The 56,851-nt window shown below is 60.7% G+C and carries 52 protein-coding genes and 1 pseudogene (2 of these 53 running past the window's edge); 31 read left to right on the plus strand and 22 right to left on the minus strand.

All coding sequences use genetic code 11. The features are described 5' to 3' along the window. Window positions 1–521 carry the 3' end of an FAD-containing oxidoreductase gene (locus NCT04_RS06985; protein ID WP_250464578.1) on the plus strand. 862 nt of this gene lie to the left of the window's left edge, so only the last 521 of its 1,383 coding nucleotides appear in the window; its start codon lies beyond the left edge, outside the window; the stop codon is at window positions 519–521. A 3-nt stretch (window positions 522–524) separates the two neighbouring features. On the opposite strand, the gene NCT04_RS06990 is transcribed toward NCT04_RS06985, so the two are convergent. The 3 genes from NCT04_RS06990 to NCT04_RS07000 form a co-directional block, all read right to left on the minus strand. Further along, a complete protein-coding gene (locus tag NCT04_RS06990; protein WP_244827821.1) occupies window positions 525–1,766 on the minus strand; it encodes an MFS transporter in 1,242 nt (413 codons plus the stop codon). 67 nt (window positions 1,767–1,833) lie between these two features. Then, window positions 1,834–3,021: a PRC-barrel domain-containing protein gene (locus tag NCT04_RS06995; protein ID WP_250464581.1), complete on the minus strand. Its 1,188-nt coding sequence runs from the start codon at window positions 3,019–3,021 to the stop codon at window positions 1,834–1,836. A 136-nt stretch (window positions 3,022–3,157) separates the two neighbouring features. Further along, window positions 3,158–3,664 (minus strand): ankyrin repeat domain-containing protein, encoded by a 507-nt coding sequence (locus tag NCT04_RS07000; RefSeq protein WP_250464702.1) that lies wholly within the window; start codon window positions 3,662–3,664, stop codon window positions 3,158–3,160. 343 nt (window positions 3,665–4,007) lie between these two features. Here NCT04_RS07000 and NCT04_RS07005 point away from each other — a divergent pair, with 343 nt between their 5' ends. Beyond that, window positions 4,008–4,643 carry a DUF938 domain-containing protein gene (locus NCT04_RS07005; protein WP_250464582.1) on the plus strand — a complete coding sequence of 212 codons (636 nt, stop codon included), beginning with the start codon at window positions 4,008–4,010 and terminating at the stop codon, window positions 4,641–4,643. 1 nt (window position 4,644) lies between these two features. Here the strand turns inward: NCT04_RS07005 and NCT04_RS07010 are convergent, their stop codons facing one another. Beyond that, window positions 4,645–5,580, minus strand: coding sequence for a DMT family transporter (locus tag NCT04_RS07010; RefSeq protein WP_250464584.1), 936 nt, complete (start codon window positions 5,578–5,580; stop codon window positions 4,645–4,647). A 118-nt stretch (window positions 5,581–5,698) separates the two neighbouring features. Here NCT04_RS07010 and NCT04_RS07015 point away from each other — a divergent pair, with 118 nt between their 5' ends. The 5 genes from NCT04_RS07015 to NCT04_RS07035 all read left to right on the plus strand — a co-directional run bounded on the left by NCT04_RS07015 (window position 5,699) and on the right by NCT04_RS07035 (window position 10,675). Beyond that, the gene (locus NCT04_RS07015) at window positions 5,699–6,619 is read left to right on the plus strand and encodes a LysR family transcriptional regulator (protein ID WP_250464586.1); all 921 of its coding nucleotides are present in this window, start codon (window positions 5,699–5,701) and stop codon (window positions 6,617–6,619) included. Between the two features lie 150 nt (window positions 6,620–6,769). Continuing rightward, window positions 6,770–7,921 (plus strand): Rieske 2Fe-2S domain-containing protein, encoded by a 1,152-nt coding sequence (locus NCT04_RS07020; protein ID WP_250464588.1) that lies wholly within the window; start codon window positions 6,770–6,772, stop codon window positions 7,919–7,921. A 70-nt stretch (window positions 7,922–7,991) separates the two neighbouring features. After that, a complete protein-coding gene (locus tag NCT04_RS07025; protein ID WP_250464589.1) occupies window positions 7,992–8,282 on the plus strand; it encodes a hypothetical protein in 291 nt (96 codons plus the stop codon). 568 nt (window positions 8,283–8,850) lie between these two features. Continuing rightward, complete coding sequence (locus NCT04_RS07030) at window positions 8,851–10,086, plus strand: porin (protein ID WP_244827828.1); 1,236 nt, start codon at window positions 8,851–8,853, stop codon at window positions 10,084–10,086. A gap of 226 nt (window positions 10,087–10,312) precedes the next feature. Further along, window positions 10,313–10,675: a hypothetical protein gene (locus NCT04_RS07035; RefSeq protein ID WP_250464590.1), complete on the plus strand. Its 363-nt coding sequence runs from the start codon at window positions 10,313–10,315 to the stop codon at window positions 10,673–10,675. Between the two features lie 47 nt (window positions 10,676–10,722). Here the strand turns inward: NCT04_RS07035 and NCT04_RS07040 are convergent, their stop codons facing one another. Together NCT04_RS07040 and NCT04_RS07045 are read right to left on the minus strand one after the other, a co-directional pair. Continuing rightward, window positions 10,723–12,336: a hypothetical protein gene (locus NCT04_RS07040; protein ID WP_250464592.1), complete on the minus strand. Its 1,614-nt coding sequence runs from the start codon at window positions 12,334–12,336 to the stop codon at window positions 10,723–10,725. 89 nt (window positions 12,337–12,425) lie between these two features. Continuing rightward, window positions 12,426–13,469, minus strand: coding sequence for a T6SS phospholipase effector Tle1-like catalytic domain-containing protein (locus tag NCT04_RS07045; protein WP_250464595.1), 1,044 nt, complete (start codon window positions 13,467–13,469; stop codon window positions 12,426–12,428). Between the two features lie 274 nt (window positions 13,470–13,743). On the opposite strand from NCT04_RS07045, the gene NCT04_RS07050 reads away from it, so the two are divergent. Continuing rightward, entirely contained in the window at window positions 13,744–13,965 is a 222-nt protein-coding gene (locus NCT04_RS07050) for a hypothetical protein (RefSeq protein ID WP_250464597.1), read from the plus strand. 345 nt (window positions 13,966–14,310) lie between these two features. After that, window positions 14,311–15,375: a hypothetical protein gene (locus NCT04_RS07055; RefSeq protein WP_250464599.1), complete on the plus strand. Its 1,065-nt coding sequence runs from the start codon at window positions 14,311–14,313 to the stop codon at window positions 15,373–15,375. Window positions 15,376–15,599: 224 nt separating this feature from the next. Here the strand turns inward: NCT04_RS07055 and NCT04_RS07060 are convergent, their stop codons facing one another. Beyond that, window positions 15,600–15,923 (minus strand): DUF4148 domain-containing protein, encoded by a 324-nt coding sequence (locus NCT04_RS07060; protein ID WP_244827834.1) that lies wholly within the window; start codon window positions 15,921–15,923, stop codon window positions 15,600–15,602. Window positions 15,924–16,221: 298 nt separating this feature from the next. Between NCT04_RS07060 and paaA the strand changes: the two genes are divergently transcribed. The 8 genes and pseudogenes from paaA (at window position 16,222) to NCT04_RS07100 (ending at window position 26,136) form a co-directional block, all read left to right on the plus strand. Next, window positions 16,222–17,232, plus strand: coding sequence for a 1,2-phenylacetyl-CoA epoxidase subunit PaaA (paaA, locus tag NCT04_RS07065; RefSeq protein WP_250464601.1), 1,011 nt, complete (start codon window positions 16,222–16,224; stop codon window positions 17,230–17,232). A gap of 11 nt (window positions 17,233–17,243) precedes the next feature. Continuing rightward, complete coding sequence (gene paaB / locus NCT04_RS07070; RefSeq protein WP_250464602.1) at window positions 17,244–17,528, plus strand: 1,2-phenylacetyl-CoA epoxidase subunit PaaB; 285 nt, start codon at window positions 17,244–17,246, stop codon at window positions 17,526–17,528. 9 nt (window positions 17,529–17,537) lie between these two features. After that, entirely contained in the window at window positions 17,538–18,350 is an 813-nt protein-coding gene (gene paaC / locus NCT04_RS07075; RefSeq protein ID WP_250464604.1) for a 1,2-phenylacetyl-CoA epoxidase subunit PaaC, read from the plus strand. A 35-nt stretch (window positions 18,351–18,385) separates the two neighbouring features. Next, a pseudogene (gene paaD / locus NCT04_RS07080) lies at window positions 18,386–18,886 on the plus strand (1,2-phenylacetyl-CoA epoxidase subunit PaaD); the annotation flags it as partial. 29 nt (window positions 18,887–18,915) lie between these two features. Then, a complete protein-coding gene (gene paaE / locus NCT04_RS07085; RefSeq protein WP_250464608.1) occupies window positions 18,916–20,004 on the plus strand; it encodes a 1,2-phenylacetyl-CoA epoxidase subunit PaaE in 1,089 nt (362 codons plus the stop codon). 198 nt (window positions 20,005–20,202) lie between these two features. Continuing rightward, window positions 20,203–23,397 carry an efflux RND transporter permease subunit gene (locus NCT04_RS07090; RefSeq protein ID WP_250464610.1) on the plus strand — a complete coding sequence of 1,065 codons (3,195 nt, stop codon included), beginning with the start codon at window positions 20,203–20,205 and terminating at the stop codon, window positions 23,395–23,397. A gap of 22 nt (window positions 23,398–23,419) precedes the next feature. Next, entirely contained in the window at window positions 23,420–24,619 is a 1,200-nt protein-coding gene (locus tag NCT04_RS07095) for an efflux RND transporter periplasmic adaptor subunit (protein ID WP_250464612.1), read from the plus strand. A gap of 23 nt (window positions 24,620–24,642) precedes the next feature. Next, window positions 24,643–26,136, plus strand: a complete 1,494-nt coding sequence (locus NCT04_RS07100) for an efflux transporter outer membrane subunit (protein ID WP_250464614.1) — start codon at window positions 24,643–24,645, stop codon at window positions 26,134–26,136. A gap of 136 nt (window positions 26,137–26,272) precedes the next feature. On the opposite strand, the gene NCT04_RS07105 is transcribed toward NCT04_RS07100, so the two are convergent. The 3 genes from NCT04_RS07105 to NCT04_RS07115 form a co-directional block, all read right to left on the minus strand. Further along, entirely contained in the window at window positions 26,273–26,881 is a 609-nt protein-coding gene (locus NCT04_RS07105) for a class I SAM-dependent methyltransferase (RefSeq protein WP_244827844.1), read from the minus strand. Between the two features lie 288 nt (window positions 26,882–27,169). Beyond that, the gene (locus NCT04_RS07110; RefSeq protein ID WP_502800656.1) at window positions 27,170–27,790 is read right to left on the minus strand and encodes a hypothetical protein; all 621 of its coding nucleotides are present in this window, start codon (window positions 27,788–27,790) and stop codon (window positions 27,170–27,172) included. Further along, window positions 27,787–29,181, minus strand: coding sequence for a selenium-binding family protein (locus NCT04_RS07115; protein ID WP_250464616.1), 1,395 nt, complete (start codon window positions 29,179–29,181; stop codon window positions 27,787–27,789). The genes NCT04_RS07110 and NCT04_RS07115 overlap by 4 nt, the downstream gene beginning before the upstream one ends. A gap of 317 nt (window positions 29,182–29,498) precedes the next feature. Between NCT04_RS07115 and NCT04_RS07120 the strand changes: the two genes are divergently transcribed. Continuing rightward, a complete protein-coding gene (locus tag NCT04_RS07120; RefSeq protein ID WP_244827846.1) occupies window positions 29,499–29,657 on the plus strand; it encodes a hypothetical protein in 159 nt (52 codons plus the stop codon). Window positions 29,658–29,739: 82 nt separating this feature from the next. Here NCT04_RS07120 and NCT04_RS07125 read toward each other — a convergent pair whose 3' ends face one another. Continuing rightward, window positions 29,740–30,060: a hypothetical protein gene (locus NCT04_RS07125; RefSeq protein WP_250464618.1), complete on the minus strand. Its 321-nt coding sequence runs from the start codon at window positions 30,058–30,060 to the stop codon at window positions 29,740–29,742. 122 nt (window positions 30,061–30,182) lie between these two features. Between NCT04_RS07125 and NCT04_RS07130 the strand changes: the two genes are divergently transcribed. After that, window positions 30,183–31,094 carry a recombination-associated protein RdgC gene (locus NCT04_RS07130; RefSeq protein WP_250464620.1) on the plus strand — a complete coding sequence of 304 codons (912 nt, stop codon included), beginning with the start codon at window positions 30,183–30,185 and terminating at the stop codon, window positions 31,092–31,094. Here the strand turns inward: NCT04_RS07130 and NCT04_RS07135 are convergent. The 5 genes from NCT04_RS07135 to NCT04_RS07155 form a co-directional block, all read right to left on the minus strand. Next, the gene (locus tag NCT04_RS07135) at window positions 31,091–32,251 is read right to left on the minus strand and encodes a GGDEF domain-containing protein (RefSeq protein WP_250464622.1); all 1,161 of its coding nucleotides are present in this window, start codon (window positions 32,249–32,251) and stop codon (window positions 31,091–31,093) included. The two genes, NCT04_RS07130 and NCT04_RS07135, sit on opposite strands and share 4 nt — an antisense overlap. Window positions 32,252–32,270: 19 nt before the next feature. After that, window positions 32,271–32,981, minus strand: a complete 711-nt coding sequence (locus tag NCT04_RS07140; RefSeq protein WP_250464624.1) for a hypothetical protein — start codon at window positions 32,979–32,981, stop codon at window positions 32,271–32,273. Between the two features lie 504 nt (window positions 32,982–33,485). Then, window positions 33,486–34,403, minus strand: a complete 918-nt coding sequence (locus NCT04_RS07145; RefSeq protein WP_244827851.1) for a YihY/virulence factor BrkB family protein — start codon at window positions 34,401–34,403, stop codon at window positions 33,486–33,488. A 79-nt stretch (window positions 34,404–34,482) separates the two neighbouring features. Beyond that, window positions 34,483–34,653, minus strand: coding sequence for a hypothetical protein (locus tag NCT04_RS07150; RefSeq protein WP_250464626.1), 171 nt, complete (start codon window positions 34,651–34,653; stop codon window positions 34,483–34,485). A gap of 172 nt (window positions 34,654–34,825) precedes the next feature. After that, window positions 34,826–35,164 carry a hypothetical protein gene (locus NCT04_RS07155; protein ID WP_250464628.1) on the minus strand — a complete coding sequence of 113 codons (339 nt, stop codon included), beginning with the start codon at window positions 35,162–35,164 and terminating at the stop codon, window positions 34,826–34,828. A 630-nt stretch (window positions 35,165–35,794) separates the two neighbouring features. Here NCT04_RS07155 and tehA point away from each other — a divergent pair. Then, window positions 35,795–36,784 carry a dicarboxylate transporter/tellurite-resistance protein TehA gene (gene tehA, locus NCT04_RS07160; RefSeq protein WP_250464629.1) on the plus strand — a complete coding sequence of 330 codons (990 nt, stop codon included), beginning with the start codon at window positions 35,795–35,797 and terminating at the stop codon, window positions 36,782–36,784. Window positions 36,785–36,859: 75 nt separating this feature from the next. Here the strand turns inward: tehA and NCT04_RS07165 are convergent, their stop codons facing one another. Then, a complete protein-coding gene (locus tag NCT04_RS07165) occupies window positions 36,860–37,798 on the minus strand; it encodes a LysR family transcriptional regulator (protein WP_250464631.1) in 939 nt (312 codons plus the stop codon). Between the two features lie 197 nt (window positions 37,799–37,995). Here NCT04_RS07165 and NCT04_RS07170 point away from each other — a divergent pair, with 197 nt between their 5' ends. The 3 genes from NCT04_RS07170 to NCT04_RS07180 all read left to right on the plus strand — a co-directional run bounded on the left by NCT04_RS07170 (window position 37,996) and on the right by NCT04_RS07180 (window position 39,252). Further along, complete coding sequence (locus NCT04_RS07170; protein WP_250464706.1) at window positions 37,996–38,355, plus strand: hypothetical protein; 360 nt, start codon at window positions 37,996–37,998, stop codon at window positions 38,353–38,355. Between the two features lie 28 nt (window positions 38,356–38,383). Next, entirely contained in the window at window positions 38,384–38,629 is a 246-nt protein-coding gene (locus tag NCT04_RS07175) for a hypothetical protein (protein WP_250464633.1), read from the plus strand. An 89-nt stretch (window positions 38,630–38,718) separates the two neighbouring features. Continuing rightward, window positions 38,719–39,252: a cupin domain-containing protein gene (locus tag NCT04_RS07180; protein ID WP_250464636.1), complete on the plus strand. Its 534-nt coding sequence runs from the start codon at window positions 38,719–38,721 to the stop codon at window positions 39,250–39,252. A gap of 18 nt (window positions 39,253–39,270) precedes the next feature. On the opposite strand, the gene NCT04_RS07185 is transcribed toward NCT04_RS07180, so the two are convergent. Beyond that, the gene (locus NCT04_RS07185) at window positions 39,271–40,212 is read right to left on the minus strand and encodes a DMT family transporter (RefSeq protein ID WP_250464638.1); all 942 of its coding nucleotides are present in this window, start codon (window positions 40,210–40,212) and stop codon (window positions 39,271–39,273) included. A gap of 340 nt (window positions 40,213–40,552) precedes the next feature. On the opposite strand from NCT04_RS07185, the gene NCT04_RS07190 reads away from it, so the two are divergent. Beyond that, complete coding sequence (locus NCT04_RS07190) at window positions 40,553–41,029, plus strand: ElaB/YgaM/YqjD family protein (RefSeq protein WP_250464640.1); 477 nt, start codon at window positions 40,553–40,555, stop codon at window positions 41,027–41,029. Between the two features lie 76 nt (window positions 41,030–41,105). Then, window positions 41,106–41,570, plus strand: a complete 465-nt coding sequence (locus NCT04_RS07195) for a response regulator (RefSeq protein ID WP_244827859.1) — start codon at window positions 41,106–41,108, stop codon at window positions 41,568–41,570. A gap of 70 nt (window positions 41,571–41,640) precedes the next feature. Here NCT04_RS07195 and NCT04_RS07200 read toward each other — a convergent pair whose 3' ends face one another. Both NCT04_RS07200 and NCT04_RS07205 read right to left on the minus strand, forming a co-directional pair. Beyond that, complete coding sequence (locus NCT04_RS07200) at window positions 41,641–41,916, minus strand: DUF1488 family protein (RefSeq protein ID WP_244827860.1); 276 nt, start codon at window positions 41,914–41,916, stop codon at window positions 41,641–41,643. A gap of 203 nt (window positions 41,917–42,119) precedes the next feature. Next, complete coding sequence (locus tag NCT04_RS07205; RefSeq protein ID WP_244828022.1) at window positions 42,120–42,347, minus strand: FmdB family zinc ribbon protein; 228 nt, start codon at window positions 42,345–42,347, stop codon at window positions 42,120–42,122. Window positions 42,348–42,500: 153 nt separating this feature from the next. On the opposite strand from NCT04_RS07205, the gene NCT04_RS07210 reads away from it, so the two are divergent. After that, window positions 42,501–43,037: a DUF4142 domain-containing protein gene (locus NCT04_RS07210; protein ID WP_250464641.1), complete on the plus strand. Its 537-nt coding sequence runs from the start codon at window positions 42,501–42,503 to the stop codon at window positions 43,035–43,037. 50 nt (window positions 43,038–43,087) lie between these two features. On the opposite strand, the gene NCT04_RS07215 is transcribed toward NCT04_RS07210, so the two are convergent. Beyond that, on the minus strand, window positions 43,088–43,786 hold the full coding sequence (locus tag NCT04_RS07215) for a carbonic anhydrase (RefSeq protein ID WP_244827862.1): 699 nt from the start codon (window positions 43,784–43,786) through the stop codon (window positions 43,088–43,090). A 223-nt stretch (window positions 43,787–44,009) separates the two neighbouring features. Here NCT04_RS07215 and NCT04_RS34675 point away from each other — a divergent pair, with 223 nt between their 5' ends. The 3 genes from NCT04_RS34675 to NCT04_RS07240 all read left to right on the plus strand — a co-directional run bounded on the left by NCT04_RS34675 (window position 44,010) and on the right by NCT04_RS07240 (window position 47,601). Beyond that, entirely contained in the window at window positions 44,010–46,598 is a 2,589-nt protein-coding gene (locus tag NCT04_RS34675) for a tetratricopeptide repeat protein (protein WP_350030002.1), read from the plus strand. A gap of 112 nt (window positions 46,599–46,710) precedes the next feature. Then, window positions 46,711–47,019: a TFIIB-type zinc ribbon-containing protein gene (locus NCT04_RS07235; RefSeq protein ID WP_250464649.1), complete on the plus strand. Its 309-nt coding sequence runs from the start codon at window positions 46,711–46,713 to the stop codon at window positions 47,017–47,019. 63 nt (window positions 47,020–47,082) lie between these two features. After that, the gene (locus NCT04_RS07240) at window positions 47,083–47,601 is read left to right on the plus strand and encodes a CBS domain-containing protein (protein ID WP_250464651.1); all 519 of its coding nucleotides are present in this window, start codon (window positions 47,083–47,085) and stop codon (window positions 47,599–47,601) included. A gap of 8 nt (window positions 47,602–47,609) precedes the next feature. On the opposite strand, the gene NCT04_RS07245 is transcribed toward NCT04_RS07240, so the two are convergent. Continuing rightward, window positions 47,610–48,989: a hypothetical protein gene (locus NCT04_RS07245; RefSeq protein WP_250464653.1), complete on the minus strand. Its 1,380-nt coding sequence runs from the start codon at window positions 48,987–48,989 to the stop codon at window positions 47,610–47,612. A gap of 525 nt (window positions 48,990–49,514) precedes the next feature. On the opposite strand from NCT04_RS07245, the gene NCT04_RS07250 reads away from it, so the two are divergent. Beyond that, complete coding sequence (locus tag NCT04_RS07250; RefSeq protein WP_284509325.1) at window positions 49,515–50,153, plus strand: bacteriophage T4 gp5 trimerization domain-containing protein; 639 nt, start codon at window positions 49,515–49,517, stop codon at window positions 50,151–50,153. 491 nt (window positions 50,154–50,644) lie between these two features. Then, window positions 50,645–56,851, plus strand: the 5' portion of a protein-coding gene (locus tag NCT04_RS07255) for a type I polyketide synthase (protein ID WP_250464666.1). It continues 96 nt past the right edge of the window; the window shows 6,207 of its 6,303 coding nt (coding positions 1–6,207); its start codon is at window positions 50,645–50,647; the stop codon falls past the right edge of the window.

Raw genomic sequence — 56,851 nt, forward strand, 5'->3', positions numbered from 1 at the left:
ACGGCATCATCGAAGTGGATGGGCAATTGCGTACGCGCGTCGAGGGCGTATGGGCGCTGGGCGACGTGAACGGACGCGGCGCGTTCACGCACACGTCGTGGAACGATTACGAGATTATCGCGGCCAACTTGCTGGATGGCGAAACGCGCAGCGTCGATACGCGCATCATGGCTTACGCCGTGTTCGTCGATCCGCCGTTCGCGCGTGTCGGCATGAGCGAGGCGGAGGTCAGGAAGGACGGGCGTGAGGCGCTCATCGCCACGATGCCGATGTCGCGCGTGGGCCGCGCGAAGGAACGCGGTGAAACGGATGGCTTCATGAAGGCGCTCGTCGATGCCCGCACCGAGCGGATTCTAGGCGCGCAGATCTACGGCATCGAAGGCGACGAGGTCATTCATACGTTCATCGACATCATGAATGCCGACGCTTCCTACAAGACGCTGCAGCGCGCCATGCACATTCATCCGACGGTGAGCGAACTGGTGCCGACGCTTCTCGGCATGCTCAAGCCATTGAAGTGATTATCAAACCTTGACGGATGGTTCGGCGGTGCCGGCCTCGGCTTTCTCCGCTCCGCGCGTCTCCGGCATCGCGAGCCAGACGAGCAAGACGGCGAGCGCGCCCGCAGCGGCGAGGCCGAAAAAGCTCATCGACGTGCCGAAGCGATCGGCGGCAAAGCCTGCGGCCGCGGTCGACAAGGTTGCTCCGACGCCCGCTGCCAGCCCAAAGAAGCCGATGGTCAGGTTGTAATGCCCGCGCCCGCCGGCGACATCGGCGGCGATGAGCGGCAGCATCACGCCGAAGACGGCCGCGCTGATGCCATCGAGCATCTGCACCGGCACGAGCAGATAAGGGCTGCTGACGCCGGCGAAGAGAATCGCGCGCAGGGGCAAGGCGCAAAATCCGATGATCAGAACCGGCCGGCGTCCCCAATGCTGCGCCTTGCGCCCGACCCACGGCGAGAGCGCCGCCACAATGAACTGCGGCACGATGATGCACGCCGCGATCACCAGTTGAACGTTGTCGCCCATGTGCGCGGTGACTTCGCCGGCGGCGAGATTCAGCATCGCCGCGTTCGAGAGATGGAACAGCACCACGCAAGCCGCGAAAATCAGCAGGCGCCGGTCTTTCAGAAGCTCGCGCAAGGACTCGCGCTCTTCGCCTTCCGGCGTCAGGTTCGGCTTGCCCGCAGGCATGCGCGGCACGACGGGCGGCGCATCGTAATGAATCATGCGCAAGGCGAAGATTGCCGGCAACGCGAGCGCCGCCGTGAGAAAGAACACCGAGCGCAAGGACAGATATTCTCCGAACGCGCCCATCAACGCGGCGGTCAGCGCGGAGCCTATGGACGCCCAGCGCGCGTTGCGGCCGAGCCGGTCGCCGAGATCGGCACGCGAGACGAGTGCGAGCGAAATCGCGGCCATCGCCGGGACCAGCATGCAGCTCGCGAAGCCGTGCAGCACTTCGGCGGCGAACACCGGAATGAAGGTCGGACTCGCCGCGAGCAACAACGCACTCGCGATGATCGCGACGATGGCCGAAAGCGCGGCGAACTTCTTGTTGCGCATGGCATCGACGAGCGCGCCCGCGGGCAGCTGGCTCGCCATCGCGCTGATGGTGCCGACCGACAGCATGAGGCCGATCTCACCCTGCGTCCATTTGTTGGCAGCGAGATAAGAGGCGATGAAAGGGCCGAAGCCCGTCTGCACGTTGGCGACGAAGAAGTTCAGCCAGTCGAGCGCGCGCAGACTTCGTGCAATTACCATGTTGTGATTCGGTTATCGATCTCGTGAATCTTCATGTGCGTCTTTTGCGTCATGTGCGTCGTCTGCGTCATTTGTTCGGGCGCGCGCCGGACGATGCCGACGACTGCGCCGCCACGGACCCGGATGCGGTCGTGCCGGTAGACGAGTTCGAGGCCGGCGCGCCCGCCGATGCCGCGGCCGCCGGCGAAGAAACAGGCGCGGCGGGCGCGGCTACGACCGGCGAAACGATCTTGATCGGTTGCTCGGGCGAGTAGGTCGGCGAGGCCTTCAGTTGCGCTTCGGTGAAGTCCATCTGCAAGCTCGCTTGCTTGTTGCGCGTCACGACGTGCAGATCGCCCCAGTTCGCGGCCACATGGCGCTTGTCTTCCGCGAGCGAATTGCTCAGGTCGAGCACGAGCGCTTCTGGCTCGCCTTGCGAATCGACGAGCACGTCGACCACCCGTCCAATACGCGCGCCGGTCTTCTGGGTCACGGTCGAATCGACGAGTTGCAGGTAGCTCGGCGGCGCTTCCGCGACCGGTTGCGGCTTCGGCGCGGGGTCGGCGGGCTTGCCCTTGACGGCGGGCGCGGGCGGCACGAAGGTGATCGGCGCGGTCTTCGAGTTGGGCGCGAAGCGGAACGCGGTCCACGGGAAGTTGACTTTTCGGTCGCCTACGCCGAGGAAGCCGGCGAGGTTCACCATCATGAGCTTCGGCTTGGCGGCGGTATCGATATACAAGTCCACCGCGCGGCCCACGACCTTGCCATCGGCGCGCTGCACTTCGGCATCGAGCAGGCCGTGCAGCTGATCGTGCTGCAGGATACGCGTGGAGATGATCGGCGGGGGCGGCGGCGGCGGCTCGGGCGCTTCTTGCGGCTGCACGATCACTGGCTCCGGCGGTTTCGGTTTGACGATACGGCGTTTGGGCTTCGGCGCGGGCGCGGGCTTCGGCGTCGATGCGGGCTCGGGCACGGCGGCGACAGGCGCGGGTTCCTCGGGCTCGGTGCTCTCGGTTTCGTCCGGCGTCGGAATATACGAATGTTCGACGATGGGCGCGGGCGTCTGCACCGGCAAGAGTCCGCAGGCGGACAGGGCGAAGGCCGCGAAGATCACCGCGAGCGTTGCAAGCGGGAATCGCTCATGCCGCGCAGGGTGCCGCATCAGCGATGCGACAGCGCGCCAGGCGAGGCGCATAGCGAGCATCCCCGCTACGAGGCCGAGCGCGGCGAGGCCGGTCGTCGACGCATCGCTTCGATGCGAGAGTCCGCCTGTCATCACAAAAGCTCCATGGTTCCGTGTCACCTGTCGATCGGAGCGGGCACTGCGCGCCTCGCTCCGGTGCCATGCAAGAGGGCGGGTTCGTTACCGTGCATTCAGCGCGGGCCGTGCCAAGGGCGTGTCATGCGCGCCGTCACACATCGGACGGGCGTGTGTGCGTGCTCGCCGCCTGTGCAAGACGCGCGGCAGTGTCCGGCGCGCCCATTTTTTCGGCGGCGTCGCGTGCGGAGAAACCGCCCTTGTCGCGCGCATCCGGATTGGCTCCACGCGCGATCAGATATTCGACGATCTCCACGCGATTGAACATGGCCGCGATCATCAACGCCGTGCGTCCGTCAGGCGATGCGCCTTCGACATCGGCGCCATGTTCGAGCAGCGTCTCGATTACTGGCTTGTAGCCCTTGAAGGCCGCGCCCGCGATTGGCGACTGGCCGTTATCGTTGCGCAGGTTCGGTTCGGCCTTGTGTTGCAGCAGCACGCGCACGGCATCGGCGTGGCCGTGATAGCTCGCGAGCATGACGAGGCTGTCGCCCTTGTCGTTGCGCAGGTTCGGCGGCAGGCCCTTGGCAAGCAGCGCGTCGAGCATGGCGGCGTCGCCTTTGCGCGCGACTTCGAAGACTTCGGTCGCGAAGGCGATCATTTCGTCGTCCGGGCCGTCGGCGGGGCCATTTGCCGGCGAAGCGTGCTGCGGGGCGTTGCCCGAAGGCGTATCCCTGGTTGGGTCGTGCGGCATGGTCAGCTCCATGGTTTCGCGTTATCTGGATCGCGCTGCGGGCAACCGGCTGCTCATCGGGTAAGCTTGAGCGCCGCGCGGAAATCTTCCGGGAGCATACACGGGGTTGCGTGCGCGCTTCATAACTCCGGCGCGCGGCGGCCTTGGCAACGCTCGTGCGACGGGGCGGGCAGCAGGAATCGCGCCAACTCTTTAAGCGTGTGCCACCGAAGCCCTGACGCTCAACGAATCCAAACTCAACCGCTCTTCGATGACGACCACTTCCCCCGATGACGATGCCCGCGTGCGCCGCCGCGCTCCCGCCGCCGAACGCAATCGCGATGCGATTCTATCGGTCTTGACGCGCGTGCTGCCGTCCGCTGGCGTCGTGCTAGAGATCGCGAGCGGCACCGGTCAGCATGCCGTGCATTGCGCGGCGGCTTTACCCGGCATCGTGTGGCAGCCAAGCGATGCGGATGCCGCCGCGCGCGCATCCATCGACGCGTGGCGCGAGCATGCGGGCCTCGCGAATCTGAACGCGGCGCTTGCGCTCGATGTGCGTGAGGACGACTGGCGCATCGGCGAGGACGCGGGAATCGCGGCGGTCGTGTGCATCAACATGATCCACATTGCGCCGTGGGAGGCCGCCGAGGCACTGTTTCGCGGCGCGTCGCGGCATCTTCCGGCGGGGGGCGTACTTTACCTGTATGGGCCGTATCGGCGCAATGGCGCGCATACCGCTCCGAGCAACGAAGCGTTCGACACGGAGTTGCGCGCACGCGATCCGCGCTGGGGCGTGCGCAATCTGGAGGCGGTGGAGGCGTTGGGTAGATCGGTGGGCTTTGCGCTCGAGGAAGTCGTGCCGATGCCGGCGAACAACTTCAGTCTGGTGTTTCGGCGCGGTTAGATCAGGTCGATCGGTTTGCGAGGCCCGACCGCGCCGCGAACCATCCGCGCCAGGGAACTGTCGCCATCAACGAGGCGAGGACGATCAGGCCGCCGCCGATCCATCCCGTCGCCGATACATGCTCGCCCAGCCAGACGCTTGCGAAGAGCGCGCCGAACGCGGGTTCGCTGCCCATCAAAAGCGATACACGCGTCGGACTGCTACGGCCGATCGCATAGTTTTGCGCGAAGAACGCGAAGAGCGTGCACGCGATCACGAGATACATCACCGAGCCCCAGAACGCGCCGTGTCCCGCGAACGACGGCAAGGGCTGCCATTGCGACGGCACGAAGAAGAACGCCAGCAGCGCGCTGCCGCTCGCGACGACGCCCGCCTGCACGGCCGTCACGGTGAGCGCCGGAAGTGGCGAGGCGCGCATCACGCGCTTGGTCACGCATACCGAGAGCGCGCGCAGCACGGCGGCGACCAAAATCAGTGCATCGCCGGGATTGAAGCTGAACGCGCCATCGCCGGCGAGCAACCACGCACCGCCAAGCGACACCGCGACCGCGAGCCACTCGGTCGCGCCGGGTTTGCGACGCAGCATCGCCCATTCGACGAGCGGCGTCATCACCACGCACAGACTGATGAGAAACGCGGCGTTCGCGGCGCGCGTGAGCATCACGCCAAAGGTCTCCGCGAGGAAGATGGCGAGCAGCAAGAGGCCGCAAGTCAGCACACCCATGAGCGTTTTCAGGTCGACACGGCGCAAGTGGCGCAGGTTCACGCTCAACAGCACGAAGGTAATGCCGAACCGCAACGCGATGAGCGCCAGCACCGGATAAAACCCGAGCGCGTTTTTGACGACGCCATAGCTGCTTCCCCAAACCATCGCCACCACGAAAAGCAGCAAATCGGAGACAGGAAGCAGGCGGCGAACAGGCGATGCGAGGGTCATGCGACGTCTCCGGTAAGTGCTGACTGGCAGTGCCCAGCAGCAAGCCGTCATTGTCGAATGATGCGTTCATCGCGATAATCGGGTCTGGACGCACAGATTAATTGTCGCGGATGCACAAATGAACCCTTCGGATCTTTTCGACTTGCTGCCGGACATGGCGGTATTCGCACGCGTGGTCGATGCCGGCAACTTCTCGATCGCGGCGCGGCAATTGGGCAGCACGCCATCGACGGTGAGCCGGCAAATCAAGCGGCTCGAAGACGCGCTCGCCACGCGCCTGCTTGAACGTTCGACGCGCAAGGTGCGCGTGACGGAATCGGGATATCAGGTGTATCGGCATTGCCGCGACATGGCGACGGCCGCGTCCGGCGCGGTGGATGCCGCCGGGCAACTATCCGGAAAGCCACAGGGCAAGGTCTCGCTATCGGCGCCCACGGCATATGCGAAGTCGGTGATTCATCCGCTCGTGCCAGGCTTTCTCGCGGCTTATCCCGAAGTGGATTTGCAGCTCGTGTTCAGCGATCACGACATCGATCCGCTCGCGAGCGACGTCGATCTTGTCATCCGCGCCACCGACGATCCGCCGCAAGGTCTCGCGGCACGGCGCATCGGCCGCGTGCGATGGCTGCTGTGCGCGGCGCCTCGTTACCTTCAGACGCGCGGCGAGCCCGCGCATCCGCGTGATCTTGGGCGTCACGATTGCATTCCGCTCGGCGAGACCGTGGACGATCATCGCTGGCGGTTTGCGCGCGGCGGTGAGACGGCGACGGTCGCGGTGCACGGCCGGTACATCGCCAATCACGCGGGCGCGCGGCTCGACGCGGCTGAGAACGGCATGGGCATTGCGACTCTGCCGGAGTTCGCGGCGCGCGAAGCGCTTGCGAGCGGCCGCGTGCAAGCCGTGCTGGTGGATTGGGAGGTGCAGGCGCGCGCGTATCGGGGACCGGTGTGGCTGCTTTATCCGCCCAATCGCTTTTTGCCGCCGAAGGCGCGCGCGCTGATCGATTATCTGCACGCCCATCTCGGCGAGTCAGACTGACCGAACCGGCTTGACATGGCCCACATTGACGAAACGCAGGCTGCACGCGCACCGAATCGGGCCGCGCCGTGTAGACTGCCAAAGGTCGTTCATCGCGCCGCGCATCATGCGTGGCGCTCAATCCGATCTCCTTTTCCGGAGGCGTCGTACATGCACGCAGCGTTGCCGCAGGGCCAACAGGAAGCCGGTTCGGTCGATACAACAACAAGAGCGCCGCGCGATCTGCGCCGCGTCGATATTCATCCGGATCACTGGTATCCGCTTGCATGGTCGCGCGAGGTCAAACGCGGCAAGACGCACGCCGTGAAGTTCGCGGGCGATCCCATCGTGCTCGTGCGCAGTGAGTCGGACAAAGTGTTCGCGCTGGAGGACCGCTGCGCGCATCGGCAAGTGCCGTTGTCGGCGGGTGTCGTGGATGGCGAATCCATCCGCTGTTGCTATCACGGCTGGACTTACGACTGCACCGGCCGTTGCACCGACATTCCGTATCTCGGCCGCGAACGCTTGCCCAACGGCGTGCGTTCCTATCCGTGCCGCGAGGAAGCGGGGCTCATCTTCGTCTTCACCGGCGACCCGGCCAAGGCCGACGACGCCAAGTTTCCCAACCTCGTCTCGGCGAGCGACAAAGCCTACAAGACACGCCGTTTCGGCAAGCCCGTGAAGTGCCATTACAGCTTCATGCATGAAAACCTGATGGATATGAACCATCAGTTTCTGCATCGGCGGCAAATGGGCAGCATGCGCGCGCGCTCGGTCGGACGACGTCGCGGCGACGACTGGATCGAAGTCGATTACACCTTCGCGCGCGAGGCGGGCAAGCAGCCTATCGGCGAGGCGCTCGTGTTCGGCCAGAAACGCGGCACCAAGGCCGACGATTCGCACAAGGACGTGATGACGATTCGCACCGAGTATCCGTACCAGACGCTCAAGATCCACACGAAGGACGAGACGATGGTAATGGACCTGTGGATCGCCTATGTCCCGCTCGATGCCGAACAGCGCACCAACCGCACCTTCGGCTTGCTGTCGATCCGCCGCCCGAAACTTCCCGGCGTGCTCGATGCCGCGTGGCCGTTGCTCGTGTGGTTCACCGAGCGCATCTTCAAGGAAGACCGGTGGATCGTCGAGCGCGAGCAGGAAGCGCATGACAGGCAGGGCGCGGATCACAACCACGAAGTGTTTCCGGTCATTCTCGAATTGCGCGCTTTGCTGACCGAGCATGGCGTGGCGCACCGCGCCGGTTATGGCGATGCCAAGCGCATCCATTTCATGCAGCCGGTGATGGACTTGCCGACGTCGTGATGCCACCGATTGCGGCGGCATCGCCACGGCGCTATACAAGAAGAAGGCCATTCGTCTGGAGGACCATCACATGAACGGCGACCCGACTGATCCGCGCAATCTGAACGATCCGCGCGCAACCGACCCGGCGGTTGGCGAAGCGCATCCTGGCGTCGAGCTATTCGATGCGGCGCTTTCACACGTCGATGAATCCGTCGCGGCAGGCAGGATGGCGGCCGGCGCGGCAAAGGGCATTCTTTACAGCATCATCGAGACGCTCGGCACGCTCGTCGGCGACCCGGATTTGCCTGCGCATGCGCGTTCGGGCTATGAAGGTTTGCTGGAAACAGCGCGCGAACTGCGCTCGAAGATCGACGACTGAGCCATCCGCGCGCAGTCTCATGAACCGCATGGTGACCATCCATGCGGCTTTCCCAACAATCGATTAGTGATTTACATATTTCCTTCGGCACCGTAACGGCTTTCGTCGGGCCGTAAGCCGTGGTCAAACTCAGTCGCGCCGCGTGACTGGCCCTGTGCAAATCCTTTCAGTCGTGTCTTCGGCCCAGGCCGAATCCTCGGGCACGCTTCCCTTCTCCGCGTATCAAATTTTCACATCGAGTCCTATACAGTAAGGCTTTCAGGCGATCGCGCCGGCTTCGTCACAGCTTTGCCCGCTCTCGTCACATCTCGATTTTCGTCTCGCAGTTGTCAGCTACCGGTCAGTTTCATGACCGGATGCCCAATATTTGCGCGCCAGAAAATACTGGTTAACCACACAGTGCAAAAAAAAGACACGAATCTGCCTGATTCTTTCGCATTGCATCCGTAAGCCATACACTTGCCAGCGATGAAATGTTACGAATTTATAAGGCGGTTCAGCGTTAAGCGGCATCCGTTACCGGCTCACTAAAGATCAGAAGATTTGCCATTCGCACACAGGAGAAGAAATGAAGGGTTTCCGCTTGACCAAGGCTGCCATCGTCGCCGCCACCGCCTTTGCCGCAGCAGTCCCGGCGTTCGCTCAAAGCAGCGTGACGCTTTACGGTATCGTCGATGACTCGATCGTCTACCAGAGCAGCCAGGGCGCACTTGGCTCCAACAGCGGCGGACGTTCGAACGTCAAGCTGGCATCGGGCATCTGGGCGGGTAGCCGCTTCGGCCTGAAGGGCGCCGAAGATCTCGGCGGCGGCAATAAGGCAATCTTCCAGTTGGAATCGGGCTTCAACATCAACAATGGCGGACAGCAATACGCCAACGCGATGTTCGGTCGCCAGGCTTGGGTCGGTCTCACGAACCCCACCTACGGTACGTTGACTCTTGGTCGCCAATACACGTCGTATTACACGCTGATGGCGCCGTATAGCCCGACGAACTGGCTGACCGGATACTTCGGCGCGCACCCGGGCGATCTGGACGAACTGGATACGATCTACCGCGCGAACAACTCGATCGTCTACACGTCGCCGAAACTCTTCGGCTTCACGGCAAGCGGCTCGTACTCGTTGGCTGGCACGCCGGATAGCGCCTACCGCGGATCGACGTGGTCGGGCGCCTTGCAGTACGCGCAAGGCCCGATCGGCGCGACGGTCGCGTTCACGCGTATCAACAACTCGACGATTGGCGGCGGCGTGTACGGCGCGGATTCGACGACCAACACGGGCGGCCAGTCGGGCATCTCGGCAGTCACGAACGGTTATCAGGGCGCGCAAGCTCAGAACCGCTTCGCGGTTGGCGGCGGCTACACGTTCAACAGCCAGTGGGATATTTCGGCGACGTACACGAACGTTCAGTACATCCCGGGTATCAACTCGAAGTTCACCGACACGGCGATCTTCAATACGGCTGGCACCGTGCTGCACTGGAAGGCAACGGCGGCATGGGACTTTGCTGCTGGCTACAGCTACACGTGGGCAAGCAAGGCGAACGGTATCGACGATGCAGCGTCCTACCATCAGTTCAACCTGAGCCAGTACTACTCGCTGTCCAAGCGCACGGGTCTGTATGCACTGGAAGCATTCCAGCGCGCCAACGGCCGCACGCTCGGCACGCCGACGTTCACCGCTGCGGGCGCGACGAATCGCCAGATCAACGCCACGGCTTCGATCGGCGACGGCTTCCAGAGCGCTCCGTCGACCTCGCGCAGCCAGTTCGCGGCAGGCGTGGGTATCATTCACCGCTTCTAAGCTTTCGGGCTGCGGAGCGGGTTGTACAAAGCTGCATGCAGAAAACCGGGCGCTTCGGCGTCCGGTTTTTTCGTTTACGTGGTCGATGCCGGGTTCATGTCGGGTTGCCGGGTTGCCATATTGCCGGGTTGCGGGCTTGCTGGCGCAGCCTTTGCTGCGAATGGTATTTCGCATGCAAACGTCGGCATTGAGTCTCGCTCAAGGGCCCGGTAACGGAGATACGGACATGACCACCAAAGACGAATCACTCGATGAACAGTTGTTTCGCCTCTTCGCCGTCGAACAGCGCGTACTGGCACAGAATGTCGACGGCAAGGTTATCGACATCGGTGCGATCGAATCCAAAGACGGCGAGTATTGCGCGAGTCTCGATGTAGGCGAGATTTCAGTGGAGCCCAAGCGCAGCCCGGAACTGGCGCTCAAGGCTTTGGTGGAAGAGCTGTCGTTCGATTATCTCGATGGACTGTTCACCAGCGAAGGCGAGACGGAAGTGAGCGGGCGGTTGCAGGATTATCCGAACGTGGAATTTGCGCTCGATGAACCGCTGCCGCGTGGTTTGACCGATGGAACGCCACCACAGGTGTTCTGATGAGCATTTGCATGCTGCATTCTTAATGCGGCATGCAGCATGCAAAATCACGCGTGCCCTCGCGGCGATTCACCACCTTCGACAGACCGGGCCGCGGCGCTGCCAGCCGAAATTCTGGTCTTACCGCCAGACAGCGTTCCAGAAGCATGCCCCCGGGCCGGCGGTGCGTCGCGCGGGGGAAACATCGCGCCGACGAGGCGATCGACGAAATAGAAGAACTTGTCCGACGCGTACCCCGCAATGAACGCCAACGCGAGCGGCGATACGTCCTTGCCGCCCTCCAATAGCTTGCTGAAGAGTCCAATGGAAATGCCGACGATGATCGCGCTCGTCACATGTGCGCGATTCGCCACTTTCGAATGCTCGGGATGAAACGTGCTGGCAGACGACTCCGCGCTCAACTGCCGCAAGATCGCGGCGCACGCACCGAGCCATGCATACAGCACGGGCAGCAAGAAGCCGGTCACAGCACCCACAATGGAAAGAATGATGTCGTTTGCATACAGCGCCATCGCGCGGATGTCCTGATAGACGGCGATCTTCTGAAACCCTTGCTCGACAGCGTCGAGATCGGTCGGCGGATGCTCGTCCCCGGTCTGCGCGTGCGGTTTGGCCAGTAGCGGCAGTGTGATTTCGAGCACCTTCCGGGCGACGTCCGGATTGCATTGCCAGTCGCTGTCTACATTGCCGCCGGTGTATCGACGCGAATGCGAAGTGCGGTACGCGCTCTGAAAATTAAGCACGCTCTCTTGATCGTCGCAAGGCCGCTTATAAGGGCTGCGGATGACGCCGAGTCCAAGGCCGGTGGTCAACGCACTAATGCGGGACACGTCCGCGAAAAGCTGCCGGTTATTGGTCGCGAAGTTCTGCAGTTCCTCCTTGATCTGCAGTGCGGGCTGCGAGTTCTGCAGCGCGATGAGAGCGGCATCGTCCTTCTTTTTGACAGCCTCGCCGATAGCCACCGCATGCGCCTGCAACTGGTTGTGCAGTGTGAGCGCGGCCGCGTCGTTGCTCTTCACGACGTTGGCGATATCGCTCGAAATCTGATTGCCCACGAAGAGCAAGCACGACAACGACACCACCAGCACAGTGAGCGCAATCGCCGAGCGCGTATAGATGCGGATTGCACGACGCGCGCCTTCGCGTGCTTCGTTGCCGGCAGTCGCGGCGACGACAGGCGTCACCGCATGCGCGATACGGCTCATCGCGGCATAGAAGGCGCTCTCCGTTTCCGCGTTCCACGTGCGATTTTGCTGGGCGGCGCGTGCCCTCGACATGGCTTCGACATCGTGTTCATCGAGCGGTTTGCCGTTTTGTGCGCCATACGAGACCATGTCGCGGCAGTGATCGAGATCGGCGACGATGCTGCTGCCCGGATAATGCGACGCTGCCGCGATACGGCTCATTGCACCATAAAACGCGCTGGCGGTGGCGCGGTTCCACACGCCGCGACCGAAGGCGCAGCGCGCGTTACGCACGGCGTCGACGTCGGCGTTGTCGAGGATCGTACCGGTTGCGGCAGCGCGTGAGATGAGTGCTTCGCATTTGGCGAGATCCTCAGCCGCGCGCGGCCCGGGATCGCCGTGCCCGGCTTCCGTATCGCTCGGCTCGATATCTTCGCGCTCGCCTGCGCGGAGTTGCGGTGTGGACGGTACGCTCATTACGGTCTCCCGTCGATCAAACCGAATAGGCGATAGCCCTGATGCCGGTATCGCCAATTGATCGGATTACTGATCGATCGACTGCTTGCTCATTGACCAACTGGCAGCCTGCGAAGCTGTGCGCAGAGTTGCGGATAGATGTCCAGAAAACCGGGCGTATCGAGCCGCTTGGAAAGGCTTGGATCGATCGTCTCGTTGAGCGCCGTACCTGCAACACGCGGTGCCTTTTCGCAAACATCCCTTAGCACGGCGCTTTTGCTGGTGAACTCGGCGTATGAATCGATTGGCTCGCATGCGTAAGCGGCTAACGGAATATCGATTGGCTTGTCGAACACGAGGCCATGCGATGCCGCCTTTTCACGCAGCCATTCGGCGGGAATCAGTGGTAGCAGATCTTCGGGGGTGCGTGGTGGACTCAGGTAGCCGCCGCCGACATTGGCATGCGCGCCCATGAACCAGCGCTGCTCGAGCGGCAAGTTGCCACGATCCTCGGAACCTTGCGTCCACAACGTCGGCGCATAGAGCGAGCGATATTCGTTGGCCGCGATCGCGTGATACGCGGCCTTCGTCGTGTTGGACAGCGTCGTATCGTGGAACTTGTAGTAGCTCGAAAATCCCGGCACCGGCAATGTGCCGACTGGAATGCCCAGTTCGCCGACCGTATCCCAGACGCCAACGAATGCGATATCCACATCGCGCGAGAACTGCTTGCGATACGCGACGACTGCGTCATCCGTGGCGCTCGCATTCTGATCACGATAGATGCCGTATGCCTGATCGATCGAATCTTGTCCCGTGTCGGTGGCGAGCCCGCATTTGCGGATCAGCCCGGCAAGACTGCGCGCCGAATAGGCGCCGCGACTGAAGCCGAGAATGAAGATCGATGCGCCCGGTTTGTAGCGTTCGCAAAGCCACGCATAACCGGCCTTGATGTTTTCCGATAGCCCGTCGCCGAACGCGCCGCCGAGGAACTTGCCGGCCAGCGCGAACAACCCGTTACCTCGTGTCCCGACGCCTTGAACGTAGAGCGTTTCCTGCTCGTCCGTCTCGGGTGCGAGCTTGTAGAGCAGATATGCGTTGGTGCGATCGTTGGGTTCGTTCCAGGTGCCGTCAAAAAAGATGGCGAGATTCATGATGAAGGGTCTCCTTACCAAGTCTCGATACGCTCTCATACGTTGTCAGCGGTCTGACAAAAGCGCCTTGAGTAAGGGATAGGAAATCGCGGGGCAAGCTGCAAGCATCGGATACGCGAAAACGGCGCGCGGGCATGGAGCGGCTGTATTTTGGCGGATACGAGGGGGACCCATGCATCTTGCGCACGGACGGATCGACATGAATGTGCCATCCTTGATCCACGGCCGATGCGATAGGGCGTGATCGGGCCGTCGACTATTGCGGGGGTGAATCATGAAGAAAACGTTTCTCGCCATGATCGTTTTTGCATGCGCTGCAACACTCGGTGCACCGGCATTCGCACGCGACGATGGTCCGCGCTTCGCGCAGGACCATCTCGATCGGTTGGTCGCGCAGCATGCGGACGCGAATCGGCATATCCGCGGTGGGACGCATGGCGCGGCGGCATCGGGGACGGTGTCATCGCAAAGTTTTGGCAACGACGCTTCCAAGTGATCGCTCGCGGCTTTCGCGACGGCTTGTGTGCCGGCCGGGTGCATTAGGCACCAACGTGTACGGCGCCGGAAGCGAGACGCTTTCGTGCAAGGCGAGAGCGGAGAGGCATTATGCATTGGGTCGACCGCATGCAAAATGCAAATCGTTAGGGCGTGTCTAACAGTAACATGCGACGCTCCGAAGGAAAGCCACGTTCGTGCGACGCGAAGATGGCGCAGGTTCCAGGCATCCGGTCCACCGCATTCAACATGCAATCGGCTGGCAAAGGTATGAAATTTGCGATGACCGCCCGAATGTTCCGCGGCGACATGCCGACGATCCTCCCCGTTAATTTCCCCGAGAGCCATGACACGGAAAGCCCTATCGATAGCTGTACTCTCTGCATCTTTTCTGGCGGCAGGCTGCGCGGGCATCGGCCCGAGCCGTCTAAAAGCCGATCAGGTCGACTATTCACGCGCACTCGGCGATGCCAAGAAGCGCGAAATTCTTGCCGCAATCGTCGGTTTGCGCTTCGCAGATTCGCCTTCATTCCTCACGGTGAGCAGCATCATTGCCGCCTACACGTTCGATACCACCGCTGGCGCCACGCTCAATGCGGGTTCTGGCAGCGTGCCGAACTACGCGGCAGCCACCGGAAGCGTGTCGTATTCGAACCATCCGACTTTCACCTTCACCCCTACCACGGGCGACGCCTACGCGAGCGCATACATCCGCCCGCTCGCACCCGCGCTCGTGATGCCGCTTGCCGAAAGCGGCATTCCGGTCGATCTGCTCTTGCGCATCACGGCGCAATCCATCGGCGGGTTACAGAACGGCACGGCGCTCGGCGGCCCGAATGGATCAGGCGCGCCTGAATTTTTCATGCTGATTCAAGCGCTGCGCCGTCTGCAACTGGCCGGCGAATTGAATATTGAATCACGTAATGGAAAGGATGGCGGCGTGTTCATCACGCTCGGCGCAACGCGCAGCGGCACTAACAAGCAGACCGTCGGCGATCTCACGCTCGTGCGCAAGCTGCTCAAGTTGTCTCCGAAGATGAAGACGTATGAACTCGTCTACGGCCAGGCGGCGGATCATGATCGCATTCCGATGGTCACGCGTTCCGTGCTTGGGATCCTGACCGATATCGGCGCGCAGATCACCGTGCCGGACGAGCAGGTGGGAACGGGAGCAACCAAGCCGACCATCGGGTTGATCGGCGGCGAGACGCGTCCGACCATCATCGTGCAAGTGGGCGAGAAGCCGCCGCAGGATGCGTATGTCAGCGTGCCCTACGACAAAACGAACTATTGGATCGACAGAAGGGACTTCGATTCGAAGTACGCATTTACCGTCGTGCAGAACCTGATGGCGCTAGCCGAAGTGACGGACACATCGAAAGCGCCGGTCGTGACGATCCCTGCCAACTGAGTTGTCCGCGCGCTCGGCGTTTGCTCGTTACTGTTCTTGTAAGAGGCAGATCGAGTGGCGCCGCCGCTATGGATGTCCTCGTGTCGCAATGTCGCAATGTCGCGAAGCGCGAGATGAGATTGCCAGCACGGATAGGCCGGGTGCATTTGCCTTGGCTTTGCATTCTGCATCCAATGACGCGCCAAGCAACACAAGCACACGCCAAGCGCAGACAACCCCAGCGCTTACTGCCCGAAAAACGTGCCGAACGCGCGAGGTTGAGTGCTCGTCGTGCGACCAGCTTGCGACGACCCAGCCGTGACCGAACCATAGTCATTCGACTGCGTTGACGCTTGCGCAATGGATTGCGTGCCCACACGCGCTTCGGCTGCCTGAATGTTCGACGGATAGGTAGGATCGGCTGCGACCGGGTTGTAGCCGGCGTTCTCTAGTTGCGCGAGTTCGGCGCGAACCTGCGCGCGAGTAAGCGGCGCATCCGTTTGCGAGTAAGAAAGGGCGGGGACGGCAAAAGCAGCGGCGATGGCGATCGCAGAGAAGAACGGTTTCATGGATGTCGGCTCCGTGGTGGATAGGTCGTGCTCTTCGAATAGCTTTCGGGACAGCGTTTGCACGGAGTGTAGAGAGGGCTGAGTCGCGGATCATCTATCGATCCGTTGAAGGATCTTTCTAGGGATGGCAACAATCCATGGATGCGCTTGAATTAAAAATACCACTCACTGGCATACAAAATTAGGGTTTCACCTAGCCTATCGGCGTTCAAGACGTTCATCTTAAAATTAATCAACCGTACGGTCGGTTAATCGATATACTCGCTGCATCGCTTCTCAAAATAGAGCGGAGTCTCGCATGTACACGCAATCCCTCGATCTTCCGGGTCAGCCCGCGGTTTCGGACGCTTCAGCCGAGGCGTCGTCGCAACAGCAACATTTCGATGCGGTGATGCAGGCGGATAGCAAGATCGAACCGCAAGACTGGATGCCCGAGGCGTATCGCAAGACGTTGGTGCGGCAGATTTCTCAGCACGCGCACTCGGAGATCATCGGCATGCAGCCCGAGGGCAACTGGATCAGTCGTGCGCCTAGCCTGAAGCGCAAGGCGATCCTGCTCGCCAAGGTGCAGGACGAGGGCGGCCACGGCTTGTATCTCTACAGCGCGGCTGAAACGCTCGGCGTCTCGCGCGACCAACTGACCGACGCGCTGCATGCGGGCAAGGCCAAATATTCGAGCATCTTCAACTATCCGACGCCTACATGGGCCGACGTGGGCGTGATCGGCTGGCTCGTGGATGGCGCCGCGATCATGAATCAGATACCGCTGTGCCGCTGTACTTACGGCCCTTACGCGCGCGCGATGATTCGCATTTGCAAGGAAGAGTCGTTCCACCAACGGCAGGGCTTCGATGCCCTGCTCGCAATGATGAAAGGCACGCAAGCGCAGAAAGACCTCGTGCAGCAAGCCGTGAATCGCTGGTGGTGGCCCGTGCTGATGATGTTTGGACCGAGCGACAAGGATTCCATTCATAGCGGCCAGTCGTTCGCGTGGGGCATCAAGCGAATTTCGAACGACGACCTGCGGCAAAAGTTCGTCGATGCCACCGTCGAGCAAGCGAAGATTCTCGGCGTAACGTTGCCCGATCCCGATCTCAAATGGAACGAAGCGCGCGGTGCGCATGACTACGGCGAGATCGACTGGGACGAATTCTGGCGAGTGGTCAATGGTGACGGTCCGTGCAACAAGGAACGGCTTGCGACTCGCGTAAAGGCGAATGACGATGGCGCGTGGGTGCGCGAAGCGGCGCTCGCTTATGCCGACAAACAAGCGCGCAAAGCGCAGGATCAGCAGAAACAGGCCGCATGAAGGAGACGACGATGAGCAAGGAATGGCCGATCTGGGAAGTGTTCGTGCGTAGCAAGCAGGGTCTAGATCACAAGCATTGCGGCAGCCTGCATGCGCCCGACGCGGGCGCTGCGTTGAGAATGGCGCGCGATGTCTATACGCGGCGTCAGGAAGGCGTGAGCATCTGGGTGGTGCCATCATCGGCTATCACGGCATCGGACCCGGCGGACAAGGGCGAATTATTCGAACCCGCGATCGACAAGATATATCGGCATCCTACGTTCTTCGTGCTGCCCGACGAAATCAATCACATGTAAAGGCGGGACATGACGACGCTCATTCCGACGCGCGAACATCTCGCTTACGTCCTGCGCCTCGCCGACAACGCGTTGATCCTCGGTCAGCGAAACGCCGAATGGTGCAGCCACGGTCCCGCGCTCGAAGAAGACATCGCGCTCGCTAACATGAGTCTCGATCTCATCGGACAGGCGCGCTTGCTTTATTCGCATGCGGCAACGCTCGAAGCCGAGATGACCGGCACGCAGAAAACCGAAGACGATTACGCGTACTTTCGTGGCGAGCGTGAGTTCGCCAACTATACGATTGCCGAGCTGCCGCACCATGGACCGTTCGCGGGCACGGTGCGAACCGAGCGCGATTATGCAGTGACCATCGTGCGCAACTTCCTCTATTCGGCGTTGATGGCTGAACTATGGACGGCCTTGCAGGCATCGGCCGATGCGCAGCTTGCCGCCATTGCCGCAAAGTCGATCAAGGAAGTCCGTTACCACTTGCATCATGCACGCGACTGGCTCGTGCGCTTCGGCGACGGCACGGAGGAATCGCATCGACGCGCACAGGCAGCACTCGACTATTTGATGCCTTACACACGCGAGTTTTTTGTGATCGATGCAATCGAGCGTGCCGTTGCACAAGCAGGCATCGCGCCGCTTGCGAGCGATTCCGAAGCGGCATGGCGCGCACAGCTCGACGACGCTTTAAACGAAGCTACACTCACCGCGCCCGCCGATGTAAAGCATGTCAGCACAGGCAAACTCGGCGAACACTCCGAGCATATGGGTTATCTGCTCGCGGAGATGCAAAGCCTCGCACGTCAGCACCCGGGCGCAAGCTGGTGAACACCATGCACGCCGATACTGTCTTGCAATACGTATGGTCCGTGCTCGAAGCCGTGCCGGACCCGGAGATCCCCGTCGTATCCATACGCGAACTGGGCATCTTGCGCGACGTGCGTCATGGCGCGGACGGCGTGCTCGAGGTCGTGATTACGCCGACTTACTCGGGATGTCCCGCCATGTCGCAGATCGCCGAGGACATCGCGTATGCAATCCATACCGCGAAGCTCGGGGCGCATCGCATTGAGACGGTGCTCGCGCCGGCATGGACCACCGACTGGATCACCGATGAAGCGCGCGACAAGCTACGACGTTATGGCATCGCGCCGCCGACGGGGCAACGTGGAACTGCTGCACCGAATCAGGAGCAACCGCTGCGTTTCGTGCCATATAAGCCTATGAAGCAGGAGACGGTCGCGTGTCCTCGTTGCGGTTCGACGCATACGGAAAAGCTCGCGCAATTCGGCTCGACGGCGTGCAAGGCGCTGTACCGATGCGTCGATTGCCGCGAGCCGTTCGATTACTTCAAGCCGTACTGATCCGTTTCTTTTTTATCGATTCAACGCTCATGGCCACTCCGCAATTCCATCCGCTGCGCATTCGCGAGGTTCGTCCTGAAACGGCCGACGCGGTCACCGTCTCGTTCGATGTACCGCCACTGCTGCGCGACGCGTTCCGCTTCACGCAAGGGCAGTTCGTGACCTTGAAGACGCATATCGACGGCGAAGAGACGCGCCGGTCCTATTCCATCTGCGTAGGTGTCACGGATTACGATCGCGATGGAGAATTGCGTATCGGCATCAAGCGCGTGCGCGGCGGGCGCTTTTCGAACTTCGCATTCGACACGCTGAAGCCCGGCCACGAGATCGAAGTCATGACGCCCGATGGCCGTTTCTTTACGCATCTGAATGCGGACCACGCCAAGCATTACGTGGCGTTTTCAGGTGGCTCGGGCATCACGCCAGTGCTCGCCATCGTCAAGACCACGCTCGATACGGAACCCACGAGCCGCTTCACGCTTGTGTACGGCAATCGCAGTGTGGATGCGATCATGTTTGCCGAAGAGCTCGAAGATCTCAAGAACCGTTATATGAGCCGCTTTTCGCTCTATCACGTGCTCTCGGACGACTTGCAGGATGTCGAGCTCTTCAACGGCGTGCTGGACGAAGCAAAGTGCCGCGCGTTCCTGCAAACGCTGCTGCCTCCGCAAGAAATCGATGAAGCCTTCATTTGCGGTCCTGGGCCGATGATGGATGCGGCTGAAGCCGCGCTCAAGAGTTCGGGCATCGCACAGAAACGGATCCATGTGGAGCGTTTCGGTACAGCCTTGCCGCAAGCGGGCGTTCCGGCCGTCGAAATTACCGACAACACGCCTGCGGCCGACCTTGAACTCGTCATCGACGGAAAACGGCGCAAACTGCGTTTGCCCTATGAAGGCGTGAGTGTGCTCGACATCGGACTCAAAGCGGGTTTGGCGCTGCCCTATGCGTGCAAAGGCGGCGTGTGCTGCACGTGCCGCGCAAAGGTGCTTGAGGGAGAGGTAAAGATGGACCGGAATTTCACGCTCGAACAACACGAGATCGATGACGGTTTCGTGCTGACGTGCCAGTGTCATCCGGTTAGCGAACGCATAGTCGTGAGCTTCGACGAACGCTAGACACTTCTTAGCGTGGCTTAAGAAAAACAATTCAGGAAATATCGGAAGAATTCTTTACGCATAAACCCTCGCAAGCGTTTGCACAAATTGTTTCGTAAGCTTTGTTTGTGTCATCGTACGGATGCTTTCAGCGCTTAGTTGGCGCTTAGCGAAAAGTATTCGAAATAGCGAACATCAAACGGGGCAAGCGAAACTTCGATGTGGATCGTCAGACTCGCGCTTAAGCGCCCGTACACGTTCATTGTCCTGTCGCTGCTGCTGCTTATCATCGGCCCGCTCGTGATCATGCGCACGCCGACCGATATCTTTCCGAACATCGACATTCCGGTCGTTAGCGTAATCTGGTCGTACACGGGCTTGCCTCCCGATCAAATGGAGCGCCGCATCACGCTCAATTACGAGCGTGGGCTTTCGGTGGCGGTCAACGATATCGAACATATCGAATCGGAATCGCTCCCAGGCATTGCGGTCATCCGCATATTTTTTCAGCCGAACGCAAACGTGGATGAAGCGATCGCGGAAATTACCGCGCTTTCGCAGACGCAGCTTCGTCAGTTGCCACAGGGCATCACGCCGCCGAACATCTTGCGCTTCAATGCGTCGACCGTGCCGATCTTGCGGCTTGCGTTGTCATCGTCGGAACTCACCGAGCAGCAGCTCTACGACTTCGGCAATAGCTTTCTCAAGACGCAGCTTGCGACAGTGCAGGGTGCATCCGTGCCGTTGCCCTATGGCGGCAAGCAGCGGCAGATCATGGTCGATATCGACTCGCGCCGGCTGCAGGCAAAGAATCTCGCGCCCACCGATGTCGTGAATGCCATCAGCGCGCAAAACCTGATCTTGCCGACGGGCACGACCAAGATCGGACCGACCGAATATCAAGTGGGACTCAATGCGAGCCCGGATACGATCGAAGGTCTCAACGACATTCCAATCCGAACAGGGCCTGGCGGCACCATCTATATTCGCGACGTGGCGCACGTGCGCGATGGCTTTCAGCCGCAAACGAATATCGTGCGACTCGATGGCACGCGTGCGGCGCTTCTGACGATCAACAAGAGCGGCAATGCATCGACGCTCGATATCGTGTCGCGCGTGAAGAACCTGTTGCCGACGCTGCGTGGCATGGTGCCCGAATCTTTGAAGATAGAGCCGGTCGCCGACCAATCGCTGTTCGTGCGCGCATCGGTAGAGGGTGTGTTGCGCGAGGCCGTGATCGCGGCGGGCCTGACCGCGCTCATGGTGCTGCTTTTTTTAGGTAGCTGGCGCGCGACGCTTATCATCGCCATCTCCATTCCGTTGTCGATGCTCACGTCGATCGTCGCACTCTCGGCGATCGGGCAGACCATCAACATCATGACGCTCGGCGGACTGGCGCTCGCAGTCGGTATTCTCGTGGACGATGCTACCGTCGCTATCGAAAACATCAGCCAGAATCTCGAAGAAGGCAAGGAACTGGAGCAAGCGATTCTCGATGGCGCGCAACAAATTGCCGTGCCAACGCTCGTTTCCACGCTTTCCATCTGCATCGTTTTCATTCCGATGTTCCTGCTTACCGGCGTTGCGCACTACCTCTTCGTGCCGCTGGCCGAAGCAGTCGTCTTCGCCATGATTGCGTCGTACTTCTTCTCGCGCACGCTCGTTCCGACGCTTGCGAAGTATCTGTTGCGCAACCACGAACACATGGGTGGCGATGTCGAATCGATGAAGGGTTCGCGCAATCCCTTCGTGCGTATTCATCTCGGTTTCGAGAGACGCTTCGAAGCGGTGCGCGGACGCTACCGCGCGTTTCTCGAAGCTCGGCTCGCGCATCCCGCGCGCTTCGCGTCGTTGTTCCTCATCTGCTGTCTGCTCTCGCTCGCCCTCGCACCGTTTCTTGGCCGTGACTTCTTTCCTTCCGTCGATTCGGGCGTGATCGCACTGCACTTGCGCACGAAAACCGGCACACGTATCGAGGAAACAGCGGCATTGACCGATCGTGTCGACAAGCGCATTCGCCAACTCATTCCGTCGCGCGAGGTGCATTCGATCATCGACAACATGGGCTTGCCGGTATCGGGCATCAATCTTTCGTATAGCAACACCGGCACCATCAGTTCCGCCGATGCCGACGTGCTCATCACGCTCAACGAAGATCACGCGCCCACCGACGACTATATCCGCCAACTCCGCAAGCGCCTGCCGCAGGAGTTCCCCGGCGTGGCGTTCTCCTTCCTGCCCGCGGATATCGTGAGCCAGATTCTCAACTTCGGTGTGCCGGCGCCGCTCGATATTGCCATCACGGGCCGCGATGTGCGTGGCAATCGCGCCTTCGCCAATCACTTGCTCGAGAAGATTCGTCGCGTGCCGGGTCTCGTCGATGCGCGCATTCAGCAGCCTTCCGATCTTCCATTCGTCAACGTCGAAGTAGATCGCACGAAGGCGCTTCAGGCAGGCTTTACGCAACGCGATGTCGCAAGCAATCTGCTCATCACGCTGTCGGGAAGTCAGCAGACGACGCCTACGTTCTGGCTCAATCCCGCGAATGGCGTGAGCTACAACGTCATTACGTCCGCGCCGCAATACGATATGAACTCGTTGCAATCAGTCGCGAATATTCCAGTGACATCGGCTAGCGGCAAGACGAATATTCTTGGCGCGCTTGCTTCATTGTCTCGCGGGTCGCGCGATGCCGTTGTCTATCACTACAACGCGCAGACCACCATCAATCTTTATGCAAGCACCGAGCGGCGCGATCTGGGCGCGGTGTCGGATGACGTTCAACGCATCATCGACGAAGCGCGCGGCCAATTGCCCAAAGGCTCGTCAATCGACATGCGTGGACAAGTCGAAACGATGAACGGGTCTTTCTCGGGCCTTGCGTTTGGATTGATTCTCGCCGTCGTGCTGGTGTATCTGCTTATCGTGGTGAATTTTCAGTCGTGGCTCGATCCGTTCATCATCATCACCGCGCTGCCGGGTGCGTTAGCGGGCATTGTCTGGATGCTCTTCCTCACGCATACGACGCTGTCCATTCCCGCATTGACCGGCGCGATCATGTGTATCGGCATCGCGACGGCCAACAGCATTCTCGTCGTGAGCTTTGCGCGTTCTGCATTGCAGGAACACGGCGATGCCATGCGCTCGGCGCTCGAAGCCGGCTACTCGCGTTTCAGGCCCGTGCTGATGACCGCACTCGCGATGATGATCGGCATGGTGCCCATGGCCATCGGTCTCGGCGAGGGCGGCGAACAGAATGCGCCGCTCGGCCGCGCGGTGATCGGCGGCCTGATGGTCGGCACCATCGCCACGCTCTTCTTCGTGCCCGTGGTGTTCTCGATGATCTATAAGCGTATCGAAGCGAAGCGCGGCGGCGCAAAGCACCTGGATGGCGAGCCGCAAGGCCAGTCGTGATGCCGATATATACGGAGTTCGAATGAACGAGCAGTCAAACGAACGATCGACACGCAAGCGCGGGCGCATGTGGCTCGTGATCGCGCTCGTGGTCGTCGTGTTGCTGGTGGCGCAGGGTATCTGGTCACGCCATTCCGCGCACGCGGAACTGGAACGCGATGCCGGCGAGCACAGCGTCCAGACCGTCGAAATCATCAAGCCGACGCGCATGAAGCCGACACAGGACCTCGTGCTCGCAGGCGATATCCGTGCCTTCTCCGATGCCCCGATTTTTGCGCGCACCAATGGCTATCTGAAACGCTGGACCGCGGATATCGGCACCAAGGTGCGCAAAGGACAGCTGCTTGCGGAGATCGATGCACCCGAGATCAATGATCAGCTGCGCCAAGCTCGCGCCGATGCGCAGACGGCGCGCGCCAATTATCTGTTGGCGAAGACCACCGCCGATCGTTGGGTGCAGATGGCGAAGAACAACTCGGTCTCGCGGCAGGAGACAGATGAAAAGACCGGCGACATGCTCGCCAAGGAAGCTGCGTTCAACGCCTCGCAGGCGAACGTGTCGCGACTGGAGCAGATGGTTTCGTTCCAGAAGATCTATGCACCGTTCGATGGCGTCGTGACGGCCCGCAACACCGATGTCGGCCAGTTGATCGATGCGGGCAGCGCGGGGATCGGCCGCGAGCTCTTCCATATACAAGATGCCACTACGCTGCGCGTGTTCGTCGATGTGCCGCAAGCCTATGCGCGGCTCGTGACCCCCGGCTTGCCAGCGGAACTGATCCTCAACGAAGAGCGCAATCGCAAGTTCGAGGGCGTCACGGTGCGAACGGCGGGAGCGGTCGATCCGGTTGCACGCACCATGCGTGTCGAAGTCGGCGTGAAGAATCCGAGCGGGGAATTGCTGGCAGGCGCCTATGCGCAAGTGCGCTTTCATCTCACCAACGCTAGCGCGTCGTACACGCTACCCGGCAATGCGCTGCTGTTTCGTCCGGATGGCGTGCATGCGGCGAGCGTCGATGCGAACAATCGCGTGAAGCTGCTGCCGATCACGCTTGGAACCGATTACGGCACGCGCGTTTCGATCGCAGCCGGATTGTCGGGCGATGAGCGTGTGATCGTGAATCCCCCGGATTCGATCATCGATGGAGCGGCGGTGCGCATCGGACGCGCGAACGCCACGCCTGGTGCGAGTCAACCGAAGCAGGGCGGCGAAGCATCATGAGCATGCTGCATGCAAAATGCCGAATGCCAAGTTTGGCGGCGGTGCTGGCGCTAATGTTAAGCGGATGCGCGGTCGGGCCGGATTACAGCAAGCCCGACGTGGCGATGCCGGTTGCATACAAAACGGCAGAACCCGCCGATGCGCCCGTTCATGCGGACACACTGCCGCAAAACTGGAAAGCCGCGCAGCCCGCCGATGCCACGCAACGCGCTCCCTGGTGGGAAATCTACGGCGACCCGCAATTGAACGCTCTGGAGGAACGCGTCGCGAGCGCGAACCAAACGGTGGCGGCGGCATCCGCGCGGTTTCGCGGCGCGCGGGCGGCCGTCGCGCAGGCGCGTTCGGCGTACTTTCCGACTGTCACGGCGAATGCTGCATTCAATCAGTCGCGGGCGTCGTCGAACATACTGTACAAGTCGAGCGCGGGCGTGACAGTGCCGGACTATCTGGTCGATGCGCAAATCTCGTGGGAGCCCGACTTGTGGGGCCGCATTTCCCGCGCAGTCGAAGGCGGACGTGCGGGAGCGCAGGCAAGCGCAGCCGACTTGCAAAGTGCAATCCTGTCGATGCAGGCCGAGCTTGCAAGTAACTACTTCGAGTTGCGCGGCACGGTGGAGGAAGAGCGGCTTTTAAAGGAGACGCTGCAAGCCTACGACAAGGCGCTCGCGTTGACGCGTGACCGGTTTGCAGGCGGCATCGCGGCTGAGTCCGATGTTGCGCAGGCGGAGGAGCAGTTGCGCTCGACGCAGGCGCAGTTGATCGATCTCGAAACCGCGCGCGCGAGCCTCGTGAATGCAATCGCGATTCTCGTTGGCGAGCCGCCGTCGAGTTTCACGCTCGATGTCGAGCCGCTCGATGAAGGGCATGCGCCGCGCCCATCGGCGGCACTCGCTGCGCTGCCGCTTTCCGTGCCTTCCGCGTTGCTGGAGCGACGGCCCGATATCGCGGCGGCCGAGCGCCGCGTCGCTGAGGCCAACGCACGCGTCGGCGTGGCGACGGCCGCGTTCTTTCCGAATCTGCTGCTTGCCGCGACGGGTGGCCTCGAAGCCACCAATTTCAGTTCCTGGTTGATGGCGCCAAGCCGCTTCTGGTCGCTCGGGCCGCAACTCGCTTTCACCGCACTGGACTTCGGTGGCCGTGCCGCGGCACGCGATGCGGCACGCGCGACTTACGACGAGAGCGTCGCTGATTATCGTCAAACGGTGCTCACGGCTTTCGGGCAAGTGGAGGACAACCTCAACGCGCTGGAGGTTTTGCGCCGTGAGAGCGAAGCGCAACGCGACGCGGTCGACGCAGCGAAGCGCGCGTTATCGAAGGTTGGCAATCGCTACGAGAACGGCGCGATCACGTATCTGAACGTAGTGGTGACGCAGGCTATCGTGTTATCGGATCAACGCACTGAGGTGCGTATCGAGCGGCGGCGCATGGCGGCCAGCGTCGCGCTGATCAAGGCGCTCGGCGGCGGATGGACGACCGCCGCGTTACCAGATGCGGAAGAAGTATCGCGGCAAGAGTGAGAGCGCATTTTGCATTCAGTCTTTTGCATTCAGTCTTTTGCATGCCGAATGCAATTGCCTGGCAGAAGCGCTCGCCATGTGAAACGCCGGGCCGCATTCGTCGCGTTCCCGGCGTATCGCCCAGCAGTCGAATACCTCAACCTTGCGCTTTCGGCCTGCAGATCATGAAGTATTGCGAACTCAACCACCAAGGCATATGCGGCACCGGGCTCATATGCACGGCATCGATATCGAAGCCCACGCTTACGAGATCGCGCAACTCACGGAAGTCGAAACCCTTATGCGTGATGCGCGGATTGATCGGCCGGCTCACGGACATGCCGACCATCGACTTGAGTACTTCGGAAGGCGTGTATTCCGACTTGAAGGAACGACTGCGGAGCATCCAGTTTGATACCTTCGGCGCGATTGCGAGGCCGTACATGATCGGCACCGAGATCACGAGCGCGCCGCTCGGCTTGAGAATGCGCGCGGCGTCATCGAGCAGCATGGCCAGTTCGTTGTCGTAGAGATGCTCGCAGACTTCGAAGGCGGTCAGCACGTCGACGCTTTGCGGCGTTACGTTGTTCAGCGACTCCGCGTATTTGACTTCGGGAAAGGTGGGCGCCATGTACGGATCGTGACCGACGAGCGTCACGTCCGGGCGCGCTTCGCCGAGCGTGTGCAAAAAGAGTCCAGGGCCAGCACCGAAATCGACCACCGTGCCGCGTTTCGCACATAGTCCGGTCACCAAATCGATCGCCATGTTCATGCGCGTTCGATGTGCATAACGCGCTAGCGGATTGCCGGATTTGACGGTTTGTTCTTCGTATGAAATTTCGCGCATCGGTGTGCTCCCCCTCGTTCGACTAGGCCATTTGTTCCTGGAATTTTCTGCGCCGCGTTCTTTTATTTTTATCGTTATGTCGGTTGATATTGCCGGGACTGACTGAGTCACGCAATCGACGACAGTAGGCCTTTAGCGCCTAACTTCTGCCGGCGTCCGCCACGTGCGTCGGCCCTTGAGGCCTGTCTTGCAGCAGCGGAATCCAGACTACACGAAGAGCCACGCGCCGCATGCGATGAGGGCCACACTCCAGAGCCAATCGACGTTGACCCACCCCGTGCGTAGAAACCCGAGCCCCACACGCTCATGCACCGTCACGGCCAGCAGGGAGAGGACGGCAATGACGGCAAGCATCGACGCCGTGTGGATGGCGAGCGCGAGGGCGCCCGCTTCGAGCGCGCCGCCGGCAAGCTTGCCCGAGCACAGGGGCAAGAGCGCCGGCACGAGCATGAGGCCCGCGCCGTGTGCGCTCGACATTACGAACGACCACAACGCGAGGCCCGCGAGGCCCGTGCGCATGCCAACCGAAGGCCGTCCACGATGACCGCGCCACAGCCGCCATATGCCCCAGCCGATCAGCACCAGGCCTGCACCACGCGCGAGCATCTCATGTCCAAGCATGGTCCCGAGCGTAAGCGCGCCAACCAGCACGAGCCCTACCGATAACGCATGACCGAGCGCAATCGGCACGAGCGAGATCAGAACGACGCGCCTGCTATGCGCATAGAGTCCGAGCGCGACGGCAAAGAGCCAGCCCATTGCGGGATTGAGTCCATGAAAGGCGCCCAATCCCGCAGCCGTGAGCCATAACGCCGACGAGGAGGTCACGGATAGCAGAACGAATCCGACGAGCAATCGCCGCCTTGCAGCCTGATCTGATGCGGCCTGTGCCCCTTCGGCCAGTCGATGAAGAAGTTCTTGTCGGTGCTAAGGCCGCCGTTCGGATCGGCGTCGAGTTTCACCATCCAGCCGTCGATGCCTTCGGGATAAAACTGCGCGTCCACCGCGCCATAAAGCGAGTTGGTGAAGTAGACGCGCCGACCATCGCGACTGACTTCGACCATTTGCGGTCCGCCATTCAGTGCACCGTTTTTAGCGCCGGGATGAGTGGCGCGCGACACGATCCCACCGATGCGGACCTTACCCGTGAGCTTGGGCGAGAAGGGATCGGAGACGTCATACTGAAGCATGTCGCCCGTGCCCCAGCAGGACACGTAGAGGAAGCGATCATCCATCGAGAGATCGATGTCGGAGACGAGCGGCGGCACCGCGCCGAAGCCTTGAAGAAGCGGCGGCAGAACCGAGGCATCGGCAGGTTCCGCGGGAATGTCGATGATCTTCTTGACGGCCCACTTGTCCTTGTCGCGATACCAAGTCCATATCGACGAGGACAGATCCTTCAAGCTGATGACGCAATTCACGAAGCCGTATGCCTTGGTCGGATCGTGCGCGGGGCGCAGTTCGAACACGAGTTGATACTCGTCGCCAAAGTCGATTTCCTGAATATGCTTGCGCTTGGTGAAGTCCCAGAAATGCAGTTTTCTGCCGTATTTCGCGCCTAAAAGAAGTTCGGGTACAAGGCCGCTCTCGAAGGTATCGGGCGTGCCCCATTCGCTCGTCACCATCGTGTCGTAACCGAGATGCCACCAGCCATCGTAGGCAAGCTGTTGCGGGCCGCGGTCCACTTCCCATCGGCCTAGTGGATCGAAGCTCTGTTGATCGAGCATCAGCACGCCGCCGGGCGCTTTGCCTTCTGCATTGCCCAATGCCGTGACGTAGATGCCTCCCGGTCCGCAATGCACGGTATGCGGACGCGTATAGCCCGTTTTCTCGGCGAGTTCATCGGGCTCGATCGTACGCACGATCTTGAGTTGCTTTGGATCGGGCTTCGTATCGACGATATGAATGCGCGACGAGCGCAGCCCCGGCACCACGAGATAACGCCTTTCCATATGCGGGTGCGGCGCATTGGGGCAAAGACACGAAGAGCAGGCGTTCCAGCCGAAGTGATGCAGTTCGTCGCCGGTATCGGGCATGGCGAGTTCGCCGACGATCTTCGTATAGTCCGGCGAATCGGGATCAACATCCACGACCGCCAGCTTGTCGGGCGTCTTGCGCTCGGGGTCGAATGTCGCGACATAGGCGAGTGTTTCTCGCGGAGCCTTGGCTGCAAGGCGAGGCGAAGGATAGAAGCTCGGGTCGGGTTTCCATGTTGCCATGTTGCACGTCTCCGGTTAGCGGTCCTTAAGCGGCTCTTCTAGAGCATTCTTGCGACTCTCTTACGTCTCTTCAAGTCTCTTCATCATAGGACAAGCGTGCGCGACTCGTTTTGTCAAGCTTCGAAGTATTTGCGCAATACAAAGCAACGTGCGCTTAAGGATCGCTCGATCGCTCCAAGCTTTACCTCAGGCTGGCTTGAAAAATTCCATCGGCATGCACTGCGCCGTGAAGTTCGTTTAAGCGCATGATGCCTGGAAGCGCCGCACGCTCTCAAGCAGTGCAAGCGTCGCCCCTTGTTCCGCTAAGGAGGTTGCTTATGACCGAACCGATGATCAGCCTGATGGTGGGCATTGTCGTGCTGCTATGCGCCGCGGTGATTCTCGTGATGCATCATCGTCATCCGCATATCAACGTCCCCAAGGCACGATGGCTCGATACACATCCGCCGCGCGACTGGATGCGTCACAGACATTAAAGCTCACAGTGTTTTAAGCACATGCGGCGCCGGCTGATTACCGGCGCTTTTTATTGCCTTGGCCTGGCCGCTATGAATCGCTTTAGCGTCTTGGCCCTTTCATCACTTCGGCTTCCATGGCGGCGTGCCATTCCTCGTTGTGCTCTATCGGGTCCATGTCTTCGTCGATGAACGCCGATGCACGCTCGGCCACGGAGCGCGTTTCCTCTTCATCGTCGATGTCGGCGGTATCGTCGTCATCGCCAGGAGGGTCGAGCATGTCCTTGATCATTGCGTTGAGTTCGGGTGTATCCCACGGCTCGTTCCGCTGCTTTTTCTTCTTGATGTAATGCCGCACTTCGGCGTCCTGCTCGGTGGTCAACGGCAGCCCGCGGAAGGTGCCTTGCGCGTCCAGGTTATCCATGATCGGTGCTCCTATTGCTGAGGCATTCAAGCGTTTTTGAGCCGTTCTAGTGTAACGCGCTTCGACCTCGTGCCACGTCGTATAAAATGGCGCGCTTTTCCCGAACGCATCGATACCTCGCCATGTGGTTCAAAAACCTCCAGCTTCACCGTCTGCCCGCACCGTGGAACATCACCCCTGAAAAGCTGCAGCAGTGGCTCGCGCCACTTGGCTTCAGTGCTGCATCGAGCGTCGAGAACGAACGGCGCGGCTGGGTTTCGCCGCACGGCGACGACTCGCTCGTCTATGCCGTCAACCGACAGATGCTCATTACGTATCGCGCCGAGAAGAAGCTCTTGCCCGCTTCGGTCGTGACGCAGTTCACTAAGGAACGCGCGCTCGAAGTGGAAGAACAGCAGGGCTTCAAACCCGGCCGCAAGCAGATGCGCGAGCTCAAGGAGCAGATCACCGACGAACTCTTGCCGCGCGCGTTCAGCATCCGGCGCGATACGCGCGTGTGGATCGACCCTGTAAATGGCTGGCTTGCAATCGACGCTGCGTCGGCGACGCTATGCGACGACATCATCGGTCTGCTCGTCAAGTCGGTGACCGATTTTCCGTTGATGAGTGTGCGCGTGGCACGGTCGCCCGTTTCCGCGATGACCGAGTGGCTCCTAACAGGCGAAGCGCCCGCGGGCTTTACGCTTGACCGCGATACCGAGCTGCGTTCTGCTGGCGAGGGCAATGCAACGGTCCGCTACGTGGGTCACGCGCTGGAAGCGGAAGACATGCGCCGTCATATCGAAGCGGGCAAGCAGTGCATGCGGCTTGCCATGACGTGGAACGACCGCGTTTCTTATGTCTTGACGCCATCGCTTACGTTGAAGCGGGTCAGCGCGCTCGACGTCATCAAGGAAGCCGCCGATCCCACCGCGACCAACGACGATGAACGCTTCGAATCCGACTTCACGCTGATGACAGGCGAACTCGCGCGCATGCTCGCCGACCTGACCGATGCGCTCGGTGGCGAGGAAGACCTTCGTGCAGCGGCCTAGATAGAAGCGGAAGCAGATGCAGCGGGTGCGAGAGAGGCGAAGGCGTAGTTGTTCTTGCCGTTACGCTTGACTGTGTACATGGTGTCGTCGGCGACCGCGACGAGGCGCCAATAGTCGCTCACCCGGTCCGGGTAGCTCGCGATGCCGATACTTGCTCGCACCAGCGAAAGACGCATCTGCATGTCGGTTTCGGTTACGCAATCGATAATCCGTTGCGCGATCGCGGCCAGCTCCTTGTCCCCGGAAAACTCGCGCACGAGCACGGCGAACTCGTCGCCGCCGATACGCGCGACGACGTCGCCACTACGCACGGTCTGGCGAAAGCGTCGCGATACCGCAATCAGGAACTCGTCGCCGATACGGTGACCGTGCGTATCGTTGACGCGCTTGAAGCCGTCGAGGTCGATATACAACACGGCGATGCGTGCCGGTTCGGTGCCGTTCGCAAGGCGCGCGGCCGACTCCTCCAGTGACGCGAACAGCTTGCGTCGATTGGGCAGGCCCGTCATCGCGTCGTGCAGTGAAGCGTGTTCGAACTCATGCGACATGCCGACCAATTGTCGATTGCGTTTTGCATACATTCCGATCGCCGTGATCAACACGCCGAACACGATCGCCGATAACGCGATGAGCGTATGCGACACGCTCACGATGCGCTCGCGCAGATCGGCGCTGGCGCGGTCGCGCTCGGTGCGCCAGTAGGCGTAGACGGAATCGAGCGCGCTGCTGGCCGCGCGAAAATCGGCAGCAGGCGAGAGGACGTCAGCGGGCATTGGCGGCGCGGGCACCGGGCTCGAACCGATGAGCGCGTGCAGGCTTCCGAGCCGCGCGGCAAACTCGATGCGCGCCTGGCGGTACGCAATGTGGTGCTGTGCATCGCTCGCCGGCGTGCCCAGCAGCACCACCGAGGCGCTACGCGCGGCATCGGCACGCTCGACTGCTTCGAGCACGAGCCCGATGTATTCCTGATGCAATTGCACCGAAAAGATGGTGCGAACCTGAACCGCAAGAAAAAGCAGGCCGATGAGCAGCAGCGACAATGCCACGGCTGCAAGCGGAGCTGGCCCGCGAATGCCCGCACGCCGGGCGAGCGCCTGAACGGTATTCAAAATGCGATGCGGCAGCGGCCGATCTACGGCGTCTTCATCCGCGGGCATCGGTGGCGCTGCCGATGCTTCACGGACGGGAATATTCCTCTCGCTGACCGGCTGTTGCATTGCGTCGATAACTCACTCGATGGAAGAACGCGCCCACGCGCGCGAAGAGGCCGGTGTCCGTTCTGGCGCGCGCCGCGCGACGGCGTGCAGCCTGAGTCTGCCCGGCGCTCGCTTGGGCCGAAGCCGCACGGTTTCCGCGCGCCGAGGCAGTTTGCGACGGAGGTCGCGTTGCGGCCACCGCGCTCGGACGTTGCACGGTCGGCGCCGCTTGCGTTGGAGCGGCGGCGATGGCGGCGGCATCCACTGTGTCCGCGCCATAGACGGCGGGTGCAGTCGTGCTCATGGACGCATCGCGAACGGAGACGGGCGCCGCTTCCACTGTGCCAACGGCTTGCGTCTGCGTTTGCACCTGTGCAGGCACCTGAGCCGCGACAAAAGTCGGTTGATCGACACCTAACGTCTGGCGTGCGCTGGACATCGCTTCAGCATAGACGCGTTGATCGTGCGAGAACCACATGCTGTAGGCGATGGTTCCCAGCACGCCGACGGCCAACGCGCCCGCCGACGCGCTCCACAAGGCGAGACGCCCAAAGCGCAATGGTGTGCGCTGCGCCACGGGCTCATCCTCCAAATCGAGCGGCGGTGTTTCCATGGCAATGACAGTGGGATCATTCGCGGGTCGTGCGTGACCCGCGATGCTCTCCTGGGGTAGTTCAGCGTGGTGAGGCATGACAGCGCTCTCCGGAACGTGATCGTCGGGCGGTGTCCAACTAGCGTTACACAACACGCTCGACACCGCCGTATAACAGTGGAATGGCGCGCGTGCGATATGAAGGCCCGCGTGGCGCACCCATTCAAACGAATGGCCCACTGGATGATGAGTACAGCCTTGAAGATCGATGGCTATGCAGCGACAGCCGACTGATCCTTCTCGCCGCAATAAAGCATGCCGAACGCCCGCGTTACCTGGCGCTCAACGATGGATGCAATTCAGTTTGCTTCGCACGATGCCCGCGTAAGGAGGGCTGGCGCCGCATTTTATAGGCGAAGTGCTTGGAGCGGCACCATGCCATCGACATTTACAGGACGTGTCGCTCGCATTTTGAATACTACCGTAGCAGAGTTCACGCCCGCGCATCGAAATGGGGAATTTAGCGCTATTTGTCGGACGAGAAAGTCAGACTTATGTGCGATAGCGCACATAAAATGCAATCGGACTATCAGGCGAATACGTTCAGCCCGTGCCAGTGTGGAACGGTTGCGGCTCGGTGGCCTGAGGCAGGCCGAAGCGCTCGAACTCGGAGATTACTTGCGCACCGAAGAGCAATAACGTGGCGAGTGCCTCCAGACTAAACAGCACGACAATCGACGTCGTCAGCGATCCGTACACCACACTTACCTGCGAAAGCGTCGCGAAGTACCAGACGAGCACGTGGCGCGTGATTTCCCAAAGAATGGCAGCGGTCACGCTGCCTATCAACGCGAGCCGCAGTGACGGTCGTCCCACCGGCATCACGAGATAGATCGATGTAAGCACGAAAACCTCGCCCGCGAAGCCGAGCAAATACAGCAAAAGGCGCGACACGCCTTTGAGCGATATTTCGATGCCGAGGAAATAGAGGCTGTTCGTGCCCATCGCCTGAAGCCCGTTCGAGACGAAAGTCACGATCAGCATGCCGACGCCCAAGAACAGGATGTAGCAGTACGGCAGCAAGGCGGACAGGAGAAAGTGCCGACGGCGGATCGCCACGCGATGCACGAAGATCACCGACATCGCGTTCTCGAGCACGGTGAAGGCGAGCGAGCTGAAGAAGATCATCGTGATGAGAAGAAGCCAACCGATGACCGCGCGATGCGTCAAAAAATTCGCGAGTTCACGCACGACTGCGCGTGCCTGCCCCGGCACGAGCCATTCGAGTAAATGGGAGAGCGTGTCGAGCAGTTCCTTCTGTCCGATGAATTTCGACAGCACGATCACGATGAGGATCAGAAGCGGCACGATCGACAAAAGCGCGTAATAGGCCACCGCGCCCGCGAGCAGCATGCCCTGATTGGCGCGAAATGCCTTGATCGTGCGCATGACGAAGCCGAACGGATGACGTGCGACGTTCGCTACGTGCGGGCCCAGTATCGGGCCGAGTATCTTCGACATGGAGCCTCCGCGGCGCGTGGCCCACGGCGCCATGTCGTTCTGAAAAGCAAGTAATGCTCCCGTCCGTGAATACTCTTGCTCAGCCGGGACGGCGCGCCTCGCTACGGGCGGCCGCTTGCTGCGCGGCTTCTTCGAAGGCGAGGTCGAGCAGTGTATCCACGTCCTGGGCGGGCAAGTCGGCGGCATCCACGTTGCGCAGACGGCAAAAAAGGGCAAGCGCCTCGGCGGCTGCGGCGAAGGCGTTGTTCATATCGCGGGAGTGTAGGCGTTTCTTTCTCATGCACCGCATAACGGCATGCGGGTCACCGGACTTTAGCGTGTGGTAAGCGTGTCGTTGCTCGTCGGTGCAATGATGCGCGCGGTCGTAAGCCAACACGGGCGTAGTGGATATGGACCTCCCGCCGCCGATGAATCTACGCGGCTCAACGCAGCCACTTGCGCACGTCCTGCTCCCAGTCGGGCTGTCCGCAGTTCGGCGGGTTTTCCGGACCTAGAACGGTGATGTAGCCTTTGCTCTTCATACAGGATTCGTAGGCGCGCACCTGTGTGCAGCGGTCCGCGCCTGCCTGTCGCGACTGCGTCTTGCAGGCGTTCATCGAGTCGTCCATGCCGCTGAAGTCGGCGGGACCGTCGTTGTTGGAAGCGGGTGGGTTGGCGCTCGCGGAGAATTCGACCGGGCCGGTCTGTGCGCAAGCCGAAAGGAATAGGGCGGTCGCGATTGAAAGCGCTCGGAACGGCAGACCCAGCGGGAAAGTTCTCATCTTCTCGATTCTCCAGGCGTTATCGATGTTTTGCGTGGTTGTTGTCGTGCACGTTCGAGGTGACATGGCCCGGTGCGCTGGCGTGCTTGATGGCTGTGGCGCAAAACGGGCAAAGTTGCCGGCGACGCTGGGCATTTTGTGTTTTGCATGCGGTGCACCTAATGCCAAGGGTGCTATTCGCAGTGCCGTTTGGGATGATGCCGTCGTGTCTATTATCCGCGCGGAGGTTACTGCGTGTCCCGAATCGTGACGTGATGGCTTTCTGCGTTTGACACGCGGCGGACTTGGCGCCCGCGCCTGTTTTGCCGCAGTCCCTCCTTGGTGGGATGCCGTCGGCTGCATTGTTCCTGTGTGTAGAGTTGATCGTGCTTTGCGTTTGGCATTTTGCATGTGGTGCTTTGCATGCCATCCGCATCATTCGCCATTCGCCATCCCTGCGCCAGGCACTGTATGCAAATCCACGGTCCAGAGACAGCCCATTTCGCCGATACCTCTCGTCTTTGAGACGATCGAGTAGTCAATCGAGACGCTGCGACATTCGCGCAACGGCCTGACGGACCTAAGCTTTCTCCATCGACGGACACAAGAGCGCAGCACGCGTTCTTACCCGCGCATTCACGGAGAAGGGCAATGGACACCAATGATCGTATGAACAAGCGTCAACCGATGCCGGTCGCTTTTTTCGGCATCGCGGTGGGCCTTCTGGCCTTGGCGGGCGCATGGCGAGCAGCGGCGCATGTCTGGGCGATTCCGGCCGTCGTGCCACCGCTCTTGACCGCGGGCGCGCTGTCGGTTTGGCTCGCTTTGATGATCGCGTATGCACGCAAGTGGCTTATCGAGCGCGACGCGGCCATCGCCGAGATGGCGCATCCCGTGCAGTCGTCGTTCGCCGCGCTCGCGCCTGTATCGACATTGCTCGCGGCGCAAGCGGTGCAGAACTATTCGCGAGAATTAGCGATCGTGCTGTTCGTCGCGGGCGTGGTGAGTCAGCTCGGCCTCGGCGCTTATCTTCACGGACGCTTCTGGCAAGGCGGCCGGAAGCCCGAACTGACGACGCCGGCCATCTATCTGCCGACCGTCGCGCCGAGTTTCGTCGCGGGAACGGCGGCAGCGAGTCTTGGTTGGACGCAGATCGGCGCGTTGTTCTTCGGGGCGGGTGTGTTCTCGTGGCTCGCGATCGAATCGATCGTGATGCATCGCGCGGCTGTACACGATCCGCTTCCCGACGCGCTGCGTCCCACGCTCGGCATCCAGCTCGCGCCGCCGGTGGTGGGAGGCGTGTCGTATCTCGCGATTACGCATGGCGTGCCGGATCTCTTCGCTTACATGCTGCTCGGCTACGGTCTGTATCAGGCAATGATGCTCACGCGGCTCCTGCCGTGGATTCGTCAGCAATCGTTCACGCCTTCGTACTGGGCGTTCAGCTTCGGCGTGGCAGCGTTGCCGACGATGGCGATCCGCATGCTGGAACGCGGCGCAGCAGGTCCGCTGCTTTGGCTGGCTCCGGCATCTTTCATCGTGGCGAACGTGGTATTTGCGAGTCTCATCGTCGGGACCGCGCTGGCCCTGTTCAAGGGCAAGCTTTTTCCGATAGTGGCCACGCAAGTCAAGACAGTTTGAGACGACGAGCCTGCGAGGTGCAGGCTCGTTCAGCACGAACATGCAACTAATGGTCGGGTTTTTGAACATCCACATTCAACTGTCGATGTCGTACCGTTCTCCAAAACTAGCTTCCAGTTTGGCCTCGACGTAATCACGCAGAAACGCTACCCAAGTCTTGATCTTCGCATCGAGGTATTGGCGCGAAGCGTACATCGCATACACCGTCATCTTTTGCAGTTCCCAGTCCGGCAGCACGCGCACCAGCGCGCCATTCGAAAGCGAGGGCAGGGCAGACAACATCGGCAAAGGCGCAATACCCAGACCGTTGGCCACCGCGACGGCGAGTGCATCGGCGGAATTCACGCGAAGGCGGCCAGGCGGAAGTTCGACATCGACTTTTCCTTGCGCGCCTTCGAACGTCCATCGATCCACCGGAAAGAATGTCGTGACGAGTTGAAGGCACGCGTGCTTCGAAAGATCTTCCACGGTCATCGGCATGCCGGCCCGCCGCAAATAGTTCGGCGATGCGCACAGCACGCTCGGCATCGTGCAAATACGCGTGGAGACGAGCGCGGAGTCGGGCAGCGTCGAACTCGTGACCTGCAGGAAGACGTCGTAGCCTTCGTCCAGCATGTCCGGAACCTGCTGCGACAAGGTCAACTCGACACGCACGAGCGGATGCTCTTCCAAATACTGAGAAAGCGCCGGCACGACATAGTGATGACCGAAGGTGATCGGCGCGTGCATGCGCAACACGCCGCTTGGCGACACTTGCGCGTCGCTGGCTTCCGCTTCAGAGAGGTCGACCAGCGAGATCACTTCCTTGCAGCGCGCCAGATAGCGATTCCCAGCATCGGTCAATGCGACGCGGCGCGTCGTGCGATTCAAAAGACGCGTGCGCAGGTGCGACTCGAGTTCGGTGATCGCGCGCGACGCTTGCGCGGTCGTAATGTCCATGTGCTGCGCGGCGACGGTAAAGCTTGCCGCCTCGGCTACCCGGACAAAGATTCGCATGCTGCGCAAGAGGTCCATTGGCCGGCATCCTTTTTATCGAGCCGGAAATATCCCATGCACGATACGAGCGCGCAACCCGCTGACGGGTTCAACAGGGCACTGCAAGCTTCATTTCAGTGTTCACATCTGTTACAGCGCTTGTAACTCAAGCCTGCGAAGGCGTCGCTAACATGGATTCATGGCTGCGATGCGCGGTCGCTTCGGACGAGGAAAACATGAACGTGAAGAGTCTCATCGGACTGGGTATCGCGTCTTGTGCGGGGCTTGCTTGTGGATCGGCGCTGGCGGGTGTGAGCGTCGGCGTCAATCTGGGTGTACCGGTGCCGGTTTACGCGCCGCCTCCGCCCGTATATGTGGCGCCCGCCGCGCCGGTTTATGCCGCGCCGCCTCCGCCGCCTCCGGTCGTGTATCAATCGCCGCCCGTGGTCGCTTATCAACCGGCGCCCGTTGTCGTCGCGCCTGGGCCTGCTGTCATCGTCGGATGGCATGGCGACCGGTATTGGGACGGCTATCGGTACTGGAACCGGCGTGACTGGTACGCGCATCACGGTGGATATGGATATCGCCGCTGGTAAGCGAGACGAACGGGGAGTCGCATCGATCATGAAAAACATTAATCGACAACACGGTAAGCGAGGTGCGGTTCGAACGCTCGCGACTGCAACTGCGATAGTCATCGCGGCGGGGCTTGGCGGCTGCATCTATGCGCCGCCTTACGGCTATGCGCCTGCGCCCGCTTACGGCTATGCACCGGCGTATGGCTATGCCTACGGCCCCGGTTATTACGCGGCGCCGGCGGTTTCAGTGGGGATCGGCGTGGGCGGTTATGGGCATTGGCACGGGCATTGATGCGTGATGGTTGTGAGGGCGGCAGGAGACGCCGTGACTTCGTTGGAACACACGTTGCTCCTCCGTCCTCAGACCCGGAGGATCACGTCATGTCCCATGAAACCAAAACCTCACTTGCCGCCAACGCGCGCTGCGAATCTTTCATGCTGGCGCAAAACGGCTGGGTACCGAATAACACGCGTTTGCCGGTTCTCGTCTGGCGTAATGCAATCGACTCGCGCGAGTTCGACGTAGCCGGCCGCTTCGAATCTCTCTTTCAGCAAAACGGCTGGCCGCCGCAATGGCGCGACGGGGTCTTCGACTATCACCACTTTCACTCGACCGCGCACGAAGCGCTCGGCGTGATCTCGGGTGAGGCGGAATTGATCATCGGCGGGCCGAAAGGCCGAGTCATCGCGATCCGCGCAGGCGATGCCATCGTTCTTCCCGCCGGCACCGGGCACTGTCTTTTGACGAGTGGTCGGCGCTTTCAAGTGGTGGGCGCCTATCCGCCGGGACAGCAGTGGGACATCCGCCGCGAAGGCATCAGCGAGGCGGAGCGACAAGCGATGGAAGCGTTGCCGTTTCCCCATGACGATCCCGTGGCCGGCGAAGATGGCCCGCTCGTCCATCTCTGGCGGTAAAGCCACGCGCTCCTGGCGTCACTGCTTCGCCCCGGCCGCGCGTCGTGCACGCGGCCACGCAACGCGCTTGACCACGCCAGTTGCAAGCCCTGTCCCGATCAGCACGATTCCGCACGCCACCGCCATCCCGACCGATACACGTTCCGCGAGAAATAGCGCGCCCCACAGAATTCCGAAGATTGGAATGACGAAGGTCACGGTAATCGCGCGAGCGGGCCCAGCCACGGCGATCAAATGGAAGAACAGCATGTAAGCGACGCCTGTGCATGCCACGCCCAATCCGAGCACCGCGCCCCACGCATGCATCGACACGCTCGCTGTCGGCCACCAGAACAGCGAAAACGGCAGCAGGACGAGCGTCGCGGCGCTCATGGTGCCTGTCGCGACGATCAACGAATCGACACCCATGAGATGCCGCTTGGTGTAACTGGCGGCGATCCCATAGAACAATGTCGCGCCCAGTGCGGCCACGGCGGCGAGCGCAGTGGCGAGCGGTGCAACGGTCGCGGCGCCCGCATCGTGGACGAACATCTGATCCCAAACCAGCGCGAGCACGCCCGCAAAGCCGATGGCGAGTCCCGCAATGCGTAGCTTGCTCAGGCGATCGTCGAGCCAGATGTAGGCGACGAGCGCGCCCCACAGCGGCGTGGTCGCGTTGATGACGGAAGTGACGCCAGCCGACAGCGTCAACTCCGCATAGGCGAAAAGGCAAAACGGCGCGGCCGAGTTGAGAATGCCGACCATCAGAAGCGGCCATGCGCGCTCGCGCATCGTGGTGAGTGCCTGACGCATGCGGCCGCGAAGCATGAGCACCGCAAACAAAAACACTGCGCCGATGCCGACGCGCAAGGCCATCAACGGCGCCACGCCCAAATCCGTTACGCCGATACGAATGAAAAGGAACGAACCGCCCCACAGCGCGGCAAGGATGAACAACTGGACGAGATTGACGGGATTCATGGCGGGCTTCGCAAGAGAGGGAAGAGCGAAGCCATGGTATCGGCGCTTGTTGGGCGGATGCTTCCGCGCGGCGTGAAACGAATCATGCAGCATCAAGCCCGCATTACCGATAAACGCTTCGTTCTTGTTCGCCGAATCGTAGGCTGGCCGTGTGGGCGTCGCAAACGAGCAATTCTCACGGATATGTGAGCCAGATTGCGATTGATTCGATATCGCGTGGCGCCATATCGTCAGGAGCGAGTTGCCGCGGCGCCCATTCGGTGCGACGCTTGCGTAAGGGTGACATGGGCGTCATGACAGGCTTGATGACTTGGTGGGACGACGTAAAAAGGAGAGCGCCATGGACAATGCAAACGGCAACAAGAAGGGAGTTGCGGCATCGGGCGAATCGCTGCCGCTTCGGCAAAGGCGCGTGCACGGCGCACTCGGGTCCGCGCTCACGCCCGGTCTCGCACAGCATCAGGGCGTGATTCCACTCTCGCCCGGCGCGCCGCACAAACCGGCGCACGCGGCGCATCCGTCGCATCCGTCGCATCCGTCGCGGCACGTGCATGGCAGCGTGCTGGAAGGCGGCGACAGTCCGGCCGTGCTCGCGCAGCCCGCAGCAGTCACGGCGCAGCATCTAGGTAGCCGGTTTCATCCGCAGACGGCCAAGAACAAGTTCATCGAGCATGGGCGGCGCGCCAAAGACGCCGTTGCGATGCGCTATCGCGACGTCACCGAAGGCGCCGACGATTACGTGCACTACAACCCGTGGAAGTCGATAGCACTTGCGGCAATTGGTGGACTGATCGTCGGCTTGCTGGCCGCCCGCTGAACTTTTGTCGAAGTGCGGGCCTCGTCCTTGCTAAATCACGTAAATGGCGCGGTGCTTATCATTGCGTCATTCCGACATGAACCGACGACCCTTCAACATGCGCCCCGGGCGCAGCGAAATCTGGAATCAGCGTACCGCCGTGGAAAGCGATCCACGGCGCGTGATGCTCGTGCATTCCGAGTCCGATGTCGGCGAATCTTTCGCGATGATGCTCGCCATGCGTGGCTTCGATGCCGTGCAGATCGCGGATGCGCAAAGTGCGCTTCATTTCGCTCACATGTGGCGGCCGCAGGTATTGTTCATCGATACACGCGTGAACGAGGCGCACGAGGTGCTGGCAAAGCACGACCATGCACTTGTACGCGCGTTGCGCGAATGTGGCAGGGAGGCATCGCTGGATCAGATGTTGATTGCGTTCGCGGCCGAGGAGAGCAGCGACCCACGCGACGTGTTGTTGAGCGCCGGCTATGACGGATTCTTCAGAATGCCGTGCCCCGTGTGGCGTCTTTTCGATGCGGTGACGCGTTTTTACGTGCACTGATAAGTGCATCGAGCGTCGATTCGTTCACCGAGGCGGCGCCGCCGCCCCGATGCAACGCGTACGCGTTTTGCTATTGCTTCGTACTGTTCCTGAAGTCGCCGGTTTCGAGTTCCACGGACTGGCCGTGATTGCGTTCGAGCGCTCGCCGCGCTGAATCTTCGATTTCGACGCGTCCGCCTTCGAACGCGCTGAGGATGGCATGGGAAGAGGTGCCGGTATTGCCGAAGTGATCGTTGAGCGCATCGAGAGAGACGCTGCACCAGACTTCACGTCCATCTACATTGGCTTCGAACGCAACTCGCGCTGCCGCCACGACGTGACGCCGCCCACTGAACTCTATCGTCATCCTTATTACCTCCGGTTGTTCGTTTGAGGCACGTGGACCGCAATGCTCGTGATCCACGCTTCAGGTCGCGCAACGGCAATGACGCTGATACTCGACTCAAGCTGCACAACTACGCGCCTGTCCCGTGCATCATACGCCGCCCGCCACGGGTTCGTGCTTTTGCAATGGCCGTGCCCGAACGCATGTGGACACGCGTGCAACGATCAGCCACAACACGCACAACCGCCGCGATGGCGCATGCCGTAGCTCCCCGAATCTTCGCTCGCGTTGGCGCCGCCGTTACCGCCGCGTCCAAGCGATGGCGCGCCGATGGTGACGCGCGCGCTGGTTTCACCGCAGCGTGGACAGGCTGCGGGTTCATCGCGTTCGGCGATACGGCGATTTGCTTCGAAAGTGCCGCAGTCGGCGCATTCGTAATCGTAGACAGGCATGGCTTCTATCGGGCAGAAGATGGAATGAACGACCAGTTTATCAAGTTCGAGCAAGCGACATTCCGCTTCACGCATTCTCGAATCTGCCAGAAAAACAATGAGTGGCACCTGCATTGCTGACAACAGGTAGCACCAATCGCCACAGGAGGCCACATGAAACGCAATATCGTTATGATCGTCACCGCGCTTGCAGCAGCCGCGCCAATCGCGAGCTTTGCACAGACCGAAGCTGCCAGCACCACGCTTGCCAACGACCTTACGCAACCGGACAAGGATTTCGTGCAGGGCGCGTCGTCTTCGGGATCCACGGAAATCGATGCCGCCAAGCTTGCTCAGACGCACTCGCAGGACAAAGACGTGAAGAGCTTCGCGCGTCATATGATCGTCGACCATACCAAGCTGACCGTGCAGCTGAAAATGGCGGCGCCCAAAGGCGTGACCGTGCCCAAGGACAATTCGGATACTTCCGCGATCGATTCGCTCAAGGCACTGCACGGCAAGGCATTCGATACCGCATATATCCAGAAGGTTGGCGTGCAGGGCCACCAGGAGGCGGTGGCGCTATTCCAGAAGGAAGCAGACGGCGGCCAGAACGCGAAGCTGAAGGAAGCGGCGCAAAAGGCGTTGCCGACGATCCAGGATCATTTGAAGATGGCGCAGGATCTGGCGTCGAAGAAGGGCGTGCAGTAATCGTTCGTTGCGGCGTCAGCCCTATATCGACGCCGCCATTCCCATGTTTTTCAACGCGCCTGTTCTCGTAGCAGGCGCAAGCGCGCTTCGGCAATCGACTGGAAGCCGCCCCCGTGTTCGTCGAAGATCGATACCTTTCCCTGCCCGATGTCGTATACCCAACCCTGCACTTGAAGCTGGCCAAGCGCGAGCCGTCCCGCGACTGCCGGATGCGTACGCAAATGCGTAAGTTGAAGGCGGATGTTTTCTTCGACCATCGCCTGAACCATGCGCTCGTGTTCGAGTTTTCGCGCCCGTACCACACTGCGCGCCGCTTCTGCGTTGCGTAACCACGCGTGCACGGTAGGCATTTCATCGGCGATGGTTGCGCCCGAGGCGAGGCCTTTCATCGCGCCGCAGTCGGAATGGCCGCAGATCACGATCTGCCGCACGTTCAATGCGAGCACCGCGTATTCGACTACCGCCGACACGCCGCCGAGCATCTCCCCATAAGCCGGCACGATATTGCCGATGTTGCGGCACACGAAGAGCTCGCCGGGCCGCGTCTGCGTGATCATCTCGGGCGACACACGCGAGTCCGCGCACGTGATGAAAAGCGTGTGCGGTGCTTGCCGTCGCGCAAGACTCTTGAAAAGCGCTTCGCTATCGGGGAAGACGAAGTGGCTGAAATCGTCCGCGCCTTGAAGCAGATAGAGCAGGTCGGGCGTGTCGGAGCCGTTGCGTTCTTCACTCATCGATTTATCGGACATGGGCGCCTCGGGTTCTGGACAATGCGCGGCGTTGGTTCGCGCTCAGGCGAGAGCTTGCGGGGTTTTGAGATAGATCGCAAGTCGAAGGAGCGAAGGGCGGTGCCCAGGAGAGGGCGTGAGTGGGGGAATCGCTTTGCAGGCGAGGACGTTTCTTTATAGTTATTGACGAATTCGGACCGGTGGTTTGTTATCTTTGGGTCCGTTTTCTTTTGCGTGCCCGAGCATGTCCGCCAAATCCGATTCATACGGCGCAGCAGCGGCGTTTTACGCCAGCGAGCGGTTCGTTGAAGCGCTTGAAGCGCTGGAATATCAAATAAATCAGCCGTATGCGGATATCGAAGCGCTGAATCTCGCCGCGGTGTGTTGCTATCGGCTGAATCGACTCGACGAGGCCGAATCGCATTGGCGTCGTGCGGTAGCGCAAGATCCTCAATACGCCGGCGGTTATGCCAACCTCGGTAATTTGCTGATGCTGCGAGGCAGATTGGAAGATGCGGAAACTGTCTATCGCGAGGCGATTGCCATTCGTCCTGATTTCGCGGAGGCTCATTACAATTTCGGTAATCTGCTCGTCAAAAAGGGACGTCTTGTGGAGGCAGAGGCCGCGCTTCGTCAGGCGTGCGCCGCGCGCGCCGATTTTGCGGACGCACATTTCAATCTCGCGAATCTTTTGAAGAGTCAAAGTCGATTGGCTGAGGCTGAAATTGCCTTTCAACGCGCAATTGCTGCTAGAGGAAATTACGCGGACGCATTCAACAATCTGGGTAATTTATTGCGCGAATCAGGACGCCTCGTGGAAGCGGAGGCGGCTTTGCGGCAAGCCGTGGCGTGTCGCCCTGATTTTGCTGAAGCAAATTTTAATCTCGCTCAGGTTTTGAACGATCTGAAAGACTTTGCGCAAGCTGAGGCGTTTTACCGGCGCGCCATCGAACTCCGACGAGACTACTCGGAGGCACATGTCGGTCTCGGCGCGTTTTTACATAAGCTGCAACGCGTGCAAGAAGCGCAAGTGGTATTTCTCGCGGCATTGTCGATTTGTCCAGACGACACGAATGCGCTTATGGGGCTGGCCAATGCCTACCACGCACTTGATTCGTTGGAGGATGCGGACCGCATATATCGTCGAGTTCTCATTCTGGAGCCGGATAACATACAGGCAAGAACCACACTCGGTTATACGCTTCAAAAGCTGGAGCGCCTTTGCGATGCCGAGGCTGAATACCGCGAGGCGTTGATTCTCGCGCCCGATGCTGCCGATATCCACTACAACCTCGGCATACTTTATGGTCATCAAGATCGCCTGAACGACGCTGAACGGACATATCGCCGGGCAATAGAATGCTGTTCGGATCACGTCGAAGCGCATAACAATCTTGGCCGCATTTTGCAAAGTCTTGGTCGCCTTGAAGAGGCTGAATCAATCCTGCGCCGGTCGATTGCAATCCGAGACGATATTCCCGAGGCTCATAATAACCTCGCCGGCGTACTCAAGGATATGGGCGCAATGGAAGAGGCAATCCAAAGCTTCCGTCGCGCCGTCGATTGCGGACCGAACGATGAATGTGTGCATCGAAATCTCAACTACGCGCTGACCTATCACGCAGAAACGCCACGCGAAATTCTCGAAGAATGTTTGCGCTTCGCCGCGCGACACGAAGCGCCGCTGCTTCGCCATGACATCGTCCATACCAACAATCGCGATTCTGAGCGACGGCTCAAAATTGGCTACGTCGCGCCAGACTTCGACGGACACTGCCAGGCCATGTTCACCGCGCCGGTCTTCGCGCAACACGATCACGCGGCGTACCACATCTTTTGTTATTCCAGCGTTAAAACGCCCGACGCGATAACACACCTGATCCGTCCGATGGCCGACACCTGGCGCGACGTTCACGCGCTCGACGACGAGCAATTGGCGCAACTCGTTCGCGACGATGGCATCGACGTATTGGTCGATCTGACGATGCACATGTCGCGCGGCCGTCCATTATTGTTCGCACGCCGACCGGCGCCTGTGCAAGTGCAATGGCTCGCGTATCCGGGCACGACGGGCAGCAGCGCCATCCGCTATCGCCTGACCGACCCGTGGATCGATCCGCGCGACACGGCCGATCTCGCCGATCGTTATAGCGAAGAGACCGTGTGGTTGCCCGAGACGTTCTGGTGTTTCGATCCGCGCGTCACGTCGCCGAATGCACCGGACGTGAATGCATTGCCAGCGTGGCGCAACGGTCATATTACATTCGGATGCCTTAATAATCCGTGCAAGGCGTCCGAGCGCACGTTGCGCATGTGGACGGCAATACTCGCCGCCGTGCCCAATGCGCGCTTCATTCTGCTAGCCGGTCCGGGCCCGCGCGAACGTTTCAGTGCGCGTCTTGGCGCGTTGGGCGTCGATCTGTCGCGCGTTCGGTACGTGGGATATCAGTCGCGCGTCGATTATCTGCGGACCTATCAATCAATCGATATCGGCCTCGACACCTATCCGTACAACGGCCACACGACGAGCCTGGACGCCTTGTGGATGGGCGTGCCCGTGCCATCGCGCGCGGGCGACACGTCGGTCAGCCGCGCGGGTCTGAGCCTGCTGATGAATCTTGGCATCGGCGAGCTCGTGGTTCATGACGACGCGGCGTACGTCGATGTCGTGACTCGCCTCGCCAACGATCTGCCGCGTTTGACCGAGTTGCGCTCGACGCTGCGCGCAAGACTCGAACGCTCGCCGATGATGGATGCACCGCGCTTCACGCGCAATCTGGAAGCGGCGTATCGGCAGATGTGGCGCGCATGGTGCGCTTCGCCAGGCGCTTGAAAAAGAGCGTCACTTCGGTTTTTACGAACCGAAGCCTCTGAAAATTCACGTTTTTCAGTGTCGAATGCTGCGATAGGCTTGGGTCATCGTAAGCAAAAAGAAAGGATTCGACATGAAATGCCCCGTGTGTCCCGCGACGGGTCTCCTGATGACCTCGCGCGAGAGCATTGAAATCGATTATTGCCCGTCCTGTCGCGGCGTGTGGCTCGATCGCGGCGAACTCGACCGGCTCATTCAGCGCGACGAACAGGTCTCGCCGCAGCAAACGGCAGGGCGCGAAGCGTGGCGCGACAAGGACGACGATCGCGACCATCGCGTGCGACCGCGCTATGACGACCATCGCTATGGCGACTCGCACTCGAACTATGGACATTCACGCAAGAAGAAGTCGTTTCTCGGCGATCTGTTCGACTTCGGCTGAACCCGTCGTTCCAATTTTTCAGGCAATCCGACCCAACCGCGCGCTGCGCGAAGGAGATCAAGCATGGCAACGGTAAAGCAAGTACTCAAGGCCAAGAACGATGACGCGGTGCATACCATCGACGTCGAAGCGAGCGTGTTCGATGCGGTCGTGCTGATGTCGAAGGCCGGCGTTGGTGCCGTCGTGGTCACGGTGGGAGGGCGCGCGGACGGCACGGTGTGCGGGATCGTCACCGAGCGCGACTACGCGCGCAAAGTCATCTTGCAGGACAAGGCATCACGCAATACGACCGTGTGCGAAATCATGAGCGCGCCCGTGTTGTCGGTGAGCCTGCGCACGAGCACCGACGAATGCATGGCGCTCATGACCACGCGCCATGTCCGTCATTTGCCAGTGATCGAATGCGGCCGGCTGATGGGGATCGTTTCCATCGGCGACATGGTGCGGCAGTTGATCGATGAACAGCAGTTCGCGATCGAGCAGCTGGAAACGTACGTTCGCGGAACCAGCGAAGAAATGCCCGCTTGCGCGCTTACCCGGCGCAGTCCCGTGCCGCAGACGTTGGCGCTGCGCTTCGCTTGATGCGCAAATCAGCGCGCATCCGCATTCAACAGACGCCCCAGGCTATCCGCCAAGCCACGCCATCCCCCCAACTCGTTCGCGCGTACGAGCCGCGTGGCCGGATACCACTTCGTTACCGCCGGATCGCGTTCGTACCGCCATTCAGCGACCTGATTGAGCAGCAAGTAATTGCGTTTGCCGAGCGCGCCCGCGATGTGCGCCAGGCTGCCATCGTTGCCGGCGAACGCATCGAGCCGGTCGAGCAGGGCGATGGATTGCGCGAAAGTCGTGTTGGAATCGAGCGTCGTGAAACGGTTGAGATTGCGTGAACGCGGGTCGTCCAGCCAACGCTTGCGCTCGAAGCCGCGCTGCATGATGACCCAGTAGATGTCGCCGGAGTGGTCGAACAGCGCGTCGAGATCGGGCAAACACAGGCTCCGATGACCAAAATTGTCTGGCGATTCGGACGACGACCAGAAGATGCCTACGCAGCGCCTGCCGCGCGCGCGATGCCAGATCGTGTCGAGAATGGCGTCGGCAGCATCCGGCTCTGCGGGCTCGATATAGCGCCCCAACGGCATATGGCCGAGCGCTGGGAAGAGGGACGTGAAGAGCGCGAAGGGATCGGTCCACATGTCGCCTTCCGCCGATGCGCGTGTGAAGCCGGCCGCGCGCATCGCGGCAGCAAGCGCCTCGTGTTCGGATTCGGGTATGACGAGCCTGAACCGGCTGTCTTCATACTCGACTTTCACTCCCATGACTTCCAGCGCGCCTAGATAGCGCACCCATTGAATAAGATCCCCGTAACCGGATGCAATCGACTTGACGGTAATACGCGCGGGCAATTCACGCTGGCCGCTCCAGTATCCGTCGAGATTTAAATGCGGAAAGAGCACGCGCCGCGCTTCTGGCGACGACCACCATCGATGCATCGCCGCAACCCCGTGTTCGATGCCTTGCAGCCGCATCTGGCTGCGTGCCTGGTGATGACCGAGCACGTAGACTGAATGCTCGTCGACGCCATCCGCATTTAAATCGAGTACGCGTTGATCCTCGCCGAGATAGTGCCAGCCGTAGACGCGCCACAAAAACGCGCCGATGGCCTGCGTCGTCGGCTTCTTTCCGAAGTAATCAATGGCGGTGAGCGCTGTTTCCTTCAGTCCCAAGTGGGAGCAGGCATCGGCGAGACAGTGAATCTGGTAGCCGAAGACATCCGACTCGCGCGTCAGATAAAAACAGATGTCGAGCGCCTTCTCGAATTGCTGCGCGCGCAAATGCGTTACCGCGCGCCAATGCCAATAATCGGCGCTGTTGCTGTCAGCGGCGCGGCGTGCATCGAGAAACTCGAAGCATTCGTCGATGTCGCCGGCATATAGTTTCGGCGGAAGGTCCTGGTAGTTTTCGATCATGCGATGACTCTTATCGTTTGACGCGGACGCGCTCAATTGGCGTAACCGGGTAGTCTGGCACTTCGATGTCACTGTGTTTCGAAGTTTCGATTAATCTTTGAGAAAGATGACAATTTTTGAATTAATCGGTGACGAACGGCTATTAAGTATAGGTGGATGTTGCATGCAAAAACACGGCATCTCCTTATAGTTTTGCCGTTGAATGGTGCTACTTCTAAGTCTTACCAAGTAATTGGCAACGGATTCGGTGTTGGCGCATTGCGTGATCATGGCCGCGAAGGGAGACTCGATGGATGGCCAGGATGGACGACGCTGCCCGCCAGCGGGTGCGAGCCGCCCCGTATGTTGTCGGGCTTGACGCCATCCGCGTAGCGCCTAAAAAACACGCAGAATCTCATCGCGCTACGAGATCGACTTGTCAGACTGCGACCTTCAACAGCGCACAACAGAATGGCTGCGAATGCGGATTCTGCGTCATCAACGCCAAGCAGCCCTTCACTCCGGGCCGCGTAGCGCGTAAATCTTTTGTGCAAGGTCCGAAAATTAACTCCGCTTCGACGACACGAAAGGCGGCGAGCATGTACTTCTAAATGCGGAGCGCAATCGGGATATTGCAGTCGAGACTCACTGGGACGGGCACGACACGAAGATTATCGGAACAACGAAACCACCGTCGTGAAGCACGACCGGACCGAGTCGGTTGGCCATGACGAAACGATCACCATCGGTATTGATCGTAGCGAGCGGGGGAACAACAACGAGAAGATTTCCATCGGCGCAAACCGGACCGATACTGGGTGCGAGAAGAAGCCATCACCGCAGACGCCAAGCGCACAATCCTCCTCAAGCCATGGAGACCGCGACCGTGCTCTTGCAACGCACACGGTGGGCATCGATGAAGCCGTTTGGGTGGACGCGACGCGGAGAGGTGACCATCGGCGCGTTTCAGGCGGTGACGATGGTGCTCACGAAAGCGTGAAAGTCGGCGCGAAACAGACGATCGAAATGCAAGGAGATATTAACTGCGATCAAGTTATTTTCATTTCTAGCAGTAATCTATCTTTTGAAAATGCCCTATGGCAATTACGTAATTCAGCTTTTCCCGTATTTTTGATCGAGTGCAAAGGACGTGAAATTACAGCTTTAATACTTCACCTCACGTGATAGGCTGCCAATCATTGATCTTTCCGCTTGTAACGGAGCAGGTAAAGTTTAGCGCGATTGGTTTTCCAACGGCGAAAGAGATTATTTCCGAGATATCCATGTCCGGCGCCTTTAGGCCGCACCGCCAAGTACGCGACACGCGCCAGCAATCGACACCGTTGCTTTAGCAGTCTTAGCTTACTTTTTCTTCGGATAATCAGACATATTCGGCAGTGCTCGAAAATCTCAACTAGAAATGTCCTAATCAACATCTATCGCTTCCCCCTATTAAAACCCTGTCCGTGCCGAATAAGAATTAAGCCGTCGAATTCAAATAAACGTGATTCGAGAGCAGGCGCGACTCGCCGACAACAGTGTAAGAACTGTAGTCCTCGCAAGTGACGCGATGGATTCCAGACGCTAAACAAAACGCGCATGGAAGGTCAATTTTTCTGAGCGCGCACGAGTCCATTTATCCGAACAGATCGCCGCTTAGCACGCGAGCATCCCAAATGAATCGACGTGCGCAACTAGAATCAGTCAAAGAGGAACAAGAAGAGATGAATTCCGGCTCGTTATTCGAAGTCTTCGTCCGCAATACAAACCGTGGAGTAGCAGCCTCTTACACCAGTCTACGGGACGGAGAAACCGTCGAACGCACATTGACTCACGTCGAACTGCTCCAGCGTGCCAGAGCGCTGGCAGGGTGGATGAAGCAGAAGGGCTTTTCGGGCAAGCGCGCCATCATGGTGTTCCCGGTTGGCCTGGAGTTCGTGGAAGCGTTTCTGGCGTGTCTCTTGGCGGATGTCATAGCGGTGCCGGTTGCACCGGTGCCGCTCACGGGCGACTCCAACAAGGTTCGGCGAATGCTCGCGATCATGGAGGATTGCCAGCCATCGCTAGTGCTGGGTGTCAGCAAGAGTATCGGCAATTCGGCGCTCTTCGTGGGACGGTATCCCCAATATGGAAACCTGACGTGGCTGGAAGTCGATCGATTCGACGAATGGAATTCGTTGTCCGACTTAAGCTTCGACATGCCGTCTCCCGAAGCAATCGCATTGCTGCAATACACGTCTGGCTCCACGGGCATGCCCAAGGGAGTCATGCTGTCGCACCGAAACATCCTCAGTAATTTGCAGCAATGGGATCAGGGACTGGGGCATGACGACGACAGCAAGCTCGTCTGCTGGGTGCCGCATTACCATGATCTCGGCTTGCTGTACGGCATCCTGTTCCCGATGTATCGATGCATCTCGGCCTATCTGTTGCCGGGCGTTGCGGTCGCGCAGAAGCCATCGCGCTGGCTGCGCGCGATCTCGGATTTCAAAGGCACGCACAGCATGGGGCCCAACTTCATCTACGGGCATTGCTGTGAGCGCATGACAGAGCAGGATTGCGAAGGTCTCGATCTGTCTTCCTGGCGCATGGCGCTCAACGCCGCAGAGCCGATCCACGCCGAAACCGTGGAGCGATTCGCCCGAAAGTTCGGGCCGTTCGGTTTCGATCCTCTCGCCATGACGGCGGCCTACGGTCTGGCCGAAGCGACATGCATCGTCACAGGCCAGAACTGGGATTCGCCATGTCGCATCCTGCGCTTGTCCGACAAGGAACTGCAGCGCAACAAGGTCCGGTTGGCCGGACCGGACGAGACGGCTGCGTCCCTGGTGGCCTGCGGTCAGCCGCTATCGGACACCATCGTGAAGATCATCGATCCCGCAGGCTTGACCGAATGCGCGCCGGACGAGGCCGGGGAAATCTGGGTATCCGGCGACAACGTGGCGAGCGGCTACTGGATGCGGCCCGACGAATCGGCGGCGACGTTCGGCGCCACCCTGCCCAGCGTTCCCGGCAAGGTTTTTCTGCGCACGGGTGACCTCGGTTTCATTCACGAGGGCGAAGTCTTTACGACCGGGCGCATCAAGGATCTCATCATCGTGCGGGGGGCAAACTATTATCCGCAGGATGCTGAAAGCCTCCTCGAGCGCGCCCATCCTGGTTTCGTGCATGGCTCCTGCGCTGTTTTTTCGGTGCTAAAAGAGGGCGAGGAGCGCGTGGTCGTGGTCCAGGAACTCACGCGCGGACATCGCAACGGCCCTTATGAGGAGATGTTCGATGCGATCCGGCGCGCGGTGGGGGCGGCGTTCGATCTCCCGGTGGAATCCATCGCCCTGATACAGCCAGGCACCACGGCCAAGACCTCGAGCGGCAAGATTCAGCGCCGCCAGTCCAGGCAGGCTTTTCTCGACGGTAGTCTGCGGCTCGTCGCAACGTGGAGTCGCGAACGTAACGCGGATGTGCCTGCCGTCGGGACCGCCGCGCCAGCCCAGGCCAACTCGGAGAAAATGGAACGCTTTCTGATCCGGCGTATCGCGGATATTTCGCGGCTTTCGCCAGAAAGCATCCGTGTGGATCGCCCGTTCTCGGAGTACGGACTAGGGTCGCTTGATTCGACGCGCATCGCGGAAGAACTCGCGGTCCACTTCAAGATCGCCGTCTCCCCCGCAATGTTCTACGACCATCCGGATGTCCAGCGGCTGGCGGCGCATCTGGGCAGCCTGGTGCGGACGCCCGCGCCCGCGTCCGGGCAGCCGCGCGTGGCCACGGCATCGCCCGATGCCGACACTCTCGTCGTGGTCGGCATGGCATGCCGGTTTCCGGGTGCGAGTCATCTGGCGGCCTACTGGGAATTGCTGTCGGAAGGACGAAGCGGGGTCGGCACGCGCCGCGAAGCGGATGGCGCAACGCGTCATGGCGGTTTCGTGGACGACGTGGGGCAATTCGACAACGCATTCTTCATGATCACCAATCGCGAAGCGGCGTGTATCGACCCTCAGCAGCGCATGGCGATGCAAGTGGCCTGGAATGCGCTCGAAGATGCCGGCATCATTCCGTCCACGCTAGCCGGAACGGAAACCGGTGTGTTTTTTGGCGCTTCCGCATTCGACTACGGATCGCTTCAGTTGGCGCACAGTGAACTGGACGCTTACAGCAATCAGGGATCGGTGCTGGCGGTCATTGCGAACCGGATTGCCTATCATCTGGATCTGCGCGGCCCGTCGTTCGTCGTCGATACGGCTTGTTCGTCGGCACTGACGGCGGTGCATCTCGCTTGCCGCAGCTTGCGCGAGCGCGAATGCCGTACGGCTCTTGTTGGTGCGGTGAACGTTCTGCTTGCCAAGGACTGGGATATTGGACTGACCAAGGCCGGTATGCTCGCGCCCGACGGTCAGTGCAAGACCTTCGACGCAGCGGCCGACGGCTACGTGCGCAGCGAAGGCTGCGGCGTGCTGGTCGTCAAACGATACGAGGACGCGCTGGCCGACGGTGACCGTATCTATGGTGCCATCCTTGGTACGGCGATCAATCAGGACGGACGCAGCAACGGCCTGACCGCACCCAACGGCAGTGCGCAGGAAGCGCTCGTGTTGCGCGCGCTTGCGGATGCGAAAGTCGACCCGTCCGATCTTCAGTATGTCGAAGCGCACGGCACTGGCACGGCGCTAGGCGATTCCATCGAATGCCGGGCCTTGTCACGCGTTCTGGCGCAGGGCGCCCACCCGGAAGCAAAGCCATGCTATCTGGGGTCGGCCAAGGCAAACGTCGGTCATCTCGAAGCCGCCGCCGGCATGGCCGGACTCATCAAGGCGTTGCTGATGCTGCATCACGGATCCATTCCGATGCAGCGCAATCTGTCGCGGCTCAACCCGCTGCTCGATCTTGGCGCGCGCCTACGGATTTCCCGCACTCGCGTCGATTGGCCTTCGTCGACCGAGGCTAGGCGCTACGCATCGGTGAGCGCCTTCGGCTTTTCCGGTGCAAACGCCTGCGTGGTGGTTGGGGACGCGAGCGATGCAGCTGGGGCGCAGCCCGCGCCGGTACCCTCTTCAGACGTTCTGCCCTTCGTCATGAGCGCTCGCGACAGGGCGGCGCTAGATCGCCTGGCCGTCAGTTATGTCGAGATGCTTTCGACCTTGCCCGCGCAGGATTGGCCCGACTTCACCTACACCAGCAGTTGCCGCCGAACGCCGCAAGATGTCCGTTTCGCAGTCACGGCCGACGGTCCGGCGGCGCTCGCGGCGAAATTGCAGGCTCTGGTCCAGGGTAGCGATGAATACGTATCCAGGCGTGCCGCGCCGAAGATCGCTTTCGTCTACACAGGACAAGGCATGCCGCTGAAGAACGCTGCGCGTGAGTTTCGTCGGATGCCCGTCTTTCAGGATGCCTTGAAGCGTTGCAACGAAGTCTTGCAGCCGGTGCTCGGCATGACGCTCGACGCGTGGCTCTACGAGGACGCTACCGGCCCGCTCACGGGACGGCCCGCCTTGGCGCAACCGGTCCATTTCGCCTTGCAATACGCCATCAGCCAGGTCGTACTGTCGTTCGGCATCCGTGCCGATCTCGCGTTGGGTCACAGCCTCGGCGAGTATGCGGCGCTAGTGACCTGCGGGGCCATGACCCTGGAAGACGCGCTCCGGTTGGTCCTCGTACGCGGCGACCTGTGCGAGAACCGGGTCGCTTCGGGCAGCATGGCAACGGTCTTCTCCGATGAAGATACAGTCCGGCGCGCAATACTGCTCGCAAATGGTCAGGTTGAACTGGCCGCAGTCAATGGCCCGCAACATTGCGTGGTGTCCGGGACCACCGATGCCGTGTCGCAGTTCTGCGCTCGCCTCAAGGAGCAGCGCGGGATAGACTCGCGCAAGTTGCAGGTCGAGCGTCCTTACCATTCGGCTCTTTTGGAGCCGGCTCTACCCGCGCTGATGAACGCCGCCGAGGCGCTGGAACTGCACGCGCCCGAGATTGGCTTCGTTTCCACCGTGACGGGTGGCCTGTGGAATCCGGGAAAGAAGCTTAACGGCCACTACTTTGCGCGTCAGTTGCGTGAACCCGTGCGCTTTGCTGATTCGCTGCAAACGCTGGCACGCGCTGGTATCGACCTGGCAATCGAAATTGGCTCCCGGCCGGTTCTGTGCGCCCTTGGCAAGGCGTGCCTGGGAGATGCTGGCCCTCGCTGGCTGCCGCTGCTGAGGCAAGACGACCGCGACCACGAGAATGTGATCGAAAGCCTGCTGGACGCGATGGGCGCGGGCGCGGACATCGATTGGCGGCCGTTCTTCGACGCATCGTCACGCAAGATTCTGTCCTTGCCGGTGTACGAGTTCGAGAAAGTACAGCACTGGTTCCAGTCGCGTTCTCCGGAGCTGCCTTCGTCCGATGTTCCCGCCGCAACGACGCAATTGCCTACACGATCAGATCCATCGATTCCATTCGTCGGACTGCCGCCTTGGGATGCCGTTGTCCGCCGCGGCGAACAGGCCTTGGACGGCTTCCGCGCTGCCGAGCGCCCGGCGTTGGCGCGCTTTGAGGACATTTGGCAACGTCTAGAAGAGGCCTGCCCGCTGGTCATGGCTGCCTCACTGGCCGAACTGGGACAGTTCCGCCAGCCTGGAGAAACGGCGTCCGCGCAATCCATCTGCAAACGGTTCGGACTCGAAGCCAATCGGCTTGCGCCGCTCGGACAATGGCTAATGACGCTCGAGCAGACCAGCTTCGTCAAGGCGGCCGGAAGTGACGGCCTCTTTCGCAACCTCGTTGCGTTCGATGCGGTGAAGCTGCGCAGCCAGGTCGCCACGCTGTTCGCCACGATCCAGGCGGACGACGACGTTCGACCGTTCGTGGACTATGTAAGGGCGTGCGCCTTCAGTCAGGTCGGGCTGCTCAAGGGCCTGACGAATCCGCTCGACTTGTTGTTCCCTGACGGCCAAACCAGTGTCGCCGACTCGCTTTATCAACTCAATCCTGTATCCAGAATGCAGAACCGTATCGCGGCGGAAGTGCTAGGGGCGCTCGTGACCCGGCACACCGCTTCGCGCCGGACTCCCATGCGCATCCTGGAACTGGGCGCGGGGACCGGCGGCACGACGGCGGCGCTGCTGAAGGCGCTGCCGCAGTCAGGCGTCGTCTATCGCTTCACGGATGTCTCGCACTTCTTCACAGACCGCGCCCGGGCGCACTTCGCCGCTGTGCCGTTCATTGAGTATGGCCTCTTCGATCTCGACAAGGGCTTCGCCGAACAAGGCTATCAAGCGGCTTCTTTCGACCTGATTCTGGCCGCGAACGCTGTGCACGCCGCGAAATACATCGACCGGACGCTGCTGGACCTGCGCCGGCTTCTCGCGCCGGGCGGCGTAACCATGCTCATAGAGGGCACGGTCAATACGCCAATTCAGATGCTGACGCTCGCGCACATCGAGAGCTTTGGCCACTATCAGGACCACCGCAAGGTCAGCAACCTGCCGTTCATGGCGATCGATCAATGGCGGGAGTGTGTGCTAAAGGCCGGTTTCGAGCACTTCAGCGCCATTCCGGGCACGGGCGTTTCGTCCACGGCGTGGCCGCAGAACGTGCTGCTGGCCTTCGCTTCGGAAACCAACGCTGCGTTGCCTCCGGCGGCCGCGCATGGCGCGCCCGCCATTCATCCGCCGGCTGCGGTGGCTAAGAAAGCGCCTAGTTCGGACGCACGGACCGAACCAGGCTTAAGCACCATGGACTCGCTGAAGAGTCTGCTAGCAAAGCTCATCCACGTCGATGCGGCGAGCATCGATCCTCACGCCACCTACATGGAGCTTGGCGTCGATTCCATCGTGCTGCTGGAATTTACGCGCGTCGTCAGTCGGCAGCGTGGCATGAAGCTGACGGTGCCCCAGCTCTTCGAGCAC

This window comes from Caballeronia sp. GAFFF2 (genome assembly GCF_023631485.1).
Lineage (GTDB): Bacteria > Pseudomonadota > Gammaproteobacteria > Burkholderiales > Burkholderiaceae > Caballeronia.

Bases quoted from the DNA above. Each gene is read 5' to 3' on its own strand.
- NCT04_RS07015 (WP_250464586.1), top strand. From the start codon at position 5,699: ATGAACCCTTCGGATCTTTTCGACTTGCTGCCGGACATGGCGGTATTC.
- NCT04_RS06990 (WP_244827821.1), bottom strand. From the start codon at position 1,766: ATGGTAATTGCACGAAGTCTGCGCGCGCTCGACTGGCTGAACTTCTTC.
- NCT04_RS07175 (WP_250464633.1), top strand. From the start codon at position 38,384: ATGAAAAACATTAATCGACAACACGGTAAGCGAGGTGCGGTTCGAACG.
- NCT04_RS07030 (WP_244827828.1), top strand. From the start codon at position 8,851: ATGAAGGGTTTCCGCTTGACCAAGGCTGCCATCGTCGCCGCCACCGCC.
- NCT04_RS07245 (WP_250464653.1), bottom strand. From the start codon at position 48,989: ATGATCGAAAACTACCAGGACCTTCCGCCGAAACTATATGCCGGCGAC.
- NCT04_RS07215 (WP_244827862.1), bottom strand. From the start codon at position 43,786: ATGTCCGATAAATCGATGAGTGAAGAACGCAACGGCTCCGACACGCCC.
- NCT04_RS07000 (WP_250464702.1), bottom strand. From the start codon at position 3,664: ATGATCGCCTTCGCGACCGAAGTCTTCGAAGTCGCGCGCAAAGGCGAC.
- NCT04_RS07105 (WP_244827844.1), bottom strand. From the start codon at position 26,881: ATGGCGATCGATTTGGTGACCGGACTATGTGCGAAACGCGGCACGGTG.
- NCT04_RS07040 (WP_250464592.1), bottom strand. From the start codon at position 12,336: ATGAGCGTACCGTCCACACCGCAACTCCGCGCAGGCGAGCGCGAAGAT.
- NCT04_RS07035 (WP_250464590.1), top strand. From the start codon at position 10,313: ATGACCACCAAAGACGAATCACTCGATGAACAGTTGTTTCGCCTCTTC.
- NCT04_RS07180 (WP_250464636.1), top strand. From the start codon at position 38,719: ATGTCCCATGAAACCAAAACCTCACTTGCCGCCAACGCGCGCTGCGAA.
- NCT04_RS07095 (WP_250464612.1), top strand. From the start codon at position 23,420: ATGAACGAGCAGTCAAACGAACGATCGACACGCAAGCGCGGGCGCATG.
- NCT04_RS07165 (WP_250464631.1), bottom strand. From the start codon at position 37,798: ATGGACCTCTTGCGCAGCATGCGAATCTTTGTCCGGGTAGCCGAGGCG.
- NCT04_RS07190 (WP_250464640.1), top strand. From the start codon at position 40,553: ATGGACAATGCAAACGGCAACAAGAAGGGAGTTGCGGCATCGGGCGAA.
- NCT04_RS07120 (WP_244827846.1), top strand. From the start codon at position 29,499: ATGACCGAACCGATGATCAGCCTGATGGTGGGCATTGTCGTGCTGCTA.
- NCT04_RS07240 (WP_250464651.1), top strand. From the start codon at position 47,083: ATGGCAACGGTAAAGCAAGTACTCAAGGCCAAGAACGATGACGCGGTG.
- NCT04_RS06995 (WP_250464581.1), bottom strand. From the start codon at position 3,021: ATGACAGGCGGACTCTCGCATCGAAGCGATGCGTCGACGACCGGCCTC.
- NCT04_RS07155 (WP_250464628.1), bottom strand. From the start codon at position 35,164: ATGAGAACTTTCCCGCTGGGTCTGCCGTTCCGAGCGCTTTCAATCGCG.
- NCT04_RS07150 (WP_250464626.1), bottom strand. From the start codon at position 34,653: ATGAACAACGCCTTCGCCGCAGCCGCCGAGGCGCTTGCCCTTTTTTGC.
- NCT04_RS07205 (WP_244828022.1), bottom strand. From the start codon at position 42,347: ATGCCTGTCTACGATTACGAATGCGCCGACTGCGGCACTTTCGAAGCA.
- NCT04_RS34675 (WP_350030002.1), top strand. From the start codon at position 44,010: ATGTCCGCCAAATCCGATTCATACGGCGCAGCAGCGGCGTTTTACGCC.
- NCT04_RS07055 (WP_250464599.1), top strand. From the start codon at position 14,311: ATGACACGGAAAGCCCTATCGATAGCTGTACTCTCTGCATCTTTTCTG.
- NCT04_RS07010 (WP_250464584.1), bottom strand. From the start codon at position 5,580: ATGACCCTCGCATCGCCTGTTCGCCGCCTGCTTCCTGTCTCCGATTTG.
- NCT04_RS07025 (WP_250464589.1), top strand. From the start codon at position 7,992: ATGAACGGCGACCCGACTGATCCGCGCAATCTGAACGATCCGCGCGCA.
- NCT04_RS07210 (WP_250464641.1), top strand. From the start codon at position 42,501: ATGAAACGCAATATCGTTATGATCGTCACCGCGCTTGCAGCAGCCGCG.
- paaC (WP_250464604.1), top strand. From the start codon at position 17,538: ATGACGACGCTCATTCCGACGCGCGAACATCTCGCTTACGTCCTGCGC.
- NCT04_RS07115 (WP_250464616.1), bottom strand. From the start codon at position 29,181: ATGGCAACATGGAAACCCGACCCGAGCTTCTATCCTTCGCCTCGCCTT.
- NCT04_RS07135 (WP_250464622.1), bottom strand. From the start codon at position 32,251: ATGCCCGCGGATGAAGACGCCGTAGATCGGCCGCTGCCGCATCGCATT.
- NCT04_RS07140 (WP_250464624.1), bottom strand. From the start codon at position 32,981: ATGCCTCACCACGCTGAACTACCCCAGGAGAGCATCGCGGGTCACGCA.
- NCT04_RS07195 (WP_244827859.1), top strand. From the start codon at position 41,106: ATGAACCGACGACCCTTCAACATGCGCCCCGGGCGCAGCGAAATCTGG.
- paaB (WP_250464602.1), top strand. From the start codon at position 17,244: ATGAGCAAGGAATGGCCGATCTGGGAAGTGTTCGTGCGTAGCAAGCAG.
- tehA (WP_250464629.1), top strand. From the start codon at position 35,795: ATGGACACCAATGATCGTATGAACAAGCGTCAACCGATGCCGGTCGCT.
- NCT04_RS07090 (WP_250464610.1), top strand. From the start codon at position 20,203: ATGTGGATCGTCAGACTCGCGCTTAAGCGCCCGTACACGTTCATTGTC.
- NCT04_RS07130 (WP_250464620.1), top strand. From the start codon at position 30,183: ATGTGGTTCAAAAACCTCCAGCTTCACCGTCTGCCCGCACCGTGGAAC.
- paaE (WP_250464608.1), top strand. From the start codon at position 18,916: ATGGCCACTCCGCAATTCCATCCGCTGCGCATTCGCGAGGTTCGTCCT.
- paaA (WP_250464601.1), top strand. From the start codon at position 16,222: ATGTACACGCAATCCCTCGATCTTCCGGGTCAGCCCGCGGTTTCGGAC.
- NCT04_RS07170 (WP_250464706.1), top strand. From the start codon at position 37,996: ATGAACGTGAAGAGTCTCATCGGACTGGGTATCGCGTCTTGTGCGGGG.
- NCT04_RS07100 (WP_250464614.1), top strand. From the start codon at position 24,643: ATGCCAAGTTTGGCGGCGGTGCTGGCGCTAATGTTAAGCGGATGCGCG.
- NCT04_RS07185 (WP_250464638.1), bottom strand. From the start codon at position 40,212: ATGAATCCCGTCAATCTCGTCCAGTTGTTCATCCTTGCCGCGCTGTGG.
- NCT04_RS07060 (WP_244827834.1), bottom strand. From the start codon at position 15,923: ATGAAACCGTTCTTCTCTGCGATCGCCATCGCCGCTGCTTTTGCCGTC.
- NCT04_RS07125 (WP_250464618.1), bottom strand. From the start codon at position 30,060: ATGGATAACCTGGACGCGCAAGGCACCTTCCGCGGGCTGCCGTTGACC.
- NCT04_RS07200 (WP_244827860.1), bottom strand. From the start codon at position 41,916: ATGACGATAGAGTTCAGTGGGCGGCGTCACGTCGTGGCGGCAGCGCGA.
- NCT04_RS07045 (WP_250464595.1), bottom strand. From the start codon at position 13,469: ATGAATCTCGCCATCTTTTTTGACGGCACCTGGAACGAACCCAACGAT.
- NCT04_RS07145 (WP_244827851.1), bottom strand. From the start codon at position 34,403: ATGTCGAAGATACTCGGCCCGATACTGGGCCCGCACGTAGCGAACGTC.
- NCT04_RS07235 (WP_250464649.1), top strand. From the start codon at position 46,711: ATGAAATGCCCCGTGTGTCCCGCGACGGGTCTCCTGATGACCTCGCGC.
- NCT04_RS07005 (WP_250464582.1), top strand. From the start codon at position 4,008: ATGACGACCACTTCCCCCGATGACGATGCCCGCGTGCGCCGCCGCGCT.
- NCT04_RS07020 (WP_250464588.1), top strand. From the start codon at position 6,770: ATGCACGCAGCGTTGCCGCAGGGCCAACAGGAAGCCGGTTCGGTCGAT.
- NCT04_RS07050 (WP_250464597.1), top strand. From the start codon at position 13,744: ATGAAGAAAACGTTTCTCGCCATGATCGTTTTTGCATGCGCTGCAACA.